The organism is Rhodanobacter sp. A1T4 (assembly GCF_014207185.1).
Lineage (GTDB): Bacteria > Pseudomonadota > Gammaproteobacteria > Xanthomonadales > Rhodanobacteraceae > Rhodanobacter.
In genome coordinates, this window is record NZ_JACHCP010000004.1 from 229,766 (window position 1) to 286,972 (window position 57,207).

The 57,207-nt window shown below is 59.7% G+C and carries 52 protein-coding genes, 1 other RNA gene and 2 riboswitches (2 of these 55 only partly in view); of the genes, 15 read left to right on the forward strand and 38 right to left on the reverse strand.

Features of this window, described 5'->3' with window-relative positions:
- The 4 genes in view from HDE80_RS09710 to HDE80_RS09725 are tightly spaced (each overlapping or abutting the next) and all read left to right on the forward strand, a layout consistent with a single transcriptional unit that may run on beyond the window.
- On the forward strand, positions 1–159 hold the final stretch of the coding sequence (locus HDE80_RS09710; RefSeq protein WP_184670316.1) for a non-ribosomal peptide synthetase. 3,900 nt of this gene lie to the left of the window's left edge; only the last 159 of its 4,059 coding nucleotides appear in the window; the start codon falls outside the window, past its left edge; its stop codon occupies positions 157–159.
- Positions 152–1,504, forward strand: a complete 1,353-nt coding sequence (locus tag HDE80_RS09715) for a glycosyltransferase (protein WP_345776436.1) — start codon at positions 152–154, stop codon at positions 1,502–1,504. Before HDE80_RS09710 ends, HDE80_RS09715 begins: the two co-directional genes overlap by 8 nt.
- The gene (locus HDE80_RS09720) at positions 1,501–3,768 is read left to right on the forward strand and encodes a penicillin acylase family protein (RefSeq protein ID WP_184670318.1); all 2,268 of its coding nucleotides are present in this window, start codon (positions 1,501–1,503) and stop codon (positions 3,766–3,768) included. The genes HDE80_RS09715 and HDE80_RS09720 overlap by 4 nt, the downstream gene beginning before the upstream one ends.
- Complete coding sequence (locus tag HDE80_RS09725; protein WP_184670320.1) at positions 3,765–4,730, forward strand: glycosyltransferase; 966 nt, start codon at positions 3,765–3,767, stop codon at positions 4,728–4,730. Before HDE80_RS09720 ends, HDE80_RS09725 begins: the two co-directional genes overlap by 4 nt.
- Positions 4,731–5,007: 277 nt before the next feature.
- Here HDE80_RS09725 and HDE80_RS09730 read toward each other — a convergent pair whose 3' ends face one another.
- The 5 genes from HDE80_RS09730 to ahcY all read right to left on the reverse strand — a co-directional run bounded on the left by HDE80_RS09730 (position 5,008) and on the right by ahcY (position 9,807).
- On the reverse strand, positions 5,008–5,925 hold the full coding sequence (locus tag HDE80_RS09730; protein WP_184600590.1) for a branched-chain amino acid transaminase: 918 nt from the start codon (positions 5,923–5,925) through the stop codon (positions 5,008–5,010).
- Between the two features lie 98 nt (positions 5,926–6,023).
- Positions 6,024–6,620 carry a DUF4124 domain-containing protein gene (locus tag HDE80_RS09735; protein WP_184670322.1) on the reverse strand — a complete coding sequence of 199 codons (597 nt, stop codon included), beginning with the start codon at positions 6,618–6,620 and terminating at the stop codon, positions 6,024–6,026.
- 22 nt (positions 6,621–6,642) lie between these two features.
- Positions 6,643–7,467, reverse strand: coding sequence for a methylenetetrahydrofolate reductase [NAD(P)H] (gene metF / locus HDE80_RS09740; protein WP_184670324.1), 825 nt, complete (start codon positions 7,465–7,467; stop codon positions 6,643–6,645).
- 160 nt (positions 7,468–7,627) lie between these two features.
- Positions 7,628–8,152 carry a DUF4142 domain-containing protein gene (locus HDE80_RS09745; protein ID WP_184670326.1) on the reverse strand — a complete coding sequence of 175 codons (525 nt, stop codon included), beginning with the start codon at positions 8,150–8,152 and terminating at the stop codon, positions 7,628–7,630.
- Positions 8,153–8,376: 224 nt separating this feature from the next.
- On the reverse strand, positions 8,377–9,807 hold the full coding sequence (ahcY, locus tag HDE80_RS09750; RefSeq protein WP_184670328.1) for an adenosylhomocysteinase: 1,431 nt from the start codon (positions 9,805–9,807) through the stop codon (positions 8,377–8,379).
- 36 nt (positions 9,808–9,843) lie between these two features.
- Positions 9,844–9,965: riboswitch (S-adenosyl-L-homocysteine riboswitch) on the reverse strand.
- 79 nt (positions 9,966–10,044) lie between these two features.
- On the opposite strand from ahcY, the gene ppc reads away from it, so the two are divergent.
- Entirely contained in the window at positions 10,045–12,786 is a 2,742-nt protein-coding gene (ppc, locus tag HDE80_RS09755; RefSeq protein WP_184670330.1) for a phosphoenolpyruvate carboxylase, read from the forward strand.
- Positions 12,787–13,005: 219 nt separating this feature from the next.
- On the opposite strand, the gene HDE80_RS09760 is transcribed toward ppc, so the two are convergent.
- Together HDE80_RS09760 and HDE80_RS09765 are read right to left on the reverse strand one after the other, a co-directional pair.
- A complete protein-coding gene (locus HDE80_RS09760) occupies positions 13,006–14,370 on the reverse strand; it encodes an ectonucleotide pyrophosphatase/phosphodiesterase (RefSeq protein ID WP_184670332.1) in 1,365 nt (454 codons plus the stop codon).
- A 116-nt stretch (positions 14,371–14,486) separates the two neighbouring features.
- The gene (locus tag HDE80_RS09765) at positions 14,487–16,421 is read right to left on the reverse strand and encodes an ATP-binding cassette domain-containing protein (protein WP_184670340.1); all 1,935 of its coding nucleotides are present in this window, start codon (positions 16,419–16,421) and stop codon (positions 14,487–14,489) included.
- A 146-nt stretch (positions 16,422–16,567) separates the two neighbouring features.
- Here HDE80_RS09765 and HDE80_RS09770 point away from each other — a divergent pair, with 146 nt between their 5' ends.
- From HDE80_RS09770 to HDE80_RS09780, 4 genes are all read left to right on the forward strand, one after another.
- On the forward strand, positions 16,568–17,731 hold the full coding sequence (locus HDE80_RS09770; protein ID WP_184670344.1) for a Fic family protein: 1,164 nt from the start codon (positions 16,568–16,570) through the stop codon (positions 17,729–17,731).
- On the forward strand, positions 17,728–17,853 hold the full coding sequence (locus HDE80_RS22170) for a hypothetical protein (protein ID WP_255483667.1): 126 nt from the start codon (positions 17,728–17,730) through the stop codon (positions 17,851–17,853). The genes HDE80_RS09770 and HDE80_RS22170 overlap by 4 nt, the downstream gene beginning before the upstream one ends.
- Positions 17,850–18,398 carry a hypothetical protein gene (locus tag HDE80_RS09775; RefSeq protein WP_184670347.1) on the forward strand — a complete coding sequence of 183 codons (549 nt, stop codon included), beginning with the start codon at positions 17,850–17,852 and terminating at the stop codon, positions 18,396–18,398. Before HDE80_RS22170 ends, HDE80_RS09775 begins: the two co-directional genes overlap by 4 nt.
- 225 nt (positions 18,399–18,623) lie before the next feature.
- Positions 18,624–19,841, forward strand: coding sequence for a D-alanyl-D-alanine carboxypeptidase family protein (locus HDE80_RS09780; protein ID WP_255483668.1), 1,218 nt, complete (start codon positions 18,624–18,626; stop codon positions 19,839–19,841).
- 123 nt (positions 19,842–19,964) lie between these two features.
- Here HDE80_RS09780 and metK read toward each other — a convergent pair whose 3' ends face one another.
- From metK to dusB, 4 genes are all read right to left on the reverse strand, one after another.
- Entirely contained in the window at positions 19,965–21,191 is a 1,227-nt protein-coding gene (metK, locus tag HDE80_RS09785) for a methionine adenosyltransferase (protein WP_184670350.1), read from the reverse strand.
- A 292-nt stretch (positions 21,192–21,483) separates the two neighbouring features.
- Entirely contained in the window at positions 21,484–23,775 is a 2,292-nt protein-coding gene (metE, locus tag HDE80_RS09790; protein ID WP_184670353.1) for a 5-methyltetrahydropteroyltriglutamate--homocysteine S-methyltransferase, read from the reverse strand.
- A 193-nt stretch (positions 23,776–23,968) separates the two neighbouring features.
- Positions 23,969–24,180, reverse strand: a riboswitch (cobalamin riboswitch).
- Positions 24,181–24,227: 47 nt separating this feature from the next.
- Entirely contained in the window at positions 24,228–25,187 is a 960-nt protein-coding gene (locus HDE80_RS09795; RefSeq protein WP_184670356.1) for an alpha/beta hydrolase, read from the reverse strand.
- 97 nt (positions 25,188–25,284) lie between these two features.
- Positions 25,285–26,271 (reverse strand): tRNA dihydrouridine synthase DusB, encoded by a 987-nt coding sequence (gene dusB / locus HDE80_RS09800; protein ID WP_184670359.1) that lies wholly within the window; start codon positions 26,269–26,271, stop codon positions 25,285–25,287.
- Positions 26,272–26,379: 108 nt separating this feature from the next.
- Between dusB and HDE80_RS09805 the strand changes: the two genes are divergently transcribed.
- Positions 26,380–26,985: a flagellar basal body-associated protein FliL gene (locus tag HDE80_RS09805; protein WP_184670362.1), complete on the forward strand. Its 606-nt coding sequence runs from the start codon at positions 26,380–26,382 to the stop codon at positions 26,983–26,985.
- Here HDE80_RS09805 and HDE80_RS09810 read toward each other — a convergent pair whose 3' ends face one another.
- The 9 genes from HDE80_RS09810 to HDE80_RS09850 form a co-directional block, all read right to left on the reverse strand.
- A complete protein-coding gene (locus tag HDE80_RS09810) occupies positions 26,986–28,275 on the reverse strand; it encodes a nucleoside permease (RefSeq protein ID WP_184670364.1) in 1,290 nt (429 codons plus the stop codon).
- Positions 28,276–28,453: 178 nt separating this feature from the next.
- Positions 28,454–30,139 (reverse strand): type IV secretory system conjugative DNA transfer family protein, encoded by a 1,686-nt coding sequence (locus tag HDE80_RS09815; protein ID WP_184670367.1) that lies wholly within the window; start codon positions 30,137–30,139, stop codon positions 28,454–28,456.
- A gap of 237 nt (positions 30,140–30,376) precedes the next feature.
- Complete coding sequence (locus HDE80_RS09820; protein ID WP_184670369.1) at positions 30,377–31,873, reverse strand: XVIPCD domain-containing protein; 1,497 nt, start codon at positions 31,871–31,873, stop codon at positions 30,377–30,379.
- A complete protein-coding gene (locus tag HDE80_RS09825) occupies positions 31,870–32,493 on the reverse strand; it encodes a hypothetical protein (RefSeq protein WP_184670371.1) in 624 nt (207 codons plus the stop codon). Before HDE80_RS09825 ends, HDE80_RS09820 begins: the two co-directional genes overlap by 4 nt.
- 174 nt (positions 32,494–32,667) lie before the next feature.
- Positions 32,668–33,819 (reverse strand): XVIPCD domain-containing protein, encoded by a 1,152-nt coding sequence (locus HDE80_RS09830; protein WP_184670373.1) that lies wholly within the window; start codon positions 33,817–33,819, stop codon positions 32,668–32,670.
- A 13-nt stretch (positions 33,820–33,832) separates the two neighbouring features.
- Entirely contained in the window at positions 33,833–34,486 is a 654-nt protein-coding gene (locus HDE80_RS09835; protein ID WP_184670375.1) for a hypothetical protein, read from the reverse strand.
- Between the two features lie 106 nt (positions 34,487–34,592).
- Positions 34,593–34,760 (reverse strand): hypothetical protein, encoded by a 168-nt coding sequence (locus tag HDE80_RS09840; protein ID WP_184670378.1) that lies wholly within the window; start codon positions 34,758–34,760, stop codon positions 34,593–34,595.
- A gap of 85 nt (positions 34,761–34,845) precedes the next feature.
- Positions 34,846–36,114 (reverse strand): peptidoglycan-binding protein, encoded by a 1,269-nt coding sequence (locus HDE80_RS09845; RefSeq protein WP_184670387.1) that lies wholly within the window; start codon positions 36,112–36,114, stop codon positions 34,846–34,848.
- A 95-nt stretch (positions 36,115–36,209) separates the two neighbouring features.
- Positions 36,210–36,533, reverse strand: coding sequence for a hypothetical protein (locus HDE80_RS09850; RefSeq protein ID WP_184670389.1), 324 nt, complete (start codon positions 36,531–36,533; stop codon positions 36,210–36,212).
- Here HDE80_RS09850 and HDE80_RS09855 point away from each other — a divergent pair.
- Positions 36,532–36,987 (forward strand): hypothetical protein, encoded by a 456-nt coding sequence (locus HDE80_RS09855; protein ID WP_184670391.1) that lies wholly within the window; start codon positions 36,532–36,534, stop codon positions 36,985–36,987. The two genes, HDE80_RS09850 and HDE80_RS09855, sit on opposite strands and share 2 nt — an antisense overlap.
- 50 nt (positions 36,988–37,037) lie before the next feature.
- Here the strand turns inward: HDE80_RS09855 and HDE80_RS09860 are convergent, their stop codons facing one another.
- The 18 genes from HDE80_RS09860 to HDE80_RS09950 form a co-directional block, all read right to left on the reverse strand.
- Positions 37,038–37,394 (reverse strand): hypothetical protein, encoded by a 357-nt coding sequence (locus HDE80_RS09860; RefSeq protein ID WP_184670393.1) that lies wholly within the window; start codon positions 37,392–37,394, stop codon positions 37,038–37,040.
- A 35-nt stretch (positions 37,395–37,429) separates the two neighbouring features.
- A complete protein-coding gene (locus HDE80_RS09865; protein WP_184670403.1) occupies positions 37,430–38,542 on the reverse strand; it encodes an XVIPCD domain-containing protein in 1,113 nt (370 codons plus the stop codon).
- A gap of 60 nt (positions 38,543–38,602) precedes the next feature.
- The gene (locus tag HDE80_RS09870; protein ID WP_184670405.1) at positions 38,603–39,265 is read right to left on the reverse strand and encodes a hypothetical protein; all 663 of its coding nucleotides are present in this window, start codon (positions 39,263–39,265) and stop codon (positions 38,603–38,605) included.
- Positions 39,237–39,899: a hypothetical protein gene (locus HDE80_RS09875; protein ID WP_184670407.1), complete on the reverse strand. Its 663-nt coding sequence runs from the start codon at positions 39,897–39,899 to the stop codon at positions 39,237–39,239. The genes HDE80_RS09870 and HDE80_RS09875 overlap by 29 nt, the downstream gene beginning before the upstream one ends.
- 540 nt (positions 39,900–40,439) lie before the next feature.
- Positions 40,440–40,943 carry a DUF4189 domain-containing protein gene (locus HDE80_RS09885; protein ID WP_184670410.1) on the reverse strand — a complete coding sequence of 168 codons (504 nt, stop codon included), beginning with the start codon at positions 40,941–40,943 and terminating at the stop codon, positions 40,440–40,442.
- 18 nt (positions 40,944–40,961) lie between these two features.
- Positions 40,962–42,092, reverse strand: a complete 1,131-nt coding sequence (locus HDE80_RS09890; protein ID WP_184670412.1) for a type IV secretion system protein — start codon at positions 42,090–42,092, stop codon at positions 40,962–40,964.
- 93 nt (positions 42,093–42,185) lie between these two features.
- A complete protein-coding gene (locus tag HDE80_RS09895) occupies positions 42,186–42,950 on the reverse strand; it encodes a hypothetical protein (RefSeq protein WP_184670414.1) in 765 nt (254 codons plus the stop codon).
- Between the two features lie 48 nt (positions 42,951–42,998).
- Positions 42,999–45,467 carry a VirB4 family type IV secretion/conjugal transfer ATPase gene (locus HDE80_RS09900; RefSeq protein ID WP_184670416.1) on the reverse strand — a complete coding sequence of 823 codons (2,469 nt, stop codon included), beginning with the start codon at positions 45,465–45,467 and terminating at the stop codon, positions 42,999–43,001.
- A gap of 59 nt (positions 45,468–45,526) precedes the next feature.
- Positions 45,527–45,832, reverse strand: coding sequence for a VirB3 family type IV secretion system protein (locus HDE80_RS09905; RefSeq protein WP_184670418.1), 306 nt, complete (start codon positions 45,830–45,832; stop codon positions 45,527–45,529).
- 18 nt (positions 45,833–45,850) lie between these two features.
- A complete protein-coding gene (locus HDE80_RS09910) occupies positions 45,851–46,195 on the reverse strand; it encodes a TrbC/VirB2 family protein (protein WP_184670419.1) in 345 nt (114 codons plus the stop codon).
- A gap of 409 nt (positions 46,196–46,604) precedes the next feature.
- Complete coding sequence (locus HDE80_RS09915) at positions 46,605–47,534, reverse strand: lytic transglycosylase domain-containing protein (RefSeq protein ID WP_184670420.1); 930 nt, start codon at positions 47,532–47,534, stop codon at positions 46,605–46,607.
- A 37-nt stretch (positions 47,535–47,571) separates the two neighbouring features.
- Complete coding sequence (virB11, locus tag HDE80_RS09920) at positions 47,572–48,615, reverse strand: P-type DNA transfer ATPase VirB11 (RefSeq protein WP_184670421.1); 1,044 nt, start codon at positions 48,613–48,615, stop codon at positions 47,572–47,574.
- A gap of 35 nt (positions 48,616–48,650) precedes the next feature.
- Entirely contained in the window at positions 48,651–49,826 is a 1,176-nt protein-coding gene (locus HDE80_RS09925) for a TrbI/VirB10 family protein (RefSeq protein ID WP_184670422.1), read from the reverse strand.
- Entirely contained in the window at positions 49,823–50,554 is a 732-nt protein-coding gene (locus HDE80_RS09930) for a TrbG/VirB9 family P-type conjugative transfer protein (protein WP_255483686.1), read from the reverse strand. Before HDE80_RS09930 ends, HDE80_RS09925 begins: the two co-directional genes overlap by 4 nt.
- Before the next feature lie 32 nt (positions 50,555–50,586).
- Complete coding sequence (locus HDE80_RS09935) at positions 50,587–51,546, reverse strand: type IV secretion system protein (protein WP_184670426.1); 960 nt, start codon at positions 51,544–51,546, stop codon at positions 50,587–50,589.
- Between the two features lie 43 nt (positions 51,547–51,589).
- Positions 51,590–52,042 carry a toxin co-regulated pilus biosynthesis Q family protein gene (locus HDE80_RS09940; RefSeq protein WP_255483687.1) on the reverse strand — a complete coding sequence of 151 codons (453 nt, stop codon included), beginning with the start codon at positions 52,040–52,042 and terminating at the stop codon, positions 51,590–51,592.
- 488 nt (positions 52,043–52,530) lie between these two features.
- Positions 52,531–52,887, reverse strand: coding sequence for a YraN family protein (locus HDE80_RS09945; RefSeq protein ID WP_184670428.1), 357 nt, complete (start codon positions 52,885–52,887; stop codon positions 52,531–52,533).
- The gene (locus HDE80_RS09950; RefSeq protein WP_184670430.1) at positions 52,887–54,767 is read right to left on the reverse strand and encodes a penicillin-binding protein activator; all 1,881 of its coding nucleotides are present in this window, start codon (positions 54,765–54,767) and stop codon (positions 52,887–52,889) included. Before HDE80_RS09950 ends, HDE80_RS09945 begins: the two co-directional genes overlap by 1 nt.
- Positions 54,768–54,847: 80 nt before the next feature.
- Between HDE80_RS09950 and rsmI the strand changes: the two genes are divergently transcribed.
- The 4 genes from rsmI to rsmH all read left to right on the forward strand — a co-directional run.
- Positions 54,848–55,687: a 16S rRNA (cytidine(1402)-2'-O)-methyltransferase gene (gene rsmI / locus HDE80_RS09955; protein WP_184670432.1), complete on the forward strand. Its 840-nt coding sequence runs from the start codon at positions 54,848–54,850 to the stop codon at positions 55,685–55,687.
- A gap of 155 nt (positions 55,688–55,842) precedes the next feature.
- Positions 55,843–56,209: RNase P RNA component class A (gene rnpB / locus HDE80_RS09960), an RNA gene on the forward strand.
- A gap of 325 nt (positions 56,210–56,534) precedes the next feature.
- On the forward strand, positions 56,535–56,981 hold the full coding sequence (mraZ, locus tag HDE80_RS09965) for a division/cell wall cluster transcriptional repressor MraZ (RefSeq protein WP_184600626.1): 447 nt from the start codon (positions 56,535–56,537) through the stop codon (positions 56,979–56,981).
- 41 nt (positions 56,982–57,022) lie between these two features.
- A protein-coding gene (gene rsmH / locus HDE80_RS09970) for a 16S rRNA (cytosine(1402)-N(4))-methyltransferase RsmH (protein WP_184670434.1) crosses the window boundary here: on the forward strand, positions 57,023–57,207 show its 5' portion. It continues 772 nt past the right edge of the window; only the first 185 of its 957 coding nucleotides appear in the window; the start codon lies at positions 57,023–57,025; its stop codon lies beyond the right edge, outside the window.

A 57,207-nucleotide genomic window follows, 5' to 3' on the forward strand; every position in this document is an offset into this window, starting at 1 on the left:
GGGCCGGCGGCACAGATCGGTGGCCTATTGCAGCAAAAGCTGACGGCTTTGCACGCAGCGAAGTCGGCGCTGCCAACCCTGCTGCGCCAGGCTGTCGTGCCAGAGCCCATGAAGACGGTCGATCGCGAAATGGCCGATCTGGGGGCGGTTTGTGTCTGATCTGAAGGGCATACGCGCACCTATCGCGATCTTTACCATCGGCACGCAGGGCGATATACGGCCTTGCGTAGCTCTGGGGCAGGGCTTGCAGCGCGCTGGCTATCCGGTGCGCATCGTCACCAGCGATAATTTTGCCGAGCTGGTTCGTGGCGCCGGGCTGGAGTTTTTCCCGCTGACCAGCAATTTCCAGACACTGCTGGAGGCCGATCGTAGCATTGCCGATCAGGGGCTGAATATGCGCGCGATGGCGCGTACCTTCCGCGACTGTTTTGCGGATTGGGCCACCCACTGGGTTGAGGAGGGCATGGCCGCGAGCGATGGCGCTGGCCTGTTGATCGGCGTCGGCAACAGCACCTTGCTGGCGCAATCGCTGGCCCAGCGGCGCGGCCTGCCGTTCGTGCGCGCGCAGTTACAACCGCTGACGCCATCGAAAATTCTGCCGCCGATGGTGCTCGCTGGTACTCGCAGCCAATTGCCCGGTGCATTGAGCATGGGCGCCTACCATCTGCTGCGCTTGCTGGTGTGGCAGGTGATGCGCCCGGCGATCAACGGCATCGTCCGGCCTCAGCTTGGTGTGCGCGGCTATCCCTGGTATGGGCCGTATTTCAATGAAGGCGAGGCGCGCGGCCGGGTGATTTATGGTTTCAGCCAGCACGTGCTGCCACGACCGGCCGATTGGCCAGGCACGGCACAGGTGGCCGGCTACTGGTTTCTCGACCAACCGCAATGGCAGCCATCGGATGCCTTGCGCGATTTCCTCGATGCCGGCCCCAAGCCGGTGTATATCGGCTTCGGCAGCATGGTTAGCAGCGATGCCGTGGGATTCACCAGGAAAATACTCGATGGCGTGCGCAAGAGTGGTCAGCGTGCCGTGCTGGCCACCGGTTGGGGCGGCCTGGATGGCGCCGACGGTGCGCAGGACGGGCAGACTTTCTTTCTGCGCCATGCGCCACACGACCAGCTGTTTCCGCTGATGTCGGCTGCCGTGCATCACGGTGGTGCAGGCACCACGGCTGCCGCCGCGCGGGCGGGCATTCCCTCGGTGATCGTACCGTTCTATGGCGATCAGCCGTTCTGGGCGCGCTGTCTCAACCGTCAGGGTGTGGCACCGCCCGCGCTGGATCGGCTGAACCTGAGCGCGGACGCCCTGGCAAGCGCCTTGGTGGCCACGCAACAGCCGTCGATCCAGCAGGCCGCGACAGCGCTTGGACAGGCTGTCCGCGCCGAAGATGGCGTGGCCGCAGCGGTGCGCTATCTACAGGCCTGGGGCTTGCTGGATGTATCGGCAGAAGCTTTGTCCAGTGCGACGACCGCGGCCTATGCGCCGGTGCGGAGCGCGGCGTGAAATGGGGCTGGTCCCACCTGCTCGGCGGCATCGGCGTGGCGGCGGTCGTGCTTGGCAAAGCGGCATGCAGCCGCAAGCCCAAGTCGCGCAGCCTGCAGCAACGCCTGGCTATGTTGCCCTGCACGGGTGCACCGGTAGCCGATGCGGTCACGATCCGCTGGAATGAACACCAGATACCTTTTATCGAAGCGTCCAGCGACAACGATCTGATGGTTGCGCTGGGTGTGGTGCATGCGCATCTGCGGCTGGGCCAGATCGAACTGATGCGGCGTATCGCCTATGGCCGTGTCGCGGAGATGATTGGTCCACTCGGCATCGAGGTGGATCGTTCATTGCGCCTGTTCGATGTCGGTCGCGCCGTGCCACAGATGCTGGCCGCGCTGTCGTCGGAAGATCGGCAACTGGCTGAGAGCTTCGTCGCCGGCATCAATCATGTGCTGCTCGACGGCGGCGAGAAGCCCCCCGAGTTCAAGCTGCTCAACATGCGTGTCGAACCTTGGACGCTGACGGATCTGCTCACCTTCGGCCGGCTGGCCTCCGCAGATATCGGCTGGCTGGTCTGGCTACGGTTGTTGCCGTTGCGCGAGCGATTGGCGCCCGATGTGTGGGCCGCGTTGTGGCCGCGCTTGCTGGCCGGAGAGATGCCGGCGACGGCCGCCGCCAGCGAGCGCGATCTGGCCGGCCGGGCGATCACCGCGATGCTGCGCAGCGGCAGCAACTCCGCTGCTATTGCAGCGCACCGCAGCCGCAGCGGCGCGGCGATGATTGCCAGCGATCCGCACCTGCCGCTGAGTCTGCCCAATGCCTGGCTGATTGCCGGAATGCATTCGCCCGGGTTTCACTGTGTGGGCCTGATGATGCCGGGACTGCCGTTCCTGCTGCTTGGTCGCAATCGCTGGATCGCCTGGGGTGGCACCAGCCTGCATGCGCAAGGCAGCGATCTGTTCGATGTGTCCGACGTGCCTTCGGCGGCGATGCGCGAACGCACTGAGACGGTTCATGTACGTGGCGCACGCACGCGCCGGTTGCGCTTGCGCGAGAGTGAGTTTGGGCCGATCGTTTCCGATGGCGCGCTGTTGTCCTCAGGGCAGACCCTGGCCATGCGCTGGGTCGGTCATCGCCCCAGCAGCGAGTTGAGTGCCATGCTCGGCGTGGCGCGTGCGCGCGACTGGGACTCATGGAGTCAGGCCTTGCGCAGTTACGGCGTATCCGGTGCCAATCTGGTGTTTGCCGGCAGCGATGGGCGGGTAGCGCATGTGCTGGCGGCGCATTTGCCCCGGCGCCCGCTGCAGCCGCCGACGGATCTGGTGTTGCCGACGCAGGCTGCTTCGCACTGGGAACAGATCGCCGATATCACGGCGATGCCGCTCCGGTTCGATCCGCCGGAAGGCTTCGTCGCTTCGGCCAACGAGCCGCCGCGCGGCGGTGATTTTCCCGTGGGTTATTTCTTCGCACCGCCCGATCGCGCCGAGCGTCTGGCGACCTTGCTGGGTGGGGATAAGCTGCTCGACGTTGACGATCTGCGCCGGTTGCAACGCGACGTCGCCGGGTCCGGCAGCCTTCGTATGCGCGATCTGCTGCTGACGGCGCTGCCCTTGCTCCCACGCGCGGCCGCATCGCAGCGTTTGCGTGAGGTGTTGCGACAATGGAATGGCGACTATGCCGCCGATTCGGCCGGTGCACTGGCTTTTGAACTGTTGCTGGCCGGCGTGGCAAAGCGTTTGAGCAACAAGCGCTATCTGGGTGCCTACCAGACCGTGTGGATGACCCAGCGTCTGTTGCGACAGGATTTCGCTGCGCTACCCGACGCGGTGCTGCGCCGTGCGGTTGAACGCGCTTTGCCGGCCGCGGCACGGCAGTTGGGCCGCTACGCACGCTGGGGTGCGATGCATCGGATCCGCTTGAAGCATCCGCTTGGCTATTTACCCGGTCTCGGGCGTTTTTTCAATGCGCCGCCGTTCGCGGCGGAGGGTGGCAACAACACCGTGCACAAAAGCGGGCACTCGTTGAGCGGCGGAGAGCACGAGGCCAGCTTCGGTTCCTGTGCGCGGCACATCTCCGATCTGTCCGATCTGGACGCCAACGATTTCGTGCTGCTGGGCGGTCAGGATGGCTGGGCGGGCAGTGCCAACTATCTCGATCAAGCGGCGCTTTGGCAGCGCGGAGATTACATCCGGGTGCCGATGCGCCCGGAAAGTGTGCGTGCCGCTTTCACTCATATCACGGTATTGCAGGCGGCACTGATGCCGGTACCTGCGCCATGAAAAGTTTCGGCCTGATCTTCGTGCTTTATCAGCCGTCCGGAGAGTTTCTGCATAACTTGCAGAAAGCGCGTGCCATCTGCGACAACGTCATAGCCGTCGACAACTCGCCCGAGGCGGACATGCGTTTGCACGAGCGGCTGTGCGGTCAAGGCATGCAGGTACTCTACAACTACAACGACGGCGGGCTTGCCGGAGCCTACAACAAGGGCGCCCAGTTGCTGCTGGCACAGCAGTGCGAGGTGATCTTTCTGCTGGATCAGGATTCAGATATCGACGCATCGTTCTTCAGCAAGATGATGCATGCCTGCGAAGCATTGGGCACGGATACCTTCCTGGTCGGTCCGAAAATCCACGAGATCAACCTGCAGAAGTGCATGCCGGTGATACCGCCCGGCAAGCGTTTCCCCAAGCCCTTGCGCATCGACAATCAGACCGAAGGAATGTTCCCCACGCTGTTCATCATCTCCTCCGGCTCGGCCATTTCGGCGCAGGCCTACCGTAAACTCGGCGCGTTCAGAGAAGACTATTTCATCGAGTACATCGACATCGAATACAGCTTGCGCGCATCCAGTCAGGGTGTGCCGGTATACATGAATGCTGCGGTGATGATGCGCCAGACCGCTGGCGACATCGAGCAACATGGCAAGTTGTACACCACCAACCATGTGGCATGGCGGCGCTACTACCGCGCACGCAACGGAGTGCATTGCCTGCGCTTGTACCGGGCGCATTGGGGGCTGCACTGGTTGAGCGGATTGCTGGCTATCCATCAGGGCTACTGCGTACTGCTGTTCGAGCCGCAGAAACTGCGCAAGATCGTCGCAATAGCCTGCGGGTATATCGATGGGCTCCTGGGCAGGCTCGGCACGTTCGAACAACGACACCCGCGAATCGCCGCTTTCTGCAAGAAACCGGCGCGCAAGCACGCGCCGGTCAGTTCTGCCGCTGCGGCTGAATCGTGAGCACGATGAAAAGAAAGCTTGCCAACCTCGAGTACTTGATCGAAAGCAAGATCGCTTTCGTCATCTGCCTGCAAGAAACGATTGCCGCAGAATAGCTGCGTGCGTCGCTGGAGCGGGTGTAGCTTTCCGTGCCGCATTCGCTTGTGAGCAGCGAACGCGGCACGCTTTACTACGAACCGGATAAGACGGGTGCGATTCCGTTACGCGTCGTCCAGCGCGAGGCTATGGACGAAGCCGCCGATGATGTTTGCGCGCGGCAGTATCAGGTCGAATCGGTTCAGACCGGCTCGAGCCAGCCCCAGCGATCGTTGGTGCGGCCATCGAACAGGCCGAAGAACAGTTCCTGCAAGCGACGGGTCACGCGACCGGCCTTGCCTGCGCCGACCTGCTTGCCGTCAACCGAGCGGATAGGCGTGATCTCGGCCGCGGTGCCACACATCAGGATCTCGTCGGCAAGATAGAGGTATTCACGCGGGATATCGCGCTCGACCACTTCAATGCCATCTTCGCGGGCCAATGTCTTCAACGTATCGCGGGTGATGCCCGCCAGGATCGATGCGCTGGCCGGCGTGGTGTGCAGCACACCGTCGAATACCAGGAACAGGTTTTCCCCGGCGCCTTCGCTCAGCAGGCCGGTGGAAGCCAGCGCGATGCCTTCACCAAAACCCAGCCGGCGCGCTTCGCGGGCGATCAGTTGACCCGACAGATAATTGCCGCCGGCCTTGGCGCCTGCCGGGATGGTGTTGGGCGCGAAACGCTGCCAGCTCGAGACGCAGGCATCGATGCCGTTTTCCAGCGCTTCGGCACCAAGGTAAGGACCCATCGGCCAAGCGGCTACCGCCACATCGATCGGCGTTTCGGCGGACAGGCCAAAGCCACCCAGTCCACGATAAGCGACCGGTCGCAGATACGCCGCGCCCAGCTCGTTTTTCTTGATCACATCACGGCAGGCCGCGGCCAGCTCATCGGCAGTATGTGGCAGCACCATGTCGTAAATGCGTGCCGACTGGTAAAGCCGATTCAGATGGTCGGTTAGTCGGAAAATGGCTGCGCCGTCGGGCGTCGCATAGCTACGGATGCCTTCGAATACGGACGAACCGTAATGCAGCGCATGCGACATCACATGGGTGGTCGCTTCCTGCCAAGGTTTGATCTTGCCGTTCTGCCAGATCCATTCCGGGTACTGCTGCGCCATGACGGTTCTCCAATGGGGACCGCGCATGATAGCTGCTGAGTGGTTGTACGGCATGTGTATGGCACGGTGAACTGAGCCAGCGGCCAGATCGGTCCGCCTCAGTCGGCATTGCGTAGCCACAGGCAACCTGAGCGGCGCACGATGCCGTAACGCAGTTCTCGTGGGTTACCACTGCCGTCGTTGCCGGCCAGATGCAGGACCAACTGGTTACCAGAGACAGGTGCCTCGGCAGCGTTATCTGTCGTCGACGGATCGCTGTTGCCAGTCGGCGAAGCGTCGGCATTGTCGGGCGGCCCGGCGTCCAGCAGCGGTTGCTGCATCAATGCACTGAGCGCGCGAATGTCGGCAACGGCGGCGCTACCGCCGTAGCCATTCCAAAGCATCAGCCCCGCCATGCGGTTTGCGTTGTGGTTGGCGAAGGCATCGATCACGCTCTGCCGCAATTCGTTGAAGGTTCCGGCGCAGAGAACCGGCGGTGGCTCAGCCGGTGCGGAGGCAATCGTTGCGGTATGGGTGACGTCATCACTGGGTTTGGCCGCAGCATGTACCGTGGTGGCCTGCATGGCGGCGCAGGTCTGGTCGGTAAACAGCGCATTGCCGTTCGCGCCGATGCAGCGATGAATATCAGTCTGCGCCCTGCCGGGCATGGCCCAGAGAATCAGAACGAACCACAGCAATGTTGTCAGCAGGCGCATGGCAACAGCATAGCCGCTCGGTTCAAACCAGTTGATGCAGCACCGACTGGGTCGCTTTGGCGCGGTTGAGCGTGTAGAAATGCAGTCCCGGCGCGCCGCCGTCGAGCAGGCGGCGGCACAGCTGTGCGACGACTTCGGCGCCGAGCGCTCGCACCGACTCGGCATCGTCGCCGTGAGCCTGCATACGCTTGGCGATCCAGCGCGGAATTTCGGCACCGCACATTTCCGAGAATCGCCGCAATTGGCTGTAGTTGGCGATCGGCATGATGCCCGGCACGATCGGCACGTTCACACCCAGCTTGCCGGCATCGTCAATGAAGCGGAAATAGGCATCGGCGTTGAAGAAGTATTGGGTGATGGCACCATCGGCGCCAGCATCGACCTTGGCCTTGAAGTGCTGCAGGTCCTTCAACGCGTTGTCCGCCTGCGGGTGGGTTTCAGGGTAGGCAGCTACTTCGATATGGAAATGATCACCACTGTGCTGACGGATGAAAGCCACCAGTTCGACGGCATAGCGGAAATCGCCCGGAGTCGCCATGCCGGAAGGCAGATCACCGCGAAGCGCGACAATGCGTCGATAGCCGGCTGCCCGGTATTCGTCCAGCAGAGCACCCAGTTCGGCGCGTGTTCCACCTACGCAGGACAGATGGGGTGCCACCGAGAGCCCATGCACCTTATTGAGATGCTGCACGGTTTCGCTGGTGTAGCTCAAAGTTGAACCGCCAGCGCCGAAAGTTACGGAGGCGTACTCGGGCTGGTGCGCCTTCAACAGCTGAGCGGCACGATCCATCTGTGCACGCTGTTCGTCAGTCTTGGGTGGAAAGAATTCAAAGCTGATCGCCGGCATCACGTCGTGTCCAGATGGTGCAATGGGCTAAGTATATATCTCTTATTCGCGATAGAGCGATATGGTTTGTGTGGGCTTTTCGCTAGCGGCTTTAAATAGGGGGCGCAGTGCTGCAAATAAGCGCACGCCGAGACATCGCTGCTTCGACGTGCACCGACTATCAGCTCTTTGTAACGCCGTGCAGGGCGCCGATGTGACGCTTGACGATCAACACGGTCTCGGCTGCAAAGGCTTTCAGATCGGCGTTCTGCCCGGTCTTGGCTTCCTTGGCGAAAGCAGCACCGTCCAATGCATGAATGGTCTTCATCTCGGCGATGTAGGCATCGTCAAAAGCCTTGCCGGACAAGGCGTTGAGCTTGGCTACCCGTGTGGTGAAATCGGCATTCAGATCCGTTGGGAAGTCGTCGCCATTGGACGAGGCGATCGACTTCAACTTGCTGCCGACCAGTTCATGATCGTGTACCTCGGTATGGGCCTGGTCCTTGACGTCCTGCGCCTGGGCCTTGTCTTCGGCGACCTTGCTTGCGGCCACTTCAAACATGCCGCCCTGCGACACCTTCGCTACGAAGGCCTGGTCGCTTTTCGATAATGCGGGAGTATCCGCCAGCGCTGCTGCACTTGCGGTCAAACCAACGGCCAAAGCTAGGCCAGGCAGCAGTGGGAGTTTATTTTGCGATGTGCGCATGGTCTTTTCCTGTCGGCAATGGAGGAGGGTCATGGAGTGCTGGAGCCGATAAAGCACCAGGCACAGCATTATTCGCACCGGATACGTGAAAAGCGCAGCAGCGTGACGCTATGGCATCGAGCCGCTGGGTGCACGTTCTTCTTGGAGGGCCATCCGATGACCGCGCGCAATAAAAAAGCCCGCCTTCGCAGGCGGGCTTCGTATCTTTCCAACTGCGGGAGAGATTAGTAGCGGTAATGCTCCGGCTTGTACGGGCCGTCCTTGTCCACGCCGAGGTACGCGGCTTGCGAGGTGGTCAAGGTGGTCAGTACCACGCCGATCTTTTCCAGATGCAGACGCGCGACTTCCTCGTCGAGCTTCTTCGGCAGGATATAGACCTTGGCTTCGTAGCTGTCCTTGTTCGCCCACAGGTCGATCTGCGCCAGCGTCTGGTTCGAGAACGAGTTGGACATCACGAAGCTCGGGTGACCGGTGGCGCAGCCGAGGTTGACCAGGCGGCCTTCGGCTAGCAGGAAGATCGCGCGGCCGTCCTTAAACGTGTACTTGTCGACCTGCGGCTTGATGTTGAGCTTGACCACGTCCGGGAAATTGTTCAGCGCATCGACCTGTATCTCGTTGTCGAAGTGACCGATGTTGCAGACGATGGCCTGATCCTTCATCTGGCTCAGGTGCTCGATGGTCAGCACGTCCTTGTTGCCGGTGGTGGTGACGTAGATGTCGCCACGGCCCAGCGTGCTTTCGACCGTGTTGACCTCAAAGCCTTCCATCGACGCTTGCAGCGCGTTGATCGGATCGATCTCGGTCACCACCACGCGTGCGCCATAGGCACGCAGGCTGTGCGCCGAACCCTTGCCGACATCGCCATAACCGCAGACCACGGCTACCTTGCCAGCCAACATCACGTCCATCGCGCGCTTCAGGCCATCGGCCAGCGACTCGCGGCAGCCGTACAGGTTGTCGAACTTCGACTTGGTGACCGAGTCGTTGACATTGATGGCAGGCACCAGCAGAGACTTGGCCTCGACCATCTGGTACAGGCGATGCACGCCGGTGGTGGTTTCTTCGGAAACGCCCTTCCAGTCCTTGACCACGGTGGTCCAGAAGCCGGGGCGCTCTTTCGCCACGCGCTTGAGCAGGTTCTTGATCACGCCTTCTTCGTGCGAGGAAGCTGGCTCATCGACCCACTTCGAACCTTTCTCCAGCTCGTAGCCCTTGTGGATCAGCAGGGTGACATCACCGCCGTCGTCAACGACCAGTTCAGGCCCCTTGCCACCCGGGAAGGTCAGCGCATCCAGTGTGCAGTCCCAGTATTCCTCCAGCGTCTCGCCCTTCCAGGCGAACACCGGCGTGCCGGTCGCGGCGATCGCGGCGGCAGCGTGATCCTGGGTCGAGAAGATGTTGCACGAGGCCCAGCGCACGTCGGCGCCGATGTCCTTCAGCGTCTCGATCAGCACGGCGGTCTGGATGGTCATGTGCAGCGAACCCGTCACGCGCACGCCATTCAATGGCTTGGCGGTGGCGTACTTCTTGCGGATCGACATCAGGCCCGGCATCTCGTGCTCGGCGATGTCGAGTTCCTTGCGACCCCAATCGGCCAGGGAAAGATCGGCCACTTTATAGTCGACAGCGTCGACTTCTTTGCTAACAGCGTTCATGGATTGTCTCCGGTTAGTGCGAACGAATTCGCGTGTGGTAACCGGGCGCCGTTGTGAAACTTGCCGCACCGAGCCTGGCCGTTCTGAGTGTTTGCACCGTGGTGCAGACGTTGCGGATGAAGCCGCATTCACGAACGGTCGCAGCGCCCCTCGGCGGACAGGGGAAAGAATTGATTATAGCTGACCACAGCGCCGCGTTGGATTGGTAGTCTTGGAGCCAACTGAACGGAGCCGTCCATGCCAGAAACCCGCGAAACCGAATCCTTACCGCATGACGGTCCCCTACACGAAGACGTCAACCGGCTTGGCACACTGGTTGGCCTGATGCTGGCCGAACAGGGTGGTGAGGCCTTCTACCAGCGGGTGGAGTCGGTGCGTCAGGCCGCGATACGACGCCGTCGCGAGGGTAACTCGGTGGTGGCGCTCGCCGATACGCTGGCTGGCCTGCAGGCCGACGATGCGGAGGCACTCGCGCGTGCCTTTGCCAGTTATTTTCAAGCGGTGAACATTGCTGAACGCGTTCACCGCATCCGCCGTCGACGTGAATACCAGCGTGATGGCACGTTGCCGCAGCCCGAGTCGCTGCTCGATGTTTTGACGCATCTCAAGGATCAGGGTGTCAACGCGGACGAGTTGCTGGAATGGCTCGACCGCCTGCAGGTGGAACCGGTATTCACCGCGCATCCCACCGAAGCGGTGCGTCGTTCGCTGCTGGAAAAGGAGCAGGCGATCGTGCGAGCGCTGGTCGATAACTTCGACCCCACCCGCACGCCGCAGGAGCGACACGAGGACGATGACCGCATCTATATGGCGCTGTCGTCTGGCTGGCAAACCGCCGAAGCCTCACCGGTCAGTCCGACTGTGCAGGACGAACACCACCACGTCGGGTTCTATCTGGCCAATCCGATCTATCGCATCGTGCCGGCGCTGTATGAATCACTGGCCCAGGCGTTGAAGACCATCTACGACGTCGCGGTACCGCTGCCGCAGCTGCTCAGTTTTGCGACGTGGGTCGGCGGTGACATGGACGGCAACCCCAACGTGGGTGCCGCCACCATCGGCGCGAGTCTGGCAACCCAGCGTGCGCATGTGCTGGAACATTACGTCGAAGATATTTCGACGCTGGCTCGCCTGTTGAGCCAGACCGATCAGCGCGTACACGTGGACGAGGTACTGTCGCAGCGCCTGGCCGACTACCGTCAGCGCTTTCCGAAGGCTGCAGCAAGCATCCGCCCGCGGCACGCGGACATGCCATACCGCTGCCTCCTGACACTGATGGGCGCGCGGCTGCGGGCGACCGAAGACGATGTGCATCTGGAAGGTTATACGTCCGTTGACGAGTTGCAGGACGATCTCGAAATCATCGCTCGCAGCCTGGTGGATCATCACGGCGTACACGCGGGTGCCTATGCGGTAAAGCGGCTGATTCGGCGCGTGCGTACCTTCGGTTTCCATCTGGCGCGGCTGGACGTCCGCCAGGATTCGCGTGTGCACGATGAAGCCCTGTCAGCATTGTTCAGCGATCCGGACTGGCTCTCGCGGGACGTGGCCGATCGCGTCGAGCGACTGCAGCCATTCGCCAGCGGCGAGCGTGTGTTCGCGATGAGTGGAGACGCCAATGCGAAGACGCTGCACGATGTCTTCGCGACGCTGCATGATGCACGTACACGTTATGGCACCGATGCCATCGGGCTTTACATCATCAGCATGGCCCGCTCTGCTGCCGACGTGTTGGCGGTGCTGGCGCTGGCTCGTTATGGTGGGCTAGGTCATTCGGTCCAAGCCGATCAGGGACGGGAAGCGAATGCAGAAAGCGTTGTGCCGCTGGACATCGCGCCACTTTTCGAAACTGTTGATGATTTGAAAAATGCGCCGGCGACGTTGCGCGCACTGCTCGACGATCCGCTGTATCGCCAGCATCTCAGCGCGCGTGGCAATCAGCAGTGGGTGATGCTCGGTTATTCGGATAGTGGCAAGGATGCCGGCACGCTGGCTTCGCGCTGGGGACTGCAGCGCGCGCAGGTGGAACTGCTGGAACTGGCCCAGGCTGCCGGCATTCGGTTGGCGTTTTTTCACGGTCGCGGTGGCTCGGCGAGCCGCGGCGGTGCGCGGATCACGCCGGCATTGATGTCGTCGCCGCGTGGGTCGGTCGCTGGCGTATTGCGGGTGACCGAACAGGGCGAAGTCATCCATCGCAAGTACGGCATTCGTGCATTGGCGTTGCGGAATCTCGAGCAAACCGTCGGCGCCGTGTTGCGCGCCAGCCTGCGCCCGCGCGAAACCGAGCAGCGCGAAGAACAATGGGTTCAAATGATGGACCAGCTTTCCATCAATAGCCGCAAGGCCTATCGCCAGCTGGTCGATCGCGAGCATTTCGTCGACTACTTCCGTACTGCTACGCCAATTGACGTGATCGAACGGATGACTCTTGGGTCACGTCCGGCCAGTCGGCGCAGCATGCGCGGCGTGCAGGATCTACGCGCAATCCCCTGGGTGTTTGCGTGGACGCAGTGCCGCTCGATCATCACCGGTTGGTACGGTCTGGGTTCGGCGCTGGAATACGGTGTCACCGAATTCGGCGAAGACGCGCTCGGCGAGATGGCGCGTGACTGGCCGTTCTTCGCCAACTTGCTGGACGACGTGGAAATGGTGTTGGCCAAGTGCGATCTGGATATCGCCGAAGCGTTTTCGAAACTCGCCGGCCCGTTGCACGAGCCATTTTTCGCGCTGATCCGTGGCGAGTTCGAACGCACCTGTTACTGGCTGCTCAAACTCAAGCGCAGCGACCAACTGTTACAGGGCGATCCGCGTCTGGCGTTGTCGATCCGCCTGCGCAATCCCTACGTCGATCCGATGAGCCTGCTGCAAGTGGATCTACTTCGCCGCTGGCGAGACGGGGGCGCCACCGACGACAACCTGCTCGCCGCGTTGGTGGCCTGCGTCAACGGCGTATCCCAGGGGCTGCAGAATACCGGTTGATCATTTGTCGCCCCGGCATTCCATGAGCGGGCAAGTGGTTCGAGAAATTGCTCGCTAGACACATGTTTCTTGAACCCGATCGGCAACAGCCAGTTCAGTGCCACCGTAACGTTCGGTAACGATGAGGGTCGCATCACCTTGCGACTGGCGCTGCGGCGTACTGCGTACGACTGGCGTACCGGGTGCTCAGCTTCCTCGAGCGCTTTGCGCGCTGTTTGATCAGAGCAGCGGCTTGCCGGTGGCCTGCGGCAGCTGCACGCCGAGCAGCTTGGCCAGGGTCGGTGCGATGTCGCGCATGTCGATCTGGCCGAGTGACTTGCCAGCCGGTATGCCGGGGCCGGCGATCAGGAAGGTCGCGTTCATTTCCGGATGCTGGCGCAGATAGCCGTGGGTGCCCAGTTCCTGCGGTGCGCCGACCAGCGGGGAAAGCGGACTGCTGGCGCTCTCGTAGCCGAGCTTCATGCCGACATAGAACGAGGCCTGCGGATTGCCGCCTTGTTCGGCGATCTCTTTCGCATCGAGGATGCGCTCGATGCCGAGCTGCGGATCGGCAGCAAGTTTGTCCAGCAGCGCACGTACCCGTGCCTGCAATGCCTTGTCTTCCGGATGGTGCAGCACGATCGCATAGGAGCCACCGTTCGGCCACGGTGTGGCTTGCCAGTCGGTCACGGTCGGCTTCGTTGCCGGCTGGCCCTGCGTGGGCTTGGCCAGCGTGATCAAGCCGGCCTGGATGAACGGCTGGAACAGGTTGACGTCGTGCTGCACGGATGCGAAACCATGGTCGGAGACGATCACGACCACGGTGTGCGGATCGCTCTGAGTTACCGCGCGACGCAGCTGCCCAATGACCTGGTCGAGTCGGCTCAGGTCCGCATTCGCCCGCGCGCTGCCAGGGCCGTATTCGTGTTCGACGGAATCGAGCGAGTTGAGGTGAAGGGTCAGCAACTGCGGATGTTTGTGTTGCCAGATCCAGGCGGCGTATTCGGCGCGGCGCGCGTCGTCCTCGGCGGTATAGGACTTTACTTGCGGGTAGACACCCAATGCCTGGTCGGCCTCGTCCAGCAGGCCAGGCGTGGAAACCGCGCGCAGCAGCTTGCGGTCGTCATCGGCACCAGAGCGCCACAGCTCCGGCAGGTTGTAATCAATCGGTGCGCCGACGCTCACCGGCCACATCAGGCTGGCCGTCTTGCCGCCCTTGTCGTGCACGGCCTGCCACAAGGTGGTGACATGGATGTCCTGTGCGTACCAGTTCCAGCCGTGATCGTTTTTCCACTCGGGGTCGAAGGCGTAGTTCGAGTAAATGCCGTGCACCGCTGGCGCCACGCCGGTGACCAGGGTGGTATGGCTCGGATACGTGACGGTTGGCGTTACACCGGTAACACCGGTGGCATAGCTGCCCTCGTGCAGGAAGGCGCTTAGTGCCGGCAAGTTCAGCCCACGCTGTTTGGCTTGCAACACATCATTGGCGCGCAGGCCGTCGATCGACACCATCAGCACGGGAGCATCGGCGATGGCAGCGGTGCTGACGGCAACACCGACAACGGCGAGCAGGGGCAGAAGACGGCGATGGCAGCGTAGATGCATGTGAATTCCGTGACGGGTGGTCAGATTGCCGGCTCGCATAGTGTGCGCACACGGCCAAACGGCTATTGCATCAAACGCATGTGACAAGGCGGTGAAGCTACGTTGCTTTGGCGTCTCTAGCTATCCAGTTCTGTCCAGCGCGCATAGGCCGTTTCCAACTCGGCCTGCAACTTGGCAACGGTCTCGTTGGCCTTGGTAATCGTGCCCGCATCCTGCTTGAAGAACTCCGGGGCGTTCATCGCTTCACCGCGCCCGGCGATGTCGGTCTCCAGCTGTTCGATGCGCAGGGGAAGCTGTTCCAGTTCGCGTTGATCCTTGAAGCTCAGCTTGCGTTTGGGTTTTGCAGGCTCGTCATTCCGGAGAGCGCCGGAACCGGGTGTCGCTGATGTTCCGTTATCGGCCGAAGGGTCAGTCGCCGAATCCCGGCACTCGCCTCCTTTCAGGGGGGCGCCGAGGCGACGGTTCTCTGGACGCTGACGCAGCCAGTCACTGTAGCCGCCGACGTATTCGCCGATCTGGCCGTTGCCTTCCAACACCAAGGTACTGGACACCACGTTGTCGAGAAACGCGCGGTCATGCGATACGAGCAGCAGGGTGCCTTGGTATTCGGTGAGAAGTTCTTCCAGCAACTCGAGTGTTTCCACATCCAGGTCATTGGTCGGCTCATCCATGATCAGCAGGTTGGACGGCTGCGCGAACAGCTTGGCCAGCAACAGACGGTTGCGCTCACCACCGGACAGGCGCGTGATCGGTGCGCGCGCACGCTCGGGTGAAAAGAGGAAATCCTGCAGATAGCCGACGATGTGCTTGCGCTGTCCATTGAGCTCGATGAACTCGCGACCCTCGGCCACGTTGTCCAGCGCGTTGAGCTGGTCGTTGAGCTGCACGCGATGCTGGTCGAAGTAGGCGATCTGCAGACTGGTGCCCAGTTCGGCCGTGCCGCCCATGGGTTTCAGATCGCCCAGCATGATCTTCAGCAACGTGCTCTTGCCGGCGCCGTTGGGGCCGATGATGCCAATGCGATCGCCGCGCATGATCGTGGTGCTCAGGTCTTCGATCAGCACACGGCCGCCGAAGGCCTGATGCACGTGTTCCAGATCGATGACCTTCTTGCCGGATGACTGGCCGGTGGCCAGCGCCATCTTGGCGTTGCCGGTGAGATTGCGTCGCTCGGCGCGCTCGTTGCGCAAAGCCTTCAATGCACGCACGCGGCCTTCATTGCGGGTGCGGCGGGCCTTGATGCCCTGACGGATCCACACTTCTTCCTGCGCCAGTTTCTTGTCGAACAGCGCGTTGGCCTGCGACTCAGCATGCAGACGTTCCTCGCGGCGGCGCAAATAATTGTCGTAATCGCCCGGCCAGTCGGTGAGCGCACCGCGATCGATTTCGACAATTCGGGTAGCCAGCGCGCGCAGAAAACTGCGGTCATGCGTGACGAAAATGATGCTGCCGGCGAACTGCTTGAGGAAACTCTCCAGCCAGCCGATCGCTTCGATATCCAGATGGTTGGTCGGCTCGTCCAGCAGCAGCACGTCGGGCTTGCGTACCAGCGCCTGCGCCAGCAACACGCGGCGCTTCATGCCGCCGGACAGCGCGGCGAAATCGGTCTCCGCTGGCAGCTCCAGCTTGGTCAGCACCTCGGTCACACGGCGGTCCAGATCCCAACCGTGCTGCGCCTCGATCTGTGTCTGCACTTCACCCAGCGCATCGAAGTCGGCCTGCGTGTTCAGCTCGTGCAACAGATGGTGGTAGCGGGCCAGCAGATGGCCGAGATCGCCCAGTCCCTCCGCCACCACGTCGAACACGTTGCCGGCGGTGTTCTGCGGTACTTCCTGCGCCATGCGCGCGATGACCACGCCGCTCTGCACGCGGACTTCGCCGTCGTCGGCATGCAGCTCGCCGGCGATCAGCTTCATCAGGGTGGATTTGCCTTCGCCGTTGCGACCGACGATGCAGACACGCTCGTTCGCCTCGATCGACAGATCGACGTGTTCGAGCAGGAGAGGGCCGCCGATGCTGAAGTCGACGCGTTGCAATTGGATAAGAGACATCCGCCTATTGTAACGGTGCGAGTGACCTTGCATTCGGAAAGCGGGCGAAACTTTCCCAGCTCTTTGCTTGACCCATCTTAGGAAAAAAATATTGCCGTAAGTTTCCCAAGAATCTACAATCGCGACGTTGGGAAAGGGAGACCGCCATGGAACGAAAGACTGGTGATTACGTGGAAGGCAGTCTTTCCGGCAGCCACTACCAGGCCTTCGTGCCGCAGGCCTTGCCGCCGGAACCGGCCCTCGTCTACACCCCTCCACTGATCGCTCAGCTCGAGCGCGCCAATCAGGCGCTCGGCCGCCTCGACGGCATTACCCTGATGCTTCCCGACCCGGCCCTGTTCCTTTATCAGTACGTGCGCAAAGAGGCGTTGCTATCCTCGCAGATCGAAGGGACCCAGTCCTCGCTGTCTGACCTGCTGCTCTACGAACTGGCCGAAGCGCCGGGTGTACCCATCGACGACGTTGAAGAGGTCTCCAACTATGTTGCCGCGCTAGCGCATGGTTTGAAGCGCCTGCGCGAGGATAACTTTCCGCTCTCGCTGCGATTGATTCGGGAGATCCATGGTGTGCTGCTTCGTGGTGGGCGCGGCGCTGGCAAAGACCCGGGCGAATTCCGCACCAGTCAGAACTGGATCGGCGGCAAATCACCGGTGCTGGCCACTTTTGTGCCGCCACCGCCATCGCATCTGACCGAATGCCTGCACGCCTTCGAGAGCTTCCTGCACGCCGATCGCGACGCCATGCCACCGCTGATCAAGGCTGCGCTAGCGCATCTGCAGTTCGAGACCATCCACCCGTTCAACGACGGCAATGGCCGCGTGGGACGTCTGCTGATCGCGCTGATCCTTTGCACCGAAGGCGTGTTGCGAGAGCCCTCGCTGTATCTCAGCCTCTACTTCAAGACGCGCCGTCAGCAGTATTACCAGCAACTCGATGCCGTGCGCCGCAGCGGTGACTGGGAAGCGTGGTTGCTGTTTTTCCTGAAAGGTGTGGAAACCACGTCGCAACAGGCGGTGGATACTGCCCAGCGTATCCTGGCCCTTTTTGCCGAAGACCGTGAAAAAGTGCGCGGGTTGGGCCGACGCGCAGGTAATGCATTGCAGGTATTCGAGCAGTTCGTGCGTCGACCAATACTGGACGCGCCGACCATCCACAAGACGCTCAGCGTAGCCGCGCCCACCGTGCGCTCGGCCATCGCCGCACTGCATGATCTGGGTCTGCTTAACGAAATCACTGGTCAGCGTCGCAACCGCATCTGGATCTACCAGAGCTATTACGCGTTACTCAGCGAAGGGACCGCGCCGCTGTGAGCTGCTCAGCTTACCGTTTCGCCGACTACAAGAATCACGTGATCGACCTGTTGTGCCGCGTCACCCGCGTCAGCGTGGAAACTCAGCGCATAGTCGAGGCGATGCGGGAATTGCCACGATGACCGCCTTCCGCTGCACTGCCAAACTGCTCAAGGCCATGAAAGCCAAGCCAGTAGCCGAGCCCGCGCCGCCAATGAACCGGCTGGGCGAATGGACGGCCAATCTGATTCAAGTCGGGCGCATCCAGTTGGTGCTGGCGGTGAGCGAGCCGACCCGTTTTGCGGTGGTTCTGGATGCGGCGCCGTATGCGACGGTGACCGAGCGTTTCAGCCAGGCGTTGTTCAAAGCGCTGCTGAATCTGGATATTCCGGCCGACATGGCAGCGGCGGAGGCCGAGGCGGTCAGGCCGCTGCAGCTGGCGAAAAGCAATTCGAACTCGGTACTCGGAACGCTCAATCAGTTTGCGTTTCAGATCGAAAGCTATGTCTGGCACGGCAGTGCGAATTCCGCCGCCGAGCTGACCCGGTTGCTAGCCGACACGGTGGTGATCCAGCCAAAGCACATTGGGTTTCCTGCCCATCGGGTGCGGGAAGCTTTTGGCCTGCCGTCGGGCGACCATCGTGAGTGGATGGGCTCACTACCGCCGGCGGGAACGGTATTGCATTAAAGCCCTGCGGGAGAAACCTTCAAGAGCCCTTTTGTCAGCTGCAGCCCTACGCTGTTACACGGGTCTGGCCGGCGCTGTCTGTTCAGATTGCTTTCGGCAGAAGATTATATCTAACATGGACTTAACTGATCTATCTAAGATATTGCTTCTGGATATTGCGCGCGCTTGCCTATACAGTTGCGTCACGCGGGAATTTGCCGCGGTTCCTTCAGTGGGGAAGCCACGTTGTCCATCGCATCCGAAAAATCAGGCCAGTTGTTGAATCGGCTGCGGGGAATGATTGCGGCGTCGGCATTTGTTGCCCTCGCCATCGTTTCCAGTGTGGTTCATGCTGGGGGCTACGGCGCCATCGTCATCGATGCGACCACCGGCAAGGTCGTGGAGTCGGTCAATCCCGATGAGCAGATCCATCCTGCCTCGCTGACCAAGATGATGACGCTTTACCTGACCTTTCAGGCGCTGCAAAGTGGCAAGCTGCAGATCGATCAGCAGATGCCTGTCTCAGCCTGGGCGGCCAACAAGGCGCCAACCAAGCTCGGGCTGCGTAACGGACAAACCGTCTCGGTACAGGACTGCATCCTGGGCATGGTGACTAAATCGGCCAATGATGCAGCCACGGTCATGGCCGAAGGCCTCGGCGGTTCCGAAGCCCACTTCGCCGAAATGATGACCGCACAAGCGCGCCTCCTTGGCATGGCAGACACGAACTTCAATAACGCCTCGGGGCTCCCCGATCCTGATCAGCTGACCACGGCGAACGACATGGTGAAGCTGGCCATGGCGCTGTATCGCGACTTTCCGCAGGACTCGCATTACTTCGCGACCAAGGAATTCGTCTTCCGGGGTCAGCTGGTGCGTGGCCACAATCACCTGATGGATCGCTATCCGGGCATGGATGGGCTGAAAACCGGTTTCACCGATGCCTCGGGCTTCAATCTCGCGTCGACTGCTGTCAGGGACGGCCACCGCCTTTTCGGCGTGGTGCTGGGTAGCCGCACCGCGGCCATGCGTGATCAGCTGATGGCTCGCCTGCTGGACGATGGTTTTGAGAATCAGCAGACACCCGCCGTGCTGGTCGCCCAGGCGGCCGGCGTGAGGGAGAGCGCGGCGCTGAAGGTGCTGGCTGCGTTGTCGCCCATCGCCACGGCGCAGGCCGATACCTTGCCAGCGACGCGGCCGATGCCGAGGCGTAACCACCGCAACATCAAGAATGCTCCTGTTGTTGCCGTTGCTCGGCGTGATCGCCACAACGGAAAGGGTGCTCCTGTTGTCCTCGCTCGTCGTGATCGTCACAACAGTAAGAGTGCCCCAGTTGTTGCCCGTCGTGCCGGCACATGCCCACGTCCTGGCGCGCATGCCGGCACCTGCCCACACCGCAGTCGGGCGACGAAACTCGCTGACCGAACCGGTAGCAAGAAACCGCCAAGTTTGGCCCCCGCGTGAGCAGATAATCGTCGGCTTCGTGTCGATTGCAGCCGGATAGGATGATCGAATTCAGAAGGCTGAAATAACAAAAACCCCGCGGGCAACCGCGGGGTTTTTGTTTGGCCAGTTCGGCAACAGCGATTACTTGCGGCGGGCGTCCGCGGCTTTCTTGTCCAGACCGCTGTCGGCGCGCAGGGCGTCGGCCTTGTCGGTCTTCTCCCACGAGAACGTGGTGTAGCTTTCGCCGTTGGCACCCTTGACCAGCTGCGGGATGCGGCCGAAGTGGCCATTGCTGGCGGTCTGCTGGTACATCGGGTGGATCAGATCGAGCATCTTGATGATGCCGTACGGACGCAGGTCGAAATGCTTGCGGATCAGCTTCTCGATCTTGTCGTCGCCGATCTTGCCTGTGCCGAAGGTGGTGACCGAGATCGAGGTGGGCTCGGCCACGCCGATCGCATAGCTGACCTGGATCTCGCAGCGATCGGCCAGGCCGGCAGCGACAATGTTCTTGGCCACGTAGCGAGCGGCATAGGCTGCCGAACGATCAACCTTGGACGGATCCTTGCCCGAGAATGCGCCACCGCCGTGGCGGGCCCAGCCGCCGTAGGTGTCGACGATGATCTTGCGGCCGGTCAGGCCGCAATCGCCTACCGGTCCACCGATGACGAACTTGCCAGTCGGGTTGATGTGGAACTTGGTGCCCTTGTGCAGCAGCTTGGCCGGCAACACCGGCTTCAGGATCAGCTCACGCACGCCTTCGATCAGGTCCTTCTGCTTGACGCTTGGGTCGTGCTGGGTCGACAGCACCACGGCGTCGATCGCCACGGCCACGTCGTTCTCGTAGCGTAGGGTGACCTGGCTCTTGGCGTCCGGGCGCAGCCACGGCAGCGGGGAATTCTTCTTTTTGCGGACCTTGGTCTGCTGTTCAACCAGGCGATGCGCGTAGTGGATCGCCGCCGGCATGTATTCGCTGGTTTCGTTGGTGGCGTAGCCAAACATCAGGCCCTGGTCGCCGGCGCCCTGTTCTTCGGGCTTCTTGCGATCCACGCCCTGGTTGATGTCGGGTGACTGCTTGCCGATCAGGTTGAGCACGCCGCAGGTCTCGCCGTCGAAGCCCACCTCGGACGAGTCGTAGCCGATGTCCACGATCACCTTGCGGGTCAGTGCTTCCAGATCGATCCATGCGCTGGTGGTGATCTCGCCGGCGACGATCGCCACGCCAGTCTTCACCATGGTTTCGCAGGCAACGCGGGCGCGCGGGTCCTGCGCAAGGATTGCGTCGAGCACGGCGTCGGAGATCTGGTCGGCAACTTTGTCCGGATGGCCTTCGGAGACCGATTCGGAGGTGAACAGGTGGCTGGACATCGGGTTTATATCCTTTCGTTCGGATAGAGAGATAAAAGAAGTCGGGCATCATACAACGCCGCTTCCCTTTTTGCAGCCCGATGCCGTTTTCGGGGCGGCGGGATTGGGCGCGTGTTCAGCCGTTTGGACGGCTGTTTAGCGTTTTGAAGGTATGTCGCGGAAACCATCCTCGAAACAATAAGCGGCTTTGATGACAAGCTTTGCATCGAGCATCTTGCCATGCGACCCGTTGCGGGACGTTAAAAGAGCCCTCCCGCCGATGCGGCTGGCGAGAGGGTCGCATCAGTTTCAATTACACCAAGAGTTTCAGCTCGGCACGCAGCTGCTGCGCGCTGGTCACCATGTGCTGCAGTGCCTGTTCCACCTCAGGCCAACCCCGCGTCTTGAGGCCGCAATCGGGGTTGATCCAAAGCTGCTCCGGCTGCAGCACGTCCAGCGCCTTGTGCAGCAGATCGAGCATTTCCGAGGAATCCGGCACACGCGGAGAGTGGATGTCGTAAACACCCGGGCCGATGCCGTTGGGGTAGCGGAAGCGGACGAACGCGTCGAGCAGTTCCATGCGTGAACGGCTCGTCTCGATCGAGATCACGTCGGCATCCATGGCCGCTACAGCCTCGATGATGTCGTTGAACTCCGAATAACACATGTGGGTATGGATCTGCGTTGCGTCGCGCACGCCGCCGGCGGTGATGCGGAAACACTCGACGGCCCATGCCAGATAGCTGGGCCAGTCGGCACGCCGCAGCGGCAGGCCTTCGCGTAGTGCCGGTTCGTCGATCTGGATTACGCGAATGCCGGCTGCTTCAAGGTCGTGTACCTCATCGCGGAGTGCCAGGGCGATCTGTCGGCAGACGGTTTCGCGCGGGAGATCATCACGCACGAATGACCACTGCAGCATGGTTACTGGCCCGGTCAGCATGCCCTTCATCGGCTTGTCGGTCAGCGATTGTGCGTAGCGCGACCAGCGTACCGTCATCGGCGCAGGGCGGGCGATGTCGCCGAAAATCACCGGCGGCTTCACGCAGCGCGAACCGTAGCTTTGCACCCAGCCGAGCTTGGTGAACAGATAGCCGTCCAATTGCTCGCCGAAGTATTCGACCATGTCGTTGCGTTCGGGCTCGCCGTGCACCAGCACATCCAGGCCGATGTGCTCCTGGAAACGGACGACGCGTTCAACCTCCGCTTCAAGCACTGCGTCGTAGCCGGCGTCATCCAGCTGGCCGGCGCGGTGCGCGGCGCGGGCCTTGCGCAGCGCGTCGGTTTGCGGAAAAGAGCCGATCGTGGTGGTTGGCACCGGCGGCAATACCAGCGTTTCGGACTGGACGATGCTGCGCGTGGCATACGCAGATCGGCGCAGCGGGGCCTGCGGCCCGAGCGCACGCAACCGGGCGCGCACGCCGACATCGACAATGCCAGGTGCTTGCGACTGCGCCTTCAGCAACGACTGTTGTGCGGCGAGCGCGGCATTGGCTTCCGGTATGCCGACCAGCGCATCGGCATAGACGCGCAGCTCCTCGAGCTTCTGCCGCGCAAAGGCCATGGCGGCGCGGCGCGGCGCATCGAGCGCGTTTTCGGCGTTTAGATCGATCGGCACGTGCAGCAACGAACACGAGGGAGCGATCCACAAACGTTCGCTGCCGATGCGAGCATGCGCTTTTTTGAGAAGCGCGGTCACGCGATCGGGTCGGCTGCGCCAGATATTGCGGCCATCGACCACGCCAGCGCTGAGTACTTGCCCTTCCGGCAGCGCATCGAGCACAGCATCGAGCTGTTCCGGTGCACGTACAAGGTCGATATGCAGGCCATCCACCGGCAAGCTGGTCGCCAGCTTCAGGTTGTCGCCCAGTGCGCCGAAATAGCTGGCCAGCAGCAGATGTGGCGTGCGTGCGGTGGCCAGGGTCGCATAAGCCTGACGATAGGCGGCGTGGTCGTCAGCATCGAGATCGAGTACCAGGCATGGCTCGTCCAACTGCACCCATTCCGCGCCGGCATCGGCGAGTTGCCCAAGCAGCTCGATATAGGCGAGGACCAAGGCGTCGAGCAAGGCCAGGCGATCGCTGCCATCGACGCTTTTTGAAAGCAGCAAAAACGACACAGGACCAAGCAGAACCGGGCGCGCCTTGTGACCCTGGGCCTGTGCTTCGTAGAATTCGGCCAGCGGCTTGTTGGCATTCAGGGCGAAGCGCTGGCCAGCTTCGAGTTCCGGCACCAGATAGTGGTAGTTGGTGTCGAACCACTTGGTCATTTCCAGCGCATGCAGATCATGGCCTCCGCGCTTGTGGCCGCGGGCCATCGCGAAATAGCCGTCCAGATGATTTTCATCGAATACCGGTCGGTAGCGCGATGGTATGGCGTCGAAAAGCACCGCGGTATCCAGCACGTGGTCATACAGGCTGAAGTCGTTGCACGGCACCACATCGGCGCCGGCATCCACCGCCAGCTGCCAGTGTCGTTGCCGCAGCATCGCGGCCGTGTCGAGTAGTGCCTCGGCGCTGGTGTCGCCGCGCCAGTGCGATTCGAGCGAGCGTTTCAGCTCGCGTTTGAGTCCGATGCGTGGAAAACCGGAATAGGTAACGAGTGACATAAAAATTCCTCTTGCATGATGGGCAAAGAGGAACGAAGGGTGGCCAGCACCATCGCTGCGCCGTTGACCTTCGCCCCCGCGGGCGAACCGGCGCTTTCGCGGGACGTGCAGAACCATTGCGCTGGCCTTGGACACGGCGACGCGATGGCTCCGGTGCTTCCCCGCGGAAACGCCAGGTCGGACGGACACGCGTTGCCGCGCATCCGGCTGAGGCAGGTATTCGGGCTCGTGGACGTTGAGCTTGCATCTACTGTCCGTCGCTTCCCGGGGTGTTTGCCCAGTGCCTGTGACGGAGGTCGTTTCCACATACCGCTGCGGGGCAGCGCCGGCTTGATACCGGCTTCCCTTTTCATTCCATCTTTGTATTCGCATAGAAAGATGAAAACCTTCAGCGAAGCTGAAGTTAGCCCTGTGGAGGGCTCAAGTCAACGGCGCTTCCAATCTCGTGCAGGTCAGGAATGCTTGCCGGGATGGACCAACTGCAGGTCCCGATCCTCTACAGGCTCGTGGTCCTGGATGAAGCTGAGGATGTCTGCCAGAGTCGGCGCGTGGTCGCGCAGCGGTCGCGACATCGCGAACAGCAGCGGCGAATGGCCGATGTTGGGATAGAGCTTGAGCGTGACGTCCTCATGCCGGGCCAGCATGGCCTTGTCCAGCGAAAGCGCATTGGAGGGATCGACCTCATGATCACCGGTGCCCTGCAGCAGCAGCATCGGCGGCTCGTAGCCGCTGACAAACAGGACGGGTTGCGCCTGCGCCTGGTCGGCAGAGGCGCGCCCGAACGTGCCCAGCATGTCCTTTTCGTAGGCCGGAATCGGCATGAAGTCGTAAACCCCCGCCAGCCCGATAAATCCGGCCAGATCATGCGGCTTCATGCCGTACGGTGATAACCATCGAGGGTCGGTCGCCAATAGCGCCGCGATCTGGCCGCCGGCGGAGTGGCCCATCACGAAGATCTCTCGCGGGTCGCTGCCCAGAGCAACCGCATGTGCGTGGGCCCATGCCACGGCGCGCGCGCCATCCTGCATAAAGCCGTTCATCCTTACCAGCGGGTATTTGCGGTAGTCCGGTATCACCACGATCACACCTCGCGCGGCCAGCGCCGTGCCGACGAAGCGATACCACTGGCGCTTGCCGTGGGTCCAGTCACCGCCGTAGAAGAAGACCACAATCGGAGCATGGGCCATGGCCGAATGCCCGTCGTGCTCCGGCAGATAGACGTCGAGCGCCAGATCGTGCGTGGCGTCGAACACGATATTGCGCTGCTGCTCGATACCACGATGCTGGTCGGTGCTGTTGAGTCCTGCGAATAACGTGGCCCTGCAGCCCCCGAGCAACAGAATGCTTGCCAGGAGCAGGCCGCCAGCCAGGTATTGCGCAACGAGTGGGAAGGGCGTCCGGCGCAACGTCATCGTTTTCGGGCGTCAAAGGCACAACGGTAAGAGTGAACACCGATGATGCGCCGATCCCGTCGCAAGTGGTTGCGATGGCCGTTGTTTGACGCTTCGTCTAGGCGGCCAAACGCACGCCGGCACTCAGCGCCGCAAAATAGTCACGGGTAAGCCGCAGCTGCGTCTCGGCCGATTCGGCGCGATTGACCACTTGCCGAAATGCCATGTTCTCCGGCCGGTCCTTGGCATACCAGCCCAAATGCTTGCGTGCGATGCGCACGCCGGCCAGTTCGCCGTAAAACGCGTAGAGCTGTTCCAGATGGCCGATCAAGATTGCGCTGACCTCCGCCGGCGCAGGTTCGGGCAACAGCTCGCCGGTGGCGAGGTAATGCGCGATCTCGCGGAAGATCCAGGGTCGCCCCTGCGCGCCGCGGCCGATCATCACCGCATCGGCTCCGGTGAGGTCGAGTACATGTCGAGCCTGTTGCGGTGTCGTCACGTCGCCGTTGGCCAGCACCGGAATACGCACGGCGGCTTTCACCGCGGTGATGGTGTCGTACTCGGCATTGCCTTCATATTTGTCCGCGCGCGTGCGCCCATGCACGGCGAGCGCGGCGATGCCGCTGTCTTCGGCGATGCGGGCAATGGTCAGCGCGTTTTTGTTCTGGCGATCCCAGCCGGTACGGATCTTCAGGGTTACGGGTACGTCGACTGCCTCGACCACGGCCCTGACGATGCGCGCCACCAACGGCTCATCTTGCAGCAGCGCAGAACCGGACCACACGTTGCATACTTTCTTCGCCGGGCAACCCATGTTGATGTCGATCAGCTGGGCACCGTTGGCGACATTGAAACGCGCTGCTTCGGCCAGCATCACCGGGTCGTAGCCTGCGATCTGCACGCTGACGGGTTCGGGTTCGCCGACGTGATCCATCCGCTGCAGGGACTTGCGCGTGTGCCACAGCAGCGGATCCGCATTGGTCATTTCCGACACAGCCAAACCCGCGCCCAGCCGTTTGCACAGCAGGCGGAAAGGCTTGTCGGTAACGCCGGCCATCGGGGCGAGTACCACCGGCGGGTCGATGCGGTAAGGGCCGATCTGCATAGGGCCATTGTAAAGGCTGCGGCGGCGTCCGTCTGCGATGAACCGGGCGATCGGTTGCTGACACGCGCAGTGCTATCGTGCTGCCACCTTTCCTGTGGACGTCGTTCCATGTTCCTGCGCAAAATTTTCTTCAGTCTGCTGTTGCTGCCCGCGCTCGCTTTTGCGCATAACCCAGACAAGCACGGTGCCAATGGCGGCGCGCGTGGCCTGCGCAATGTCACCGTGTTGATTGTCCGGCATGCCGAGAAGCCGGATGAGGGCAGCGGTTTGAGCGCTCGCGGCGAGCAACGCGCCCAGGCCTATGCCAGCTATTTCGCCCCGCTGCGGCTCGATGGCGATCAAACGCTATTGCCCCAGCGCTTGATCGCTACCAGTGACAGCAAATCCAGCGCACGTCCCCGGTTGACGCTGACGCCGCTTGCCGAGCGTTTGCAACTGCCATTGGAGCAACCGTATGCCGATGAACAAGTCGACAAACTGGTTAAATCCTTGCGCAAGGAAAATCAGGCGGCGGTAGTTCTCATTGCGTGGCATCACGGTCATATCGCCGATCTAATCGACAGCTTCGGTGGCGATACTCAGAGCTTGCTGGGCAGCAATAAATGGCCGGGCGATGTGTACAACTGGCTCATCGTGCTGCACTTCGATGAGCACGGTCGGCTGATTGCTTCAGCCAGCCAGCGGGTGCAGGAACATCTGCTGCCGGGCGACTGATCAGTGCGTCGTGATGCCCGCCGCCGGCTCGCGCCGACTGTGGGCATGCCCAATCGAGCCGGGCTGATGGCGGTGCTTGAACAGCACGGAAAACAGCACGGCGACAACCAGGGCGTAAAGCGCAAAGGTGATCCAGATGCCGTGCCAGTCCTTGCTGCCGTCGGCGCGAATAAACCAATGGTCGATGATCAGGCCGCTGAGCGAACTGCCCAGCACGGCGCCGATGCCGTTGGTCATCAGCATGAACAGGCCTTGCGCGCTGGCACGGATCGCCGGGTCACTCTGCCCCTCGACAAACAACGAGCCAGAGATGTTGAAAAAGTCGAACGCCATGCCATAGACAATGCACGACAGCACGATCATCCACAGCTCGGGCCCCGGATTACCGTAAGCAAACAGGCCGAAGCGCAGCGTCCACGCCAGCATGCTGATCAGCATCACCGTCTTGATGCCGAAACGCTTCAGGAAAAACGGAATCGCCAGAATGAACAGCGTTTCGGAGATCTGCGAGATCGACATGATGATCGCCGGATAACGCACCGCCATCGTGCCCTTGTACGCATCCACCGTAGCGAAGTCGTGCAGGAACGTATCACCGTAGGCGTTGGTCAACTGTAGCGAGGCACCGAGCAGCATCGCAAACAGAAAAAAGATCGCCATCTTGCGGTCGCGAAACAGGCTGAATGACGTCAGTCCCAGCGTATCGAGAAGCGATCGTCCCTTCAGTTGGTCAAGCTTGGGTAGGCATGGCGGCAGAGTGAAAGCGTACAGGCCCAACACGAGTGCTGCGCCCGAGGCCACGTAAAACTGGCCGGCGGTGGTTTCCAGATGCAGCAGGCTAACGACCCATAGCGCGACGATAAAGCCGACCGTGCCCCATACGCGAATGGGCGGGTAATCGATCACCACATCGCGGCTTTCGCCCTTCAGCGCTGCATACGCCACCGTAATCGACAGCGAGATGGTCGGCATGTAGCACATCATGTTGAGCAACATCACCCAGAAAAACGTAGTTGGGTTGTTGATCATCGGCGTCGCCAAAAGCACGGCCGCACCGCCTAGATGCAGCAGGCCGTAAAGCTTTTCCGCGTTGATCCACTTGTCAGCGATCATGCCCATCAGCGACGGCATGAACAGCGAGGCAATGCCCATCGTCGAAAAGATCGCGCCGAACTGGGCGCCCGACCAGTGCCGGTTCTGAAACCAGTACGCACCGATGGTAATCAGCCACGAACCCCATACGAAAAACTGCAGAAAGTTCATGGCTATCAGGCGCGATTTGATGCTCATCGATTCCCCATGGTGGCTGGTCTGTCTGGCTGCGCTTGCGCTGCATGTATCTGAGGCAAGGCAGTAAGCGAGCTGGCTTCAACGCAGGTTAGAGTGTGTGGCCGGCAACAGCAACCTGCGGCGCACGATGCCCATATTGAGCTGATAAGAGAGACCGCTTGCGCAGGAACGCGCAGGCTTAAATCGATAACTTGGGTATATCGACCTTCGGTAGCAGGCGCGCGGTGAAGTGGCGGTCCTGGTAGTAGCGGATCTTTTCGCACATCACCGGATACTGAATCCCCTCATAGAAGAATACCTCCTTCTCAGTACCCAGCGCTTTCAGTTCCTGTGGCAGCATGAGCGCGCGCCGCTCCTCAGAACGGCTACGCGACACATCGCTCCGTTTTCGTCCGCGAGTGATGTTTTCCTTGCGTACCGTGGTGTAGCCCAACATATCTGAATAATCGTTCGCATCCTGCTGCTCGCGGGGGGCGAAGACAATCTGTAATGCATGGTTGGTGATCATCGTGCGCGAAACGTCTTTGCCGTAAGTGGCATCGAGCTGCGCCATGCTCTGGATAATCGGCAGCAAGCGAATGTTATAGCCGGACATGTACGAAACGGCGTGCGCGATGATCTCTACCTTGCCGATCGATGTGAACTCGTCCATCAACAGCAGGCACTGGTATTTCAGCGCGGGGTTGTTCTGCGGCAACTCCCTGGTGTTCAAGTTGATCAACTGGCTGAAGAACAGGTTCACGATCAGACGGCTCTCGGCCAGTTTGTTCGGCTGGATGCCGATGTAGATCGTCATCTTCTTCTTGCGTACGTCGGTCAGCAGGAAATCGTCATCGCCGGTGGCGGCGTCGAGTACAGGATTGATCCAGGCATTCAGCGGCTCCTTGAATGTGCCGAGAATCGAGGCAAACGTCTCGTTTGCCTGCGACAGCAGGTTGGCAAAGGCGGAAAGCGCATTGCCGCTGAGAAATTTCTGCTGGGACAGCATCTGGTAGAACTGCTTCAGATCGGTGCCATCGCCGGAAGACAGTCGATAGACGGCGCCGAGGGTTGGTTTATCGCGTAATTGCAGCGGTATCCCGCGTCGTTCATCGTCGTCCCACTTTTCGAACAGAAACAGCGTAAAGGCCATGAACGCGTTGCGTGCCTGGCTGACCCAGAATTTTTGATCGTCGGCACCGTCTGGATAAAGCATTGCCGCGATGCTCATCAAGTCCGATACGCGAAAGGCGGGATCGTTCGAGATATAGCTGAGCGGATTCCAGCGGTGCGTGCGACGGTCTTCGGCAAAGGGATTGAACAGATACACCGCCTGTCCCTGGCTCGCGCGCCAGCCGCTGGTCAGCTCATAGTTCTCTTGCTTGATATCCAGAACAACGGTCGACTCTTGATATTCGAGCAAGTTGGGGATAACCACGCCAACACCTTTACCCGAGCGCGTAGGCGCGGCGAGTATCACAAACTGCTGTCCGCTCAGCCGAACCAGATCGCCCTTGAACCTGCCCACGAGGATGCCGTTGTCCGAGACCTTGAACATGCCGTGTTTGCTGAGGTCGGATGCCTTGGCGAAGCGTGCATCACCGTGCAGGGATTGGGCCTTTTTCCGTGCGATGAAATACCAGATCGTCAGCCAGATGATTACCGGCAACCCGAAACCTACATAACCAGCCGCCTTGATCCGGCCGAGATAAGGTTGAACCTGCGGCAGGTCGAATGCACGCAGGTAACTTAGGTAGGTATCCCATTTCAGCTGGCCTGTTCCCAGCTTAAGAAAGGCGAGGGTCAAAAAGCCGGAGAAAAATTCGCCTGCAACCACAGCAACCAGAAATAGTCCAACCACCCAAAACCACTTGGCCTTGCTCATGTAGATCTACCCTGATCGGTGGTTATAACGCGATAATTATTTGCTTGTTGAGAATCTAGAGTGCGTTTGTTTCAACGGCTTTATCGGCGGCGCATTAAGATTAGTTTCCTGCTGCCATCGTGTCCAACATCTCTTTCGGGTCGTCGCACGCTTTCTCGAACCGTCGCGGACAAGGTGGCGAGGCCTTGACACTTGCGCTTGGCCGGATGGTATGGGGCAGTGTCCGCGGTTGCGTAGCTACTGTGCTGGCGAAAACCCTGTTTCGTGACGAGCTTGTTGCTGTTGGGCCTGCTGTGCCAACAGAGGTGCCTGGGCAGGCTGCGGTTGTTTTGACGAGGCAGTTTGCGCCCAGGCGGCGCTGCTCTGATCGATGGGCGTATGCACGGCTTCAGCGGTCGCGACGCTGGCGATGCGCTTGGTCGGCGAGTTCATATCGCCCTGGACGGCGAAGATCTGCGAGGCATCATCGCTAAGCACGACGTGATCGACCTGGCTCAACCCATCGCGCCGGGCAGCTGCCGTGAGCGCGGCGGTCAGATTCTCGCTGTGCTGATCAGGAATACGCTGCCGCTGCGCATCGAGTCGATGCACGGCGCCGCGCGTCTGTTGGAACAGCGCGTAATCGGGGTGAGCTGGATCGTCCAGTCGCTGTGGAGCCGTCACTGCGGGTTTGCCGCCGAACCACGAACCTGGGTGGCTTAATGAACTGAATGCCTTTGCGGCCTCGTTTTCTACTGACTGTGCAGCATGTTCCACAGTTCGCACGCCTTGAGCCAAATCTTTTCTACCGGCGTCGTAGACACTGACTGCTTCATTGGCAATCACATGCGTGGCATGTTCCACCGCGTGAGCGCCCTGTTCCGCGACGTGTTCGGCCGCGTGCGCCAGGGCGGTGCCGCCATCGATCGCCGCCTTGGGTATTTCCCAGCCAGCGGAGAGTACGACACGGGCATCGCCAATGTCGTTGCGATAGCGGTCAATCATGCCGCTGTTTGCGCGATAGCGCGCTTCGTTTTCGGGACTCATGATCGAGTGACCCAACGTCTTGCTGTCGGGTACAAAGTTGTCGATGCCATGCGCGCTGATATCGGTGGCTTCGATCACGTTGCGTGGACTCAGCAGGCCACTGTCATTGCGGTAGCCGGCCTTGCTTAGTCGTTCGATATCTTGCGGGGCAGCGTAGATACGTACTTCGCCAAACTGGGGGCTGGCTGCACTGATGGGGTCGCCAGCACGGATGTTGTCGATGACCTGGTCACCGCCCTGTGGCACGCCTTGCAGCAAACCAGCCGCACCGTAGGCATTGAAGGTTTCGCCGTGCAGGCCGAATTTGGCGGCGCTGATCTCGGCCAGCGTGCCGCCGAGGGAATGTCCGGTAACGGTAATGTCGACAGGCTGATTCTTGTCTTCGGCGTTGCGTTTGGTTTCCGCGATGACCTTTTCGGTGAAAGCCAGGGCATCGGGCGTTTGGGCGTTGACGCCAACGAGAACCATGCCGACATCGACGGCGCCATCCTGTAGAGGTGCCCGGCTGAAGTCGCTGCCGCGATAGGCGATGACCACATCGTGGGTATCCGCGCGCTCATAAGCAGTGGCCTGAAAGCCGTTCAGTGGGTTATTGGCAAAGTCGATCGTGCGATAGGTGACGCCATCGAGCACAACGTTCTTGTTAAGTTGAGGGGGCTGATACGCATCCTGTGAGAGCAGGGCGTAATCGGTGGCGCGCAGCGTCATTGAAATGCCTCCTTGGCGGAGAGCGTGATCGAAAACAGCTGCCCTTGAAGTTCCGGCTTGTACGCTGCCGCGCTCGACTCGCCGGTATCTACAGGGAGCATATCGGTCGAGCCTTTTTCAGCAGAGAGGTAGCTCCGATTTGAAAAAAAGCGGGTTACCGATTTTTGCGCCACGATCTCGTCCAGCGATATCGCCGGACTGAAACTCATGGCGTTGACCTTGAACGTCGCTGCTGCTGCCACAGCCGACCAATGGCAGACCCCCATGCCGTAATAGTCTTCGTCCTGCATCAGGTCGGCGTAGATCGTGCCGGTGTAGACATGTTCACTGACGCGGGTGAGGGCAATTGATGCATGGTTTTCGGGGGCGATGGTGGCGCCGCTGATCGGCGTCAACGGAACGCAGTGACCGTTACTGACTTTGTAATCCACCGATCCGCTCACGGCGTCGAACGGCCCCGGTGCTCCATCGACCGTCACGGTAAGTGCGTAACGCATCGTCGGGTGTGAGTTCTGTTTGATGTCGGGTTTTTTCATGGGGGCGCCAAGAGCGGAGGTGATCACAGCAGCAAAGAGAATCAGCGTGGACGTCAAGCGTATCGACATGGCCGTTCGGTTCACCTCGTTCTCCATCGAAAGTGGCTTTCGCTGCGAGCCATGCGGTCGGCGTCTTCGTTAGCGTGACTATCGACGGTTGAAGCAGCTATCACCGCCGGAGTTCGCTGCTTCAGCTTTTACACAGCCGCACCAAAATCGTCGGCAGCTTGGAAGGACTCAAAGCTACCTTGTTGAGCATTAAACGTTGACGCCAGGGGGGGCTTGTTGTGGTGTTTGCGGCTGGTGCTGAATGTGCGTAGGAGACGGTTGTGCAGGTGCGGCTTGCTGCAGTGCCTGACTGCTTTGCGCTATCGACGTATGCACCGCTTCGGCCGTTTGCACCTGGGCCGTTTGCTTGAACGCTCCGTTTTGAACCGCAAAAGCGCGTGAGCCGTCGTCGCTGAGCGCGACCTGATCGATTCGGGTCAGGCCTTCGTGTTTAGCGGCGACGGTCAGTGCTGCGGCGAGATTGTTGCTTTGCTGATCGGGCGTACGTCCCTGTCGTGCATCCAGCTCATGCATCGCTTTTTGCGCCTGCAGGTATAGCGCGTGATCGGGGTTCGCGGGACTATCCAGTCCCGGGGCCTTGCTGATCTGCGTCTGCTGCTGAATGGCATGCAGCGTCTTTGGACCGGCAATGCCATCCGCCGCGAGGTGATGATCGCGCTGAAAGGCCTCTACGGCGAACTTGGTGTTTGCGCCGAAATCGCTGTCGGGCTTGAGAGCGTGGCCGTGTGCGTCGGTATAGCCCAGCTTGCTCAGGTTCTGCTGCAGCGTGTGAACTTCGGTGCCGCGGTCACCCTGCTTGAGAACACCTTCAGCTGCTGAATGCGAGGTAGCGGCGTGAGTCGTCGGCTGAGCTGGACTCTGCCCTTGGGCGTGTTCTATCACCCTTTGCATCACAGGGCTGTTGGCTACGGCGATTAGTTGTTTTGCATAGTTTGGATCGGTTGCATAGCCGGCTTTTTGCAGAGCCGCGGCTTCCTTCTCGAGATGTCCCTTCGTCCCCTCGTCAAACAGTCCAGCCTTGGCATAACGTGGATTTCCTTCCAAAAACTTGACTCGATCACGCAACGCTTCTTCGGCTGATCCATACACGCGGAATTCCTGGTCCTTCCAAACCTTTTTACCGCCCTCGATCTCCCAGACATTGAAGGTCTTCGTTGGCCCGTGCCAGTCGGGGGAGGCCTTGATGTTGAAGATGTTGTTTGTTCCCGGCAACACGTGTTGTCCCCAGCCTGTCTCTTCGGCGGCCTGCGCCAGAATCAACTCTTTGGACATGCCTGTTTCCTGGGAAACTTTCGCCGCGGCCGGATACAGATGCGCAATAAATTTTTCCTGGTCGCTCATGACAATCCTCCTTTCATGGATTGAGATTGCTATTCAAATGCACCGTAAACTGAGCTTGATTGTCATTGTCGGACGACAGTCGATAATTTCCTGAAACGACCAGGGCATTTCCCTGCCATTGAAAGTGGCTTGCCCCTTCATCGACCCAAGCCGAATAGGCTTTGGGTACATCGACATTGCGCTGTGTCTGCAAAGCGCCGGTTTGTGTATCGAGCTTCACGACGCGAAGCAGGGTTTGTGACAGCGTCTGCTCCGATTGCGTATCAGACTGCAACAAGACGAACGTCGAGTCGCCAGAGCTGGTGCAATGCGTTGCGCGGCTCTGAAAAGTATCGGGCGGCAAGTTGAGTTGTGCAATCCAGAGTACTTGCTTGCTTTGTACGGTCTCGGCATACGCAATCGGCTTCTGATTCATGCCGTCGTCGCCAGTTACGGCGCCGACATGGCAGAGAATATTTTTGCCAATGGATTCGGATGCGTAAGACGTGAAATTGGCTGGCAATTTCAGAGAGGCTGCTTTCACTGCGTGGCTGGGTGGTGTTGCCGTAGCAGCGGAGGCCAATGGCTCGGCGGCTATTCCCGAGTTGGATGGTTCAGAACCGCCAGCGCTGCAGGCGCACGATAGCGAACACAGTGCGAATATCCCGAGATAGTGGATACGATTCATTCCAGGTTGCTCCTTGCGCAGGTTTCGATGACCTGTAAAGTCTAAGCATGGTTTGATCTCAGTTTTGCTTTCTTGAATCAGACCTCATGTTTTAAGCACTATTTTTTCATTGGTTGCCTAGCGCCATCGCGGCGAACAATGGCGGCGCTTCAGGCGTCGATCCCGTTGCTGGTGCCGGCAAATCCGTCGCGGCTAGCGCCGCAACGGGAGTGGCCAACACGCAAGTCGCCGCACGCAGCCAGAGTTTCACGGTGAAACGGACTCGATAGGGCATTTCTATATACGTCCTTATATGTCCTTAAAAAGACGGACTGCGCGTATTGGGAGTCACTGGCCAGTGTGAAACCCCGCAATAACAGTTACGCGATAAGCGTGGGTGGCCCCTGCTGCGGTGCCTGGGTCTGGGTATGCGCCGGATCAGGCTGTTTGGGCGCTGACTGCTGCAGCGCCTGGCTGCTCTGCGCGACTGAGGTATGTACCGCCTGGGCTGTTTGTACCTCTGCAGTTTGCTTGAACGCCCCGTTTTGAACCGCAAAAGCGCGTGAGCCGTCTTCGCTGAGCGCGACCTGATCGATCCGGGTCATGCCTTCGTGTTTTGCCGAGACGGTCAGCGCCGCGGCGAGGTTGTTGCTTTGCGGATCGGATGTGCGTCCCAGACGCGCATCCAGTTCATGCACGGCCTTTTGCGCCTGCAGGTATAGCGCGTGATCGGGGTTTGCGGGACTATCCAGACCGGGTGCCTTGCTGATCTGCGTCTGCTGCTGAATGGCATGCAGCGTTTTTGGACCGGCGATGCCGTCTGCCGCGAGATGATGATCGCGCTGAAAGGCCTCCACGGCATATTTCGTATTGGCCCCGAAATCGCTATCGGGCTTGAGGGCGTGGCCATGCGCATCGGTATAGCCCAGCTTGTCCAGATTCTGTTGCAGCGTGTGAACTTCGGAGTTGTGGTCGCCCTGCTTCAAGACGCCGTGTGTATCGGCATTGGGATGCGTCGATGAGTGTGGAGCCGAAGGTGTTTGCGTCTTGGATGGGCCTGCATCAGTGACAGCCTTCCATGCCGCATCAGGCGACATGCCCTTGCCGATGTCGACCTGATACTGCGTGCGCATTTTGTTGAGTGCATCAGCGGATTGCGCAAGGGTGACACTGGCTTCATTCGGTGGCGGGTAATAACTGCGGCCGCCCTTGTCGGGATCGCCGAAACTTGCCCATTCCTGAGACAAACCACGTTGTGCTGATTCCAGTGTGGCTCCTGGCTTGCCGGTGATGAAATCATGGACGCCTGGACGCTTATCAACAATCAGGTAGTCGGAAAAAACCTTGTCTTGCAAGGCTGGTGTAAAGGGTTGGTTGCGATCCAGATGCAATTTGTCGATCGCGCCATCCATGGTTGCTGGAATGATCTGGTATTTGCCGATGGCAAACAGCCGGTTCGGATCGTCCGCTCTAAGATGTTGCCGATCGTGCACCTGCCCGACAGTCAGGCTGGAAAAGTCGATGGCCCCGTTGGCGCCGCGGATGTGTGCACCGCCGTTGGCATCGACGTATGTGCCGCGATTGTAAGCGTTGTAGCCAGCCGCGCCGGACTCGCCTTGAACCATAAGATCCAACAAGGGATTACTCATGGAAATCTCCTTTTCATAGCCAACAAGGGTGCATGCTTTGTTGTGAAATCTCTTTCGTCAAAACTTGTACGTCAACGCGTGATCGAACACGTCGATCAATGAGAGGCCACCGGTGAAACGGTCCAGCCGGTGACATCGAGTTGTGAATCTTTTCCATGAACATTTCTATCCCCGATATCGCCATACGTGCTGACTTCCATGCTCTGATTATCGGCAGCATGATGAAAATTCATCGCGCATACCGCATCGCCGCTGCACGCACTCAATTCGGGTAGCTCGTCACAGGCCTTGCACGAATCCGTGCCTTTGGCGCATAGCTCTTTATAAGCTCCGCCAACGACATTGGCTTTGCACTTCAGATCCACGACGGGTTGCCAGCCCTGGGCTAATACTGCTTTGCGGAAATCGGCGTACGCCATGCCTTTATTCACGCCAACCAAAGATGCCGCAGTAGCAGATTTAGCATCTACCGTTTTTTGCGCTGCCGAGGTCGATGTTATTGCCGGTGCGCTCATTTTGCCGCTGGCCGTCGAGGACGATGCAGCGCTTAGTGTCGTTGCCGAGGCTGCACTGGCATTTGGCGACGCCGAATTATTGGGTTGGCAAGCCGATAGCACAAACATCAGTATCACGATGCCGCTACGCAGGAGGCTTTTTTTCATGGTGAAATGCATAACTATTGCCTCATCACTGATCAGGACTGAATTGGCGCACTATCGCCGGTCGGCTTATCTACCCTTACAGGCGAGCCGTAAAAAAGCGACTGAGTCTTTTGCGTGGTGCATGGACTTAAATTTAAGCGAGGCGATCGTGCCTTTTGTTGCAACGCTAGAACTCCATGCGCCAGTACCCAGTTTCGGGCTGAACGAGTGAGTGACGACCTAGTCGAAATGCAAGCCAGGATCAGCATCAAGAGAAGTGGTTCACGGCACCGGCACCAGCGCATAGCCCCATTGATTCATGATGCTTTGCAGTATCGCGGCGTTGGTGGCGATACTGGCCTGAGGACAGCCTACCGTCAAATAGGTCTCGCGCACCGGGTAGGAGGCAAGTCCATCGAATCCGCTTTCGTCGTAAACGGCCAGGCCACCAGTAGGGTCGGTGGGGGTGTTCCACCAAATAAGGGATGGGGTACAGGCAGGACCGCCGCTGGTGCCATAGCCGGAGATGCCGGCCATGCAGTTGTAGATAGTGCAAGCGTCAGGGGCCTGGGCATGGACCGGGCTCAGGCTGGCTACAGTGCCGAGGACGCTAGTGATGAGTAGAGCGCGTAGTTTCATGGCTGTCTCCGAGAGGTTGGTGGTTGATGCGTGGCCTAATGCGCATGCATGCTGGATTGCTGTTGCGGTATCAACGGTGCGGTTGGCTGCGGCGACGCTACCGCAAGCGCCGCCGCGCTGCTCTTGTCGATTGGTGTGTTCACCGCTTCGGCGGTCTGCACGTGGGCGATGTGCCGCAGTGGCGAATCCGGTGGACCCTGCACGGCGAAGGCGTGAGAACCGTCCTCGCTCAGCCGTACCTCATTGATCGCGGTCAGGCCTTCGCGCTTGGCAGCCACCACCAGTGAGGCGGCCAACTGGTCGCTCTGCAGATCGGAGGTACGTCCCATGCCGGCATCGAGGTGGTGCACGGCGAGGCGCGCCTGTTCGTACAGAGCGTGGTCGGGGTTCTTCGGATCGGCAAGGCTGGGTACAACGTGCTTGGCCTGCGCGTGGTGAATAGCTTCCTGCGTTTTCGGTCCGGCAATGCCGTCCACGGTCAGGCCGTGATCGTGCTGGAAGCGTTCCACGGCGTGGCGGGTGTCGAGGCCGAAGTCGCTATCGGCTTTCAAGGGGTGACCGTGGCCGTCTTGATAGCCGAGCATGGCGAGGTCCGCTTGCAGCGCATGCACGGCGGCGCCGTGGGCATCTTGGCGTAGGACGTACTCGTGCGAGGCATTCGCCTTTTCGGAGGTGACCTGCCCGAGTGAGGCCTGGCTTTGACCCGCAGGGTGAGTGTGGTGCTGCTGATAATCCTGGTATTGCCTGGTGGCGTTGGCTATCGCCGTCATCCGGTCAATGGGCGGATCGGCATAAAAATGCACTGGGTCAGGTGAGTTGAACCCGCCGCCCCATTGCAGGCCTGCGGCTTTCGCGGCTTCGCGAACAATCTTCTGATCGCTGGCCGACATAAGCATAAAGTCCTTGACGTCCACCGCGAATCCGGCCGAGTGCAGGCTGTGGGTCGCTGGCGTGATGGCGGTGGGGTCGTGGTGAAGCCCCGCCTGTTGTTCGGGTGTCCGAAACGCGCTGTTGAAACGGATATCCAGACCGTGCTTGTGGGCTTCCTCGACGAACGTATGAATTTTGGGGACCATGGACTGATCGAGAAACGTATCGCCTCGACCCGGCAGAGTCACCGGTACCAGATGTGTTTGCGGGTCATTCATGAGCGATCCTCCGGTTTTGGTGCGGGTGCGCCGTGCGCAAGCGAGCGAAGCAATGTGGGCTCATTGCCAGTAACTGGCTTTGCGCTTCAGGTGGATGACTTGATGATTGCTTGAAAACGAACCGGTGAGCTGGGATGAGCCGATGGTTCCGGTAAAGGTGCCCCCCACGACCCCGGGTGGCAGCGCAAAATGGATGGATGACCCGGATACTTCGGCTGGAACGACCACCGGAACCGTGGGCTCACCCTCACCCGACTGAAAGACGACGTAATAGCCCTGATTTGTGTTGACGACGAAAACCTCGGTGCCAAGCACGTCGCCTTCTTGCGCGCTATAAGCCATGTTCGAATAAATGCCGGTGATTCTGATCTGCGCATTGCCGTTGGGTACTCCAAGCGGCTTGGTCTGAGCGCTGGCCGGCGCGGGAGTCATCACGAGCAGGCAAAGAAGAAGGGCGCAAACGGTAAAGAGGCATAGCGCTGGCCACCCGAGGCTTCTCGCACCACTAACGGAGCTTGGAACTTCGCGCGCGCAGCTTTTTGCTCCGTCATCAGCCCTTGGAACGCCATCGCTGGACAAATTCCCAGCAACGCCGGGCCTTTGACCCAACGTCAGTGGAGAGAAGTCGAAGGTCTGGCCGCCAGCATCGCCCGCATTGCCGCGATTGAAGGAGTTGTAGCCGCCTTCGCCTCTACTAAACAGGTCGCCTAATCGATTGCTCATGCTCGTTCTCCGTGTGCATTCCGCAAAAGGGTCGATGGTTTCGATACCCGGTCTTCCGTTCTCTTGTCACTTGGTCACTTGCCAATCCGAGACGCTCAAGCGCGAATCGTTGCCGGGCAACCTTCCAGTCGCTGATCGAGCCGGAGGCATTTATCGTCAGCCGTTGCCGGGCATGGGTGAAATGCACTGCCGCATCGCCTTCATCGCTGTACGCGCTCAGTTCGGGAATCTCGTCGCATATCCGGCATACCTTCAAATCTGGCGTGGCCTTGCAGAGAGCTTCGTTCGCACCGACGTGGGCCTTGCAGCGCAAATCTTTCTCCGGCGTCCAGCCTTGCGCAAGCAGCGTCTTGTGCGCATCGGTGTAAGCCATGTCTTTGTTTAACGCCCAACTAAGTGAGGAAGAGAAGGCTCTGGCCTGGGGCAGGGCAGCCGAGGCGGAATGCGCCGTAGTGGCTAGGGTGGAGCTTTGCGACCTCGGTGTGGCATTGCCCGCTGAGCAGACCGGCATGGCTCCGCACAGCCCTCCTACCAGGGCAAACAGTGGCGCGAACCTTTTTGCTCCGCTGACAGAGCTTTTTGCCGCGATCCATATGCGATGCATAGTGTTCATGCGGGCGTAGGCGAAGGGCATCAGTTATTGAACCTGTACCGCTGGGCTGCAAGCGGAATAAAAAGTGTGGCAATTGGAATTGCCATTAGCACTACAAATCTGCATGCCCGACTGAGTTGCCCTATCGATCGTTACCCCAGGGGTTACGTTAAAAGCTCTGTCGCCGACCATAATAACTACACATTCATTGCGATACGTAATTTGGAATTTGCAATTTGAGCCACCACCCTTGGCGCGGCAATCGGCCATGGCAGCTTCTTTGGCCCCAATCTCGGTTGGCATATTGACCACTGCTCCTAGAACGCCACTAGGTTCGTAAGTCGCAATCGCCCCCCAGCGATCTTCATAGTGCGTGGCGGGCGTTTGATTGTTGCCGCCGGGTTGTCCGCAACTCGGGATACCATCGTGTGTGCCGTAATAGCCTATGCCTGGTGGACACGGGCCCGCTCCTTCTTGGGCGTGAACCGCGCTGCTGGTAACCCATAGACCAGCAACCAGTACGATCGCCTTGATCCATAGGCGATGCATAGTGTTCATACGGGCGTAGGCGAAGTGCATCAGTTATTGAATTTGAACGGTCGGACTGCAACCTGAAAAATAGGCGCGGCAATGATTATCTTCTTCACTACACTTTTTTACCCCAGCCTGGATAGCCGCTTCGACTGTTGCGCCGGCACGTGTAATGTGGGTTTTATCGCCTGCAACTAACGCGGCGCATTCGTTGGCATAGGCAATTTCCACTTTGCAGGTTACGCCGCCTTTAGCTTGGCAATCTGCAGTGGCCAATTGTTCGGCGCTGCTCTGCGTTGCTGCGTTATTAATCATCCCAACGCTGCCATGGGAGAAATCCGTGACAATCGCCCCCCAGCGATCTTCGTAGTGCGCAGCGGGCGCTTGGCTGTTGCCGGGTTGTCCGCAACTCGGGATGCCATCGTGTGTGCCGTAATAGCCTATGCCTGGGGGACAAGGGCCGGCCCCTTCCTGGGCGTGTACCGCGCCGCTGGCAAGCCATAACCCCGCCATGAGAAGGATGGTCTTGATCCATATGTGATGAATGGTGTTCATGCAGATGTTCCTCCAGCGCTACGAGCCTGAGCTGCCCGAGGGCGTCGTTGGTGGCGCCTGGACCATTCGGTAGGCATTCCCGCCGAGAAGGGCATTGAGAGGACCGGAAACGGGTTGTTTGATCTGGTCCTGATGGGTGCCGGATTGACTGGAGCCGAGAGCCGTACCGTGGCTTAGTGAGCTAGCGCCACCACTTTGAATATTGGAATTCGGTTGCTGTGTGTTTGGCGCCCCCGCGGGCCCCCGTGCACTGGGCTGGCTGGACGCGCCAGCGCCGCCGAAGGCGCTGTAAGCCATGAAACTCCCCAGCGTTCCCTGAAAGAAGTTGGCGGCCATCGGCGGCACGGTGACGATAAGCAGGGTCATCATCATGCCCAGGCCGCCTTGTTCCAAGGCCTGGTGAGAAATGCCTTCTACGTTGACACTGAAGGCCTTCGCCAGCAAGGCGGTGGTCCACATGCTCACGGCCACGCCGGCGGTGATTTTCAGCACCATCGCCGTAACCAGGTTGAGCACAGCCATGGAGAACAGCGTGCCGATGCCGTACAGCAGCCAGCGCTGGAACAGCGGCTTGGTAGCGTTGAAGATCAGGCACAGAATAAATATCGGTCCCAGGCCGACAAACAGGGCTAGGGCAAAGGTGAACATCAGCAGCATCACGGCGGCGGTCATCGGCGGGCCGGCGGTGCCCAGGCCCGCCCAAAAGGCGGCATGGTTGGCCTGTTCGGCGTCTTGGGTATCATTGGAGATCAGTTGCACGGCGTCGATAGCGCTCATGGCCACTTCGGTATAGGCCAGATTCTTGTCGATGGAGGCGTCCAGCGTATCGGTGCTGCCGGTGACCAGCTGGTTGATTTCCGCGCCAAGGGTGGTGGTGGTCAGAGTGAAAATATCGGAGCTGAAGATCGACATGGAGCTGGCGACGGTGACGATGAAGCCGATACGCGCCATGTTTACCACCACGCCCATCAGCGGCTCGCGCATCTGGCCGGTGATGATGCGGAAGCCCAGCACCATGATCCACAACGTGATCAGCAGCAACGCGATGCCCGACACGAAGGCCATCATCGACTGCATCATGGCGAAGCCGGCCGAGTTGATCATGCTGGTCAACTTGGCGTAAATCAGCGTGAAGAAGACAAAATTCATATCCGTGCCCCTGTGGCGCCCTGCGCTCTTGAATCCTGTGGTGCGGCGGGTTTTCGGTCCACCGTGTTGACCCGCTTGTACGATCGTTTCATGTTAAGGGCCGACGTTTCCAATGGCGTTCTGGAAGGCCGTGTCTGGCAGGGCGTCGCCCAGGATGGAGCTGCCGCCGCCGTTGCCGTTGAGTGCGACGTGGCTGAGGATCTTCTGCTGGTCTTCCATGGTTTTGATGATGGCGTCGTCGGCGTTCATCTGCGCCTGCCAATTACTCATTTGGGTTGTGAGCTGGCTGCTGTAGGTAGTGGCCTGGGTGGTCGTGGAGCTGCTGGTGCCCATATTGCTGATGCCGTTGGCCATGGCGGTGAGCTTTTGTAGCGAGGTGCTGTAGGCGTTGAGCGTGTTGAGCATCAGCACGGTCTGGTTGTATTTGTCCACCTGGGTGGTGACGATTTGCGCGCAGATTTGCTGCTGGCTTTGATCCATGTTCTGACTGAGCATCGAGGACATGCTGCTCATCAGGGAGCCGACGACCCCCCCGCTGGAGCCACCAGAGCATTTGGCCTGGATAAGCGAGCTTGGATCGCTGATCGGCTGGAGGTTGTTGGAAAATGGCGAGATGTTGGTGCCCAGGCTTTCAGCGCTGGTGATCATTTGTTCGTATTGCTTAACTTGTTCCGCGTATGCCGTGACTTTTTGGAAGGTGGCCATCAAACCCGTAGTTTTTTCCTGAACGGTATCTTGGACCAAAATACCCGTTTGAGCGTGGACGCTGCCGCTGGCGATTGCAGTCAAGGCCAAGGCGAACGCCACCAGGAGCGGAGAGCGGAGACCGGGGTTGGAGCAGGTGGTTGAGTGTTGCATGGCATTCTCCTTGGCTGAAGTTGCAGTGTGTTCCCAGTGTGTCGCGTGTCACATGGTGGCCGAGCGCGTCGGCCGTGTGGGTCTGGTTGGTTGAGCCGGCTTTTTGCCGCTGCCTTTACGGTTTTCGTAGAAAGTACTGAGCCATTGTTCAGGCGTAAGCTGGTCGGCCGTGACTCCCTCGGCCTCGGCACGTTCGGCCAGCACCTCGTGCATGATTTCGATGTTGTCGGTGGAGGCGGAGATCACCGCCAGCGCGTCGTCCATACCGCGCAGGTTGAGCTGACACACTGCCGCGGCGTGGCCCTGTTTGACCAGAAAGCAGCGTGAGCGCTCGTCCAGGGCCACGACTACCGCGTACTCGGCCTCGGTAAGCTTGAGGCCGTCGATGTAGTCGTCGCGGCTGGCGTTGGGATTGGGCAAGAGGATCATGGTGGCCGTCTGCTCGATCAGCGACGCGGCGATGTCGCTGGCCAGCGCGTCTTCCGGGCTTTGCGTGGCGAAGATACCCAGGCCGTTCTGCTTACGGATGGTCTTCTGTTTGTTCTTGGCGAACTCTTTCAGGCCGCCCTTGCCGTCGAGGATCTTCCAGAATTCGTCCATCACGTAGATCAGAGGACGGCCGTCGATCAGCTCTTCCAGCCGGTGCAGCAGGTAGTTGATGACCGGCACGCGGACTTCGGGATTCTCGATCAGGTCCGTGTAATCGAAGCCGATGATGTTGGCCTTGGAAAGGTCGATGGTGTCCACGGGGTTGTCGAACACCCAGCCCAGTGAGTTGCCCGCGGTCCACTTTTTCATGCGCACGTAGAGGCCGTCGTCGCCCATGTTGGGCAGGCTTTTCATGAAATTGGTGATGTTGCGTAGATGGATCGGGGTGTCCAGGATGTTTTCCACCGCGCGGAAAATGTCCTCCTCTTCGCGCGAGGAGTACACGCTTTTGCCGGCCATCACCTTGACCAGATCCGACAGGAACTGCACGTTGGCTTCGGTGTACTCGCACTGGAACGGGTTGAAACCGGTGGGCTTGCCGTTGTCCAGCGCCAGGTAGTTGCCACCGCAGGCACGTACGAAGATCTCCGCGCCGCGGTCCTTGTCGAAGAAGAAGATGGTCGGCGTGGGCTTGAGCTTTTGCACCTGGCTGAGCAGGAAGTTGATCAACGCGGTTTTGCCGGTGCCGGACTTGCCGATGACCATGGTGTTGGCGATGGCTTTTTCGCCGAGGGAGTTTTCCGACGGGTGGGTAGCGTGGAAGTTGAAGTAGTACGGCTGGCCGTTGGTAGCCTGCAAGGTGGTGACGCACTCGCCCCAGGGATTGTTTTCCTTCTTGCCGGCGGCGAAGTTGTGCAGCGGCGACAAGCCCAGGAAGTTGAGCGAGCTCAGGTTGGCTAGCCGGGTGCGGTATTTCCAGTTGCCAGGGAACTGGGCGTAGAACGCGGCGGCGACGGCTATATCTTCCTTCACGGTGACGAAGCCGGCGTTGGAGAGCTCCGCCCGGGTGGCGGCGATCTGCAGTGACAGCGTGGCCTGGTCCGCTGCGTAGACGGCAATGCTGAAGTGATATTCGCCCAGCACGAAGTTGCCGGAGGCCAATTGATCCATGGCGTGGTCCAGCTCGGCGATCTGACTGAAGGACTTGTCGCCGGCGGAGACCATCATGCCCTTGGTGCGCTCCAGTGCCTTGAGCGCATCGTGCCGTCCTTTCGGGGTAAAGGAATGGGTGATGACGTATTCGAAGTCCAGGTACTTGAGCCCGTTCAGGATGCCCGGATAGCTACCATCGGAAAATTCCTTGAGGTTAAGCAGGGCGCCGAAATGATTGACCCCGGTGGGCGTGGTGATCACGTAGTCGCCCGTCTTGGCCGAGAAGCGCTGCTTGCTGATCGCCAGATAGCGGTACACCGGCGCATCGAGCACTGGCACCGGTTCGTCGATGCGGTTGAGCAGGTAGCCGAAGAATTCCAGGGCTTCAGAGAACACCACGCCGTTGGCGGCCTCATACATGCCCATGCGGTAGGGTGCATAGTCCTTCAGCACCGCCTCGACATTGCCGGCCAGCTCAAGGATGGTGCTGACGGCCTGTTCTTGCTCGGCTTGCAACTGGGTTACGTCGGTGGATTTTTCGGCGAAGCGCTTGCCGCTGACCATGGGGCGGTAGAGCAGGGTCAGGTACAGCTCGTTCTGCATCAGCTTCTGTGTGGAGAGCGCGCCATAGTAGGCATCGGACATCTGCTGGTTGAAGGCATGCTGGAAATGGCTGTGATCGGTGAGCTTGCGGCGGCGGCGGATGTCGTGCGTCCAAAATGCAACGTTGACGAAATCCGGCGCGCGCAAGGTTTGCAGCAGGCGGTTGAAGGTGTTGTGCTTGTGTTCCAGCTCCCACTCATCGCGGCCGACAAAGGGCAGGCCGCCCATGCGCCAGCTGAGCATGAAATCGCCGCCCGTGGTCTTGATCACCGTAGGCGAGACGTGTGTGGACAGCGGCAGAAATTCGCTGATGGGGGTGTCGGGGCTGAACATGTTTCGGTACCGGTTAGTTCACATGAAATACCCCGGCGGAACATGCCGGGGCCGCTTCGTCAAGGTTCCTGTTTGTGGCCGCGGTAGCTGTTGGGGGTGAATACCCACATGCCATCGTTTTCGGACAGGTTTCTCATTCTCATGCGGAATTGCAGACGCAGGCCGATCAGCCGGAAAATCATCTCATCGCGCTTGGCCATGGTCCGCATGATGAAGATGATCACCGGGATCAGAAAAAGGATGAAAAAGCTGAAGTAGACGGCCAGCAAAAAGCAGCCGCCCACGCACACGAAGAAGGGGATATAAGGCACTCCCAAAAACATGGGCGGGCGAGTGCAGCCGCGGAACAATGCGTTTTTATGCATGAGTATTTGCAGAACCGATCAGCAGGTACCAGCGGTAATGAACATGGTGGCGATCTGTGCCGCAGCACCGATCAGCACCGCACCGATGAGAACGGGCGCTACCTCGGAGATGCGTTTGTGCGCAAAGGCGATCTGGTAACCGGCAAAGATGACTGCAACGGTCACCACTATGACGGATATCGCACTCAACAAGCTTTTGACGGTACCCATAGAGGTAACAACCGTAGTACAGGCTTCGTTGTCAGCGAATGCTATGCAAGGCACGAGCAGCATGGCGACCACAACCATTTTGAAATAGGCGTTGAAAAGCGAGCGCCTGGATTCCGTGCTTTCGGTGCTGCCGGCAAACAATTGAATTTTCATCTCGGATTCCTTTTAGGAAAGATTTAAACGAATGCGGGCGGGTGCCGCATCCCTGAAGAAAGAGCTGTGTTGCGCACAGCTTACGACTGTTGCAAAGCACCTCGCTGATCCGAGGCGATACTGCGGCCCTGGTGTGAGCCATCGCAGCAGGCAACAGGATGCCTGCATGACGAATACTGCGCCGATCGATTGATCGGTATTGTTCTGATACGACGGCAATGCGTTCAAAACCATGCCGCTGATCCCCGCGCCTAGTCGACAGGATCGGTGGTTTGGCCGACCACGATTGATGGTTACCATATGCCTTGCGCGGTAGTGCGTTGAATAGCGAACAGCGAAGTCGTGCTGGCTTGGCCATCGGCAATTATCCGATTCATGCATTGAGCCCGGCCCTGGGGAGCGCTTCCACTTAAAAGACGAAGGCATCGTCGCCTCCTTTCTGGCGCAGGTCGGTCGGATCGCCAACTGGGTTGCGTGCAGTGGTTTGCGAGACGGCTTGCGTCGCTGGTGGTTTGGATTGCCTATTACTCTCGGGACTCTTGGAGGAGGATTCCGATGGATCACCCAGATAGCTGACCTTGGGCACGAAGATGTCCGCGCTGGGCGCGGCTACCTCGGTAGCCGGGATCGGCGCTGTCGCTGACGCGGTTGCGGCGGCAATTTTCGGATCGGGCGTGCTGGCGGTGGGGACCACAGCAGCGACGGCAGCAGTGACCAGCGGCGCGGCGATTGCATCCAGCACGCTAGTGCTGCGAATGGAGACGCGATAAGCGGCGGTGTCCTGTTGTGCGATGGGTGCATGTATGCCGCTGACGATATCGGCGCGCGAGACAAGCCGGGGCCCGCCGGTCACTGCCCCCGACTGCAACGGGATAGGTGCCGCGCCGCTGCTATCGGGCTGCGCGTTCTGGCTCATCGAGGCGAAAACTTTCTGCACATAGCCCTGACGGAAACCGGTGACAAAGTCGCCGGAGTAGTAGCAGCTGAAAGCCTTGCCCCAATCGCCACCCGAACTGTAGTAGCACTCGTTGAGGATGCGCGAGCCAACGGATAGATTGAGGCAGGGGTCGAAGGCTTTGGCATAGGTATCCAAACCATATTTGGCCAGGTTGCTGCGATTCACCTGCGCCACACCGAGCGAGTAGTTGTAGCCCTTGGTTTCGAGCATCTGCGCGGTAGCGACAGCTTCATCGAGGCTTTGCGGCTGGCGCACCAGCTGACCGCCGACAACGCCGATGGCAAAGGGGTTGTAGCCGGATTCGACATGCACAATGTGGTGCATGACCTCGGCCGGCACGGCCTGGTTGGGGCACGACATCAATTCCATTCCGGTTAGCATGGGCTTGCCTTTCGGAGCTGCGAATTCGATAGAGTCATTATGCAGCCTCCTGCGACAAGTGCCGGTTAGGGTTGAAGTCGATACCGGTGATGTAGCGACTTCCAGCGTGCGACTTGATGTGCACGATGATGTCGATGGTCATCATCAGCAGGCGCTTGATGGTGGCAAATTCCAGGCCGGCGCCTTCGTTGGATGCCTTGACCATCAGCCCGAGTTGATCCCAGGTTTGCTCGGTACTGCCGGAGTGGCAGCTGCTGATGGAACCGGGGTGGCCCGATGCGCAGTTGCGGATGAAGTAGAACGCTTCGTCGCCGCGCAACTCGGCCAGGATGATGCGATCGGGCTTCATGCGCAGACAGGCTTCCATGCAGCTCTTGGCGGTGACATTGCTTGCGCTCTGGCCGCCCTTGGAGTACAGCAGATGCACGACGTTGGGCTGCTCGATGAATAGCTCGCGCGCGTCCTCGATGGTGACCAGCCGCTCATTGTCCGGAATGTGCTGGACCAGCGATTTCATGAAGGTAGTCTTGCCGCTACCGGTAGCGCCGGAGACGACCACGTTCTTCTTGTACAAAACCGCTTTCTTGAAGAATTCTGCATAGTTGCGCTGGGCGCGGAGGTCCAGCAGCTCGCGGTCGTGGTCGCTGAGCTTGTGCGTGTCTTCGAGAATCTGATCGAAGAAACCGTCTTCCTTGTAATTGGCCAGGGTCTTGGCGTGCCTGGAGGGTATGCGGATGGTGATCGAGACCTTGCCTGCCTCGACCGCCGGCGGTAGGACGAATTGCGCACGCTGGCCGGTGGGAAAGGTCAGCGATACGACCGGATCCATGTCGGTGATGCGCTGGCCGGTCTTGCTCTCGTTGACTACCGATGTGCAGAATTGTCGAGCACGTTCAAAGGTGAGTGTTGGCACCTCGACGCGCTGCCAGCCGTCGCGGTTTTCCAAGTACAACTCGCCCGGGCGGTTGATGCAGATTTCGGTGACTTCGGGCGACGCCATGAAGTCCCGCACACCCAGTACTTGATACTGGTAGTCCAGGAACTCGTTCGAGACTTCGGCGATGGGTGTAGCGTCGTCCATACAAATAGGTGTTCCGTTACCGTGCGTTGAGTGAATCAGAATTTGGACACGACACCACTGAAATCCACGTCTTTCGCGACGTAGACATCGATGATGGTGCCTTGATTGATGGTGATCGTGGCAGGTCGGTTGGCTGCACTTTGCACCGCCTGCTGAGACAATGTTTGCAGGGTCTGCGCCGTATTGCTCTGGAATGGAGTTTCCACCGCGACACCGCTACCTGAAAGGGCGGTGGTCTTTGGGCCGTGCTCGGCCGCCTCATACGAGAACCCATCGCTGAGCATGCTGATCAGCAGCGCGGCGCTGATACGGCTACCCCAGTGCGAATCGAGGTAACCCGGATTGCCGGAACTGCCGAGATCATCGACGCCTGGACTGGACATGTTCACGTCGATGCCAGTCGGTGTGATGATACGGTCCCAGACGACAGCAAGGCGATTGCCGATAATGGGTTTTTCCCGGTATTTACCCAACACCTTTGACCCCTTGGGTAAAAGCAAACGCTTTCCGGTGAAAGAATAGATAGGCTCGGTAACTACGCATGAAGCAAAGCCTGGATAGTCGCTGATGATCCTGGTTTCCAGCACGCAACGGATAAAGGTGCCCCGAACCATGATGGTGTCTGGATTGCTCAGCGGCTGAGCGCTGGTCTTGGAATCCTCCATTTCACCAATTTGATCGCCCGGGTCCTTGGGTGGATTCGCTGCGGATACTGGCGGCGTTTCGGAAGTGGGATTGCCTTGTTCTTCCGCAAGGCGGCGCTCAAGCAAGCTTGGCCCCTGCTGTTTCGTAGGCTGAGGCTGTACAGTTTGGGTGACCATCGGCAAGGGTGGCGTCTGCCCTGTGTTGAGGGGAATAGCTTGAACCAACGGTGTGGCAGGCAACGGCGGTGGAGCTATAGGCGCCTGAGGCACAGTAATGGTTTCTGCTTGCTTGGGAGCAGGTGCTTTGCTTGAAGGGCTCTTGATGAGCCAGAAGGCGACTGCGAGCAGCAATACGACAATTGCCGCTAGGTAGAAAAGCGCGCGGCGATTCATTTGCCGAAAATCGCTGGATTTCAATGTCGGCGCATTGGCATCTAGGTCGGGAGCCGCACTTTTCTGATACTGATTGGAGTATGGATTACTCGCCAGTGGGTCGTTGCGGTCGGGTGATGGCGCGTTCTCGCGATCGAAGCCATCGCCGGGTTGGTTAGGAGTATTTGAGCTCACTTTTGAGTGTTCCTTCTCAGACCAACGACATTGTTGCCATGACGAATGACCAGGTAGGCATAGGTGCCGTGAACGACGATGGTGTTGCCTTCCACGGTTGTGTTGACCAACACGTCTCCACCATGTCTGATTTCGCGCATATAGACAGTGGGAAAATTACCGGTGGGAAACTGTTTCAGATCGCTCATCTTGATGTAGGTGAAGCGCCCGTCGTCATACACGGTGATAGGTACCAGCCAGGGCGCGGCCTTGCTGCGTGTGGCATAGCTGTAGTCGAAGTTGTAGTCGCGCTCTTTGACCAGAGACGTATTCAATTCGGATACGTCAGCGGTTTTGCTGGCCGCAGCCGCGAAGCTGGTGGCCCCTGGATAAGTAAAGGTGATCTTGTACTGAACGCCGGCGCGCTTGGCCTGCTCGAGTGTCTTCCAATCCGTGGCGACCACCTTCAGTTCGAAAATGTAGGAATGGGTCGCTGTACGAATCATCATGTTCGTGTCGACGTCAACATTCTTCGGCTTCAGATAGAAGACGTTTTCGCGCCGCGTCAGGTCCCACCCGCCGCTGAAGCCCGTGCTGTAATCGAGAATTTTTTCGTTGGGACTCAGTTCGATCTGGGTGGTGATGCCCAATCCGGTGCGCACAGGGTAGATGCGATCGGGTTGAAACTCGTACTGCTCCATCACTTGTGCTTTGACGGGAAATGCCATGCTGGCCATGACCAGACACATGACACCCGCCAGACCCAGTTTGCTTGGTTGGTTCATCGGTGACCCACTCCATTGGCGGTATTGTTCGAGGCAGGCACACCCGGAGCTGTGACTTGGCTAGCTTCACGCTGTGGAATGGGTGGCTGCGAGGGCAAACCTGTTTGCATGGTTTGAGGCGTGATTGCAGTGGACGTACTTGCCGGCAGGCCAGCATTGGCGTTGGCCGCAGTGGCTGGCTGAGCGTTGTTGGCAATCGGCGCACCCTGAACTGCGACCGGTGCGGACGACTCATAATCGTTGTCGACGCGATAGTCGGTAACCTGAAAGCCGAGGGGATTCTCAATCCGATATTGGTCATCCATTCGCAGATCAGGCATGTATGTAAATTCCAAGGTGGCGATTTTGCTGTCCAATGGTTTGGTCGAACCGCTTGTCTTGTCGTAGACGCTCCTTTGGAAGCGCACAGTGGCACTTTTAGGGGTTTGACCGACCCCATCGCCATGTAAAGAGATGCTGAGGATATTGATTTGTAGCGAACTATCTTTGCCATATAGCTTGGATGGACTATCGGGATTCGTCGTCGACAGAACTTGATTCTTGTATGCGTTGGCGACTTTGGGGGAAGACATGACGATGGATGTAATCCATCCGTTCTGGTACGCCATAGTCGAGTTGTCATAAGACTCGCGTGCCATGATGTAGTGCGCGACGTTGCTCTTGTTGATCGCTTCGCTAGTGGTGATCTGACGGTTGGTGAAATCCTCGGTCAGGTGCGCGACGGAGCTGGTACCCGTATAGGCATCGGCCATGATGACGTAAGGGACTTTTTCCTTGAGTGGCAGCATGTAGAAGTAGCCGCCCAGCAGAATCAGCGCCACGATGGTCGCGGAAAAGGCAACCAACCAAGCACGCCGTTCACTGCGCTTGGCGAAATCTGCAATGGTCAGCTCGAAATTGACCGATCGGTTGACCGTGTCGTCAATTTTTCGACTGGCTGTTTTCTTGTCCGCCATTAGCAAAAATCCAGATGGGTTGTTACAACGTTAATAGTCGTTTTCATCGTTTGATGCTCGCAGGCGCAGGCGGCTTGGTCGCGGTCGACGCTGGCTTTGTCTCCGACGCATCAGGTTTGGACACATCCGCTACCCCGACCAGAATCTGCTTGTCGTTGATGGTGATGAAAATTCCTTCCGCAGCGTAGATGGCATTCAACTCGGCGGCGGCGGATCGGATATCCCGTGTGTGAATTTGCGCTACCGGCTTGTAGAGCGTGTAGTCGGACATCAGCTGGTAGGACAACGTCATGCCCGAATCCGTCGACCAGCGCGTGAGCATGGTTTTCAGGGTGCCATCCATCGGCGAGGCATAAAACGTGTAGGCCTGCGCCAGCGGTATTTCGGTGGTCTGGTCCTGGAAGTGATTGACGGGTTTCCAGGAGCCGCCGAAATCCTTCGCCGGCGGCGTGCCGCATCCAGCGATCACGAAAGCCAAAAGAATGGGAACGCCCATCAGGGCGGTGTTTGAGAAGGCCTTATTCACATCGCACTCGCAAAATTTGTGGAAGGGAATGAGTCGGGATTAATAAAGAGTGTGGTGTCGCGGCATTTCAATACGATGGCGCGCAATAAAGCGTGCCATCCGAAATCGGTGGCGGCGGATAAGCGTAAGTGAGTTGCCCCGCGTTCTCGTACAGCGAAGCTCGCCGGAGAGCGACAGAAAAAAGCTACAAGGTGTGTAGGCTTTTGCCTCAATCCCCGATAACTTTGCAGTGAGAGCCCCCGCTCCCACGATGTAGAAATTTCCGATTCCATTCTGACCCCTGGCTCGGCACGCTATTTGATAGCTACCGCTAACTTCACAAAAACTATTGTGTTTTCGAAATCAGAGCACCATAAGGCACTGCGTTTCGGCGTCTACAGAGAAGATACCCTGAACAACGTATAACTTGATTCTGCCCCAACGAATTTTATAAAGCTAGTGTTACAAATTTGTTATATTCAATTAGCGTCGAATGCGTCACAAAGCCATGTGCCACGCGCATTTTCGGGCAGTCCGTCGTAAGTGAATATGTCAAATCGGCAAATTGAATTCGCGCGTTTGGGATTTTCTGCCAACCAGAATTCCGCTGCCTTGATCAATTTGGTGCGCTTACTCGCTGTCACCGATGCCGCGGCATCGCCATGCGCGGAGTGCTTTCGGTAGCGGACTTCGACGAAAACGATTGTGTTGCCGTCGAGCATTACGAGATCCAGCTCGCCGAATCGCGTGTTGTAATTGCGAGCCAGCAATTTCAAACCTGCGCGCTCGAGTTCGGCGCAGGCGCGTTGCTCGAAGGCATTCCCGATGGCGCGCATCAGTGGCCGGTTGGCTGATCGGTACTTGTAGGCGCGTTGCTGCTGGCAGAGCTGGCTGGCGCAATGGTGTCGGGTGGCGTGGATGTTGGATCGCCCGTAGGTGGCGCGCTGGCGGGAACGTCATCCATCTCCAGGCTGCCGCTGATCGGTCGTGCCAAACCGTCCTGAAATTTGGCCCAGATCAACACGCGGCGAACGCGGCCGAACTGATCCGCGGTCAGTTGCCCGCTGGCGCCGGGCAGGTAGCTGCCGGGGTGGCTACGCAGCCAGTCAAGATAGGGCACCAGATTCCACGCGTCCATGCCGAAAGCGAACAGTCGCGCGGCACTCCCTTGTGCGGCCGGCAGCTGGGTGGCGATATCGTCATGATTGGGCAGGCCCGGCTGGGCGTTAAACAGCCACGGCGCATCCGAAAATTCGACGCCTTCCAGGTCACGATTGGTCGTGGCGTTATCCGTGCCCTCGTAAATATGCGAGGTGGCAAATACCGGCAGGTGCACGTTGGCAACAGCCAGCTGTGGAATCAGCAAGCGCGCCTGGTTCGGCCGCATGCTGATAAAGATCCCTGCATCACTGGCCGCGTTATCGAAACTGAGACCGGCAAGCGCGCTGGTAAATGTCGTCAAGGTAGTCATATGGACCAACTCGCCGCCACGCGCGGCAAATTCAGCTTTGAACGCATTGGCAGCGCGCTGCGCGAAGTCGTCGCCCGAGACCAGCACATAAGCATGCCGCACGCCGCGTTCGACCATATGGTCAGCAGCCTGCGCGCCTTCCGTTTCCGGTAGCAGGCCGAACTCGCTGGTGTCATTGCCGGGCAGTTGCTTGTCGTCTGGATGATTCAACGCCAGCAGCGGCACGGGAAGATTTTTCTGACTGAACACAGCGGCCACTTCACCGCGGGTCAATGGGCCGACGACCAGTTGCGCACCATCAGTAACTGCTTGCTGGTAGCCCTTGACTGCACCATCGGCGGTGCCGTGGCTGTTGTAGACGCGCACGCTGGGACGCGGCGCGTGATTGTGTCCGGCATCGATATAGGCGGTGAAAAAACCCTCGCGCACCGACTCGCTGGCCGCTGCGAAATTGCCATCGCCGGGTAGCAATAGCGCGATTTGCTGCGGCACCTTGTAACCCTCGCGCACGTTGGCGTCCGCGCCCGGCAGCAAGGTACCGACCGGTTGCTGCAGCGACGGTTGCGGCCCGGCCACGGTCACGCCAAGTTGAGTCAGTGCTTCGTTGACCCATGTGAGCATGCGGTCGCTGGGTTTCATCGCTGCCGCGCGCTGTTTGAGTGGGTCGACGCCCACTTTGCCGAGCAGGCTGAGTATCTGCTGGCGGTTTTGCGAATGATCGATGCCGCTCAGCTGATCGTCCATCTGCACACGAGTGCGCGCGGCTCCCCAGTAGTCGCGGCTCTCCTCCAAAGCGCGCGCGCGCAGTTCCAGCAGGCGCAGCTGGAATTCCGGTGGAATCGTGGCATTGGTTTGCGCGGTGAGTTGCAACGCTGTTGCAGCGTCGTGCTGGCTCAGCGCGAGCTCGGCGCGCAGCAGATCGAGGCGCAGTGGTTCGTTGTCAGTCAGCCGGTCGCGCTTGATCAGTGCGAGTGTCGGCGCGGCGCGTTGTATTTGTCCTTCCTGCCGCCACGCTTCGGCGGCCAGCAGGCGATAGTGATCGGCGTTGCCGGACGATTGCCCGGCCAGCGCGAGATATGCCTGTGCTGCCTGGTCGAACTGGCCCTGTCTGGCGAGCGCGTCGGCGCTTTGCTCGGCAGCAACATCAGCCGGCGAGCGTTGAACGTTGGTCGGCACGCAACTGCTCAGCGTCAATGAAAAAAGCAGTCCGATCGCTGCGGCTCGCGAATGGCGCATGAGGCGCATGAGAAATCCCTTGATCGTCATGGTCAGCAATGCGCGATCATAGCCGATCGACTTGCCGACTCGCGGCACAGGAATTCACGATGTCATCAGTTCAGTCAGGCAGCCTGTGGGTGGTCGCCACCCCGATCGGTCATCGCGAGGATTTTTCCGCACGTGCCATCAATACATTGCGGGCAGTTGCGGTGATCGCCGCCGAAGACACGCGGCACAGTCGCCCGCTGCTGGTCCATCACGGCATTGATACGCCGTTGATTGCGCTGCATGAGCACAATGAGCGCGATGCGGTGGATGCCATCGTGCGGCGGTTGCTGGCGGGTGAATCGGTGGCGTTGATCTCCGATGCCGGCACGCCCTTGATCAGCGATCCGGGATTTCGTTTGGTGCGCGCGGCGCGCGCTGCCGGCATTCGCTGCATTCCGGTGCCCGGTGCCTGCGCGGCGATCGCGGCCTTGTCGGTGGCCGGTTTGCCCAGCGACCGGTTCGTGTTCGAAGGTTTTCTGCCGCCGAAGGCCGCGGCGCGACGCAGTCGACTGCAGGAATTGGCTGGAGATGCGCGTACGGTCATTTTCTACGAGTCATCGCATCGCGTGGCCGAGAGCCTTGCCGATATGCGCGATATTTTCGGTAGCGACCGCGAAGCGGTGCTGGCGCGCGAACTGACCAAGATGTTCGAGACGGTGCTGGGTGAGCCATTGAAAGATCTGGCGGCGCGGGTGGCGAACGACCCCGATCAGCAGCGCGGCGAGCACGTGATTCTCATTGCCGGCCGTGGTGAGGAAGCCGATGCGAAACTTGCCGAAGGGCGGCGCGTCTTCGCGATTTTGCGAGATGAATTGCCGCCCGCGAAGGCGGCCAAGTTGGCGGCGGTTATCAGTGGTGCGCCGCGAAAGCTGCTTTATCAGCCGGGGAATGAGGAGTAACGAATGCGCGGAACCACGAACTGGCGCGTAGGTTGGCGGTGAGCGCAGCGAACCCCAACATTTTCGATGAAGGTGGAGTTTCGTTGGGGTTCGCTGGCGCTCGCCGCCAACCTACGCGGCTCTGTCAGCGTGTCGCTTCCCCTATACTTCCACACGGAGTCGGCCGGACAGTCGCGTCGCGCGCAAGCGTATCGAGGAAAGTCCGGGCTCCACAGGGCAGAGTGCCAGGTAACCCCTGGGCAGCGTGAGCTGACGGCCAGTGCAACAGAGAGCAGACCGCCGAACGGCATCTTCGGATGTGCGTGGTAAGGGTGAAAGGGTGCGGTAAGAGCGCACCGCACGCGGGGCTAACGTCGCGTGGCACGGTAAACCCCACTCGGAGCAAGACCAAATAGGGGAACGATAACGCGGCCCGCGTTGTTCCCGGGTAGGTTGCTGGAGCCAGACGGTGACGTCTGGCCGAGAGGAATGACTGTCGCGTCGCAAGACGTACAGAACCCGGCTTACAGGCCGACTCCACCTCTTCAAAGCGTGTTTCACCACCGGTACGGCATTAGCCGCACCGGTGGTGATGCGTGGGATCGGCTGGGCATGAACGCCGATTCATCGGGTTGAACCCGAATGCCATCGAATGGGCTGCTATCGCGTTGCCGCAAGCTATGCCTGTTTCACAAAAAAACTTGCGTATTCAAGCACCTTGCATAGGTTTGTGAGAAAGCGCTGGAAATACGAACACAATCTCGCCTTTCTCCTTGATTCACAAGCGAAATTTCCTTGACAGTCTCATGTGGCGAGACTATCGTGGGTTCACGTGTGAAATCGTGGGTTTTAGTGGAGTCTGCGCATCGTGTTCCAAGGCGAAACCGCCATCACTGTCGACGACAAGGGCCGCCTGGCCATCCCGACATCCTATCGGGAGCAGGTTGCGGGCGAGTGCGCGAATCGGCTGGTGATCACCTACAACCCCTTCGAGTCGGGCTGCCTGTGGTTGTTTCCGTACGCGGAGTGGGAGCAGGTGCGCGATCAGGTGAATGCGTTGCCCAAGGTCAAGGCGGCGCATCGCGATATGCAGATGAAGCTGGTGGGTGCGGCGACCGAAGTCGAGCCGGATGGTGCGGCGCGAATTCTGCTCCCGGCCAGTCAGCGTGCGGCGGCGGGCATCGAGAAAAAAGCTGTGCTGCTGGGCATGGGCAACAAATTCGAGCTTTGGAGCGAACAGGCGCATCTCGCCAAGATTCGCCAAACCATTGGCGAGGACGAAATTACCGAACAGATGGCAGATCTGCGCCTTTAACCGGGTGCAGCAACAGACGCAGGATGGGAGCGGGAGTGCACATGGCCGAGCAGCAATTGCGGCACATCCCGGTGATGCTGGATGAAGCGGTGGAGGGACTGTCTGTGCAGTCTGGAGGGCGCTATCTCGATGGTACATTCGGACGCGGCGGCCACGCTCGCGCCGTGCTGTCGCGCCTCGACGCCAGCGGTCGGTTGTTGCTGATGGACCGTGATCCGCAGGCGAT

Bases quoted from the DNA above. Each gene is read 5' to 3' on its own strand.
- HDE80_RS09725 (WP_184670320.1), top strand. From the start codon at position 3,765: ATGAAAAGTTTCGGCCTGATCTTCGTGCTTTATCAGCCGTCCGGAGAG.
- HDE80_RS09730 (WP_184600590.1), bottom strand. From the start codon at position 5,925: ATGGCGCAGCAGTACCCGGAATGGATCTGGCAGAACGGCAAGATCAAA.
- HDE80_RS09735 (WP_184670322.1), bottom strand. From the start codon at position 6,620: ATGCGCCTGCTGACAACATTGCTGTGGTTCGTTCTGATTCTCTGGGCC.
- metF (WP_184670324.1), bottom strand. From the start codon at position 7,467: ATGCCGGCGATCAGCTTTGAATTCTTTCCACCCAAGACTGACGAACAG.
- HDE80_RS09745 (WP_184670326.1), bottom strand. From the start codon at position 8,152: ATGCGCACATCGCAAAATAAACTCCCACTGCTGCCTGGCCTAGCTTTG.
- ahcY (WP_184670328.1), bottom strand. From the start codon at position 9,807: ATGAACGCTGTTAGCAAAGAAGTCGACGCTGTCGACTATAAAGTGGCC.
- ppc (WP_184670330.1), top strand. From the start codon at position 10,045: ATGCCAGAAACCCGCGAAACCGAATCCTTACCGCATGACGGTCCCCTA.
- HDE80_RS09760 (WP_184670332.1), bottom strand. From the start codon at position 14,370: ATGCATCTACGCTGCCATCGCCGTCTTCTGCCCCTGCTCGCCGTTGTC.
- HDE80_RS09765 (WP_184670340.1), bottom strand. From the start codon at position 16,421: ATGTCTCTTATCCAATTGCAACGCGTCGACTTCAGCATCGGCGGCCCT.
- HDE80_RS09770 (WP_184670344.1), top strand. From the start codon at position 16,568: ATGGAACGAAAGACTGGTGATTACGTGGAAGGCAGTCTTTCCGGCAGC.
- HDE80_RS09775 (WP_184670347.1), top strand. From the start codon at position 17,850: ATGACCGCCTTCCGCTGCACTGCCAAACTGCTCAAGGCCATGAAAGCC.
- metK (WP_184670350.1), bottom strand. From the start codon at position 21,191: ATGTCCAGCCACCTGTTCACCTCCGAATCGGTCTCCGAAGGCCATCCG.
- metE (WP_184670353.1), bottom strand. From the start codon at position 23,775: ATGTCACTCGTTACCTATTCCGGTTTTCCACGCATCGGACTCAAACGC.
- HDE80_RS09795 (WP_184670356.1), bottom strand. From the start codon at position 25,187: ATGACGTTGCGCCGGACGCCCTTCCCACTCGTTGCGCAATACCTGGCT.
- dusB (WP_184670359.1), bottom strand. From the start codon at position 26,271: ATGCAGATCGGCCCTTACCGCATCGACCCGCCGGTGGTACTCGCCCCG.
- HDE80_RS09805 (WP_184670362.1), top strand. From the start codon at position 26,380: ATGTTCCTGCGCAAAATTTTCTTCAGTCTGCTGTTGCTGCCCGCGCTC.
- HDE80_RS09810 (WP_184670364.1), bottom strand. From the start codon at position 28,275: ATGAGCATCAAATCGCGCCTGATAGCCATGAACTTTCTGCAGTTTTTC.
- HDE80_RS09815 (WP_184670367.1), bottom strand. From the start codon at position 30,139: ATGAGCAAGGCCAAGTGGTTTTGGGTGGTTGGACTATTTCTGGTTGCT.
- HDE80_RS09820 (WP_184670369.1), bottom strand. From the start codon at position 31,873: ATGACGCTGCGCGCCACCGATTACGCCCTGCTCTCACAGGATGCGTAT.
- HDE80_RS09830 (WP_184670373.1), bottom strand. From the start codon at position 33,819: ATGAGCGACCAGGAAAAATTTATTGCGCATCTGTATCCGGCCGCGGCG.
- HDE80_RS09835 (WP_184670375.1), bottom strand. From the start codon at position 34,486: ATGAATCGTATCCACTATCTCGGGATATTCGCACTGTGTTCGCTATCG.
- HDE80_RS09840 (WP_184670378.1), bottom strand. From the start codon at position 34,760: ATGCCCTATCGAGTCCGTTTCACCGTGAAACTCTGGCTGCGTGCGGCG.
- HDE80_RS09845 (WP_184670387.1), bottom strand. From the start codon at position 36,114: ATGAGTAATCCCTTGTTGGATCTTATGGTTCAAGGCGAGTCCGGCGCG.
- HDE80_RS09855 (WP_184670391.1), top strand. From the start codon at position 36,532: ATGCCTTTATTCACGCCAACCAAAGATGCCGCAGTAGCAGATTTAGCA.
- HDE80_RS09850 (WP_184670389.1), bottom strand. From the start codon at position 36,533: ATGGCGTACGCCGATTTCCGCAAAGCAGTATTAGCCCAGGGCTGGCAA.
- HDE80_RS09860 (WP_184670393.1), bottom strand. From the start codon at position 37,394: ATGAAACTACGCGCTCTACTCATCACTAGCGTCCTCGGCACTGTAGCC.
- HDE80_RS09865 (WP_184670403.1), bottom strand. From the start codon at position 38,542: ATGAATGACCCGCAAACACATCTGGTACCGGTGACTCTGCCGGGTCGA.
- HDE80_RS09870 (WP_184670405.1), bottom strand. From the start codon at position 39,265: ATGAGCAATCGATTAGGCGACCTGTTTAGTAGAGGCGAAGGCGGCTAC.
- HDE80_RS09875 (WP_184670407.1), bottom strand. From the start codon at position 39,899: ATGCCCTTCGCCTACGCCCGCATGAACACTATGCATCGCATATGGATC.
- HDE80_RS09885 (WP_184670410.1), bottom strand. From the start codon at position 40,943: ATGAACACCATTCATCACATATGGATCAAGACCATCCTTCTCATGGCG.
- HDE80_RS09890 (WP_184670412.1), bottom strand. From the start codon at position 42,092: ATGAATTTTGTCTTCTTCACGCTGATTTACGCCAAGTTGACCAGCATG.
- HDE80_RS09895 (WP_184670414.1), bottom strand. From the start codon at position 42,950: ATGCAACACTCAACCACCTGCTCCAACCCCGGTCTCCGCTCTCCGCTC.
- HDE80_RS09900 (WP_184670416.1), bottom strand. From the start codon at position 45,467: ATGTTCAGCCCCGACACCCCCATCAGCGAATTTCTGCCGCTGTCCACA.
- HDE80_RS09905 (WP_184670418.1), bottom strand. From the start codon at position 45,832: ATGCATAAAAACGCATTGTTCCGCGGCTGCACTCGCCCGCCCATGTTT.
- HDE80_RS09910 (WP_184670419.1), bottom strand. From the start codon at position 46,195: ATGAAAATTCAATTGTTTGCCGGCAGCACCGAAAGCACGGAATCCAGG.
- HDE80_RS09915 (WP_184670420.1), bottom strand. From the start codon at position 47,534: ATGCTAACCGGAATGGAATTGATGTCGTGCCCCAACCAGGCCGTGCCG.
- virB11 (WP_184670421.1), bottom strand. From the start codon at position 48,615: ATGGACGACGCTACACCCATCGCCGAAGTCTCGAACGAGTTCCTGGAC.
- HDE80_RS09930 (WP_255483686.1), bottom strand. From the start codon at position 50,554: ATGTGTCTGGTCATGGCCAGCATGGCATTTCCCGTCAAAGCACAAGTG.
- HDE80_RS09935 (WP_184670426.1), bottom strand. From the start codon at position 51,546: ATGGCGGACAAGAAAACAGCCAGTCGAAAAATTGACGACACGGTCAAC.
- HDE80_RS09940 (WP_255483687.1), bottom strand. From the start codon at position 52,042: ATGGGCGTTCCCATTCTTTTGGCTTTCGTGATCGCTGGATGCGGCACG.
- HDE80_RS09945 (WP_184670428.1), bottom strand. From the start codon at position 52,887: ATGCGCGCCATCGGGAATGCCTTCGAGCAACGCGCCTGCGCCGAACTC.
- HDE80_RS09950 (WP_184670430.1), bottom strand. From the start codon at position 54,767: ATGCGCCTCATGCGCCATTCGCGAGCCGCAGCGATCGGACTGCTTTTT.
- rsmI (WP_184670432.1), top strand. From the start codon at position 54,848: ATGTCATCAGTTCAGTCAGGCAGCCTGTGGGTGGTCGCCACCCCGATC.